This window comes from Nonomuraea sp. NPDC000554 (assembly GCF_040300065.1).
Classification (GTDB): Bacteria; Actinomycetota; Actinomycetes; order Streptosporangiales; family Streptosporangiaceae; genus Nonomuraea.
The window spans coordinates 167551-225221 of record NZ_JBEPDC010000012.1 but is presented as its reverse complement, the minus strand read 5'-3'; the positions used below and the strand labels follow the sequence as shown (position 1 = coordinate 225221).

46 protein-coding genes and 1 pseudogene (2 of these 47 only partly in view) are annotated in these 57671 nt (G+C 71.2%); 13 read left to right on the top strand and 34 right to left on the bottom strand.

All coding sequences use genetic code 11. From position 1 onward, the window contains the following. From ilvC to ABT294_RS23675, 5 genes and pseudogenes are all read right to left on the bottom strand, one after another. Positions 1 to 195: the beginning of a ketol-acid reductoisomerase gene (ilvC, locus tag ABT294_RS23695; protein WP_350808483.1), read on the bottom strand. 789 nt of this gene lie to the left of the window's left edge; only the first 195 of its 984 coding nucleotides appear in the window; the start codon lies at positions 193 to 195; its stop codon lies off the left edge, out of view. Positions 196 to 217: 22 nt separating this feature from the next. Then, the gene (ilvN, locus tag ABT294_RS23690) at positions 218 to 742 is read right to left on the bottom strand and encodes an acetolactate synthase small subunit (protein ID WP_350808410.1); all 525 of its coding nucleotides are present in this window, start codon (positions 740 to 742) and stop codon (positions 218 to 220) included. Next, positions 739 to 2493: pseudogene (locus tag ABT294_RS23685) on the bottom strand (acetolactate synthase large subunit); the annotation flags it as partial. The gene ilvN and the pseudogene ABT294_RS23685, both read right to left, overlap by 4 nt. A 190-nt stretch (positions 2494 to 2683) precedes the next feature. Next, positions 2684 to 5311: a putative bifunctional diguanylate cyclase/phosphodiesterase gene (locus ABT294_RS23680; protein WP_350808409.1), complete on the bottom strand. Its 2628-nt coding sequence runs from the start codon at positions 5309 to 5311 to the stop codon at positions 2684 to 2686. Positions 5312 to 5524: 213 nt separating this feature from the next. Beyond that, positions 5525 to 6433: a 2-hydroxyacid dehydrogenase gene (locus tag ABT294_RS23675; protein ID WP_350808408.1), complete on the bottom strand. Its 909-nt coding sequence runs from the start codon at positions 6431 to 6433 to the stop codon at positions 5525 to 5527. Between the two features lie 38 nt (positions 6434 to 6471). Between ABT294_RS23675 and ABT294_RS23670 the strand changes: the two genes are divergently transcribed. Beyond that, on the top strand, positions 6472 to 7521 hold the full coding sequence (locus ABT294_RS23670; protein ID WP_350808407.1) for a PQQ-dependent sugar dehydrogenase: 1050 nt from the start codon (positions 6472 to 6474) through the stop codon (positions 7519 to 7521). Here ABT294_RS23670 and ABT294_RS23665 read toward each other — a convergent pair. From ABT294_RS23665 to ABT294_RS23655, 3 genes are all read right to left on the bottom strand, one after another. Beyond that, positions 7511 to 9493, bottom strand: coding sequence for a VanW family protein (locus tag ABT294_RS23665; protein WP_350808406.1), 1983 nt, complete (start codon positions 9491 to 9493; stop codon positions 7511 to 7513). The genes ABT294_RS23670 and ABT294_RS23665 overlap by 11 nt on opposite strands. Positions 9494 to 9586: 93 nt before the next feature. Further along, positions 9587 to 10249 (bottom strand): response regulator, encoded by a 663-nt coding sequence (locus tag ABT294_RS23660; protein WP_350808405.1) that lies wholly within the window; start codon positions 10247 to 10249, stop codon positions 9587 to 9589. Further along, positions 10246 to 11829 carry an ATP-binding protein gene (locus ABT294_RS23655; RefSeq protein ID WP_350808404.1) on the bottom strand — a complete coding sequence of 528 codons (1584 nt, stop codon included), beginning with the start codon at positions 11827 to 11829 and terminating at the stop codon, positions 10246 to 10248. The genes ABT294_RS23660 and ABT294_RS23655 overlap by 4 nt, the downstream gene beginning before the upstream one ends. Positions 11830 to 11967: 138 nt before the next feature. Here ABT294_RS23655 and ABT294_RS23650 point away from each other — a divergent pair, with 138 nt between their 5' ends. From ABT294_RS23650 to ABT294_RS23640, 3 genes are read left to right on the top strand one after another with little or no spacing between them, the layout of a single operon-like run. Beyond that, a complete protein-coding gene (locus ABT294_RS23650; protein ID WP_350808403.1) occupies positions 11968 to 12939 on the top strand; it encodes a Bug family tripartite tricarboxylate transporter substrate binding protein in 972 nt (323 codons plus the stop codon). Beyond that, positions 12939 to 13448 carry a tripartite tricarboxylate transporter TctB family protein gene (locus ABT294_RS23645; RefSeq protein ID WP_350808402.1) on the top strand — a complete coding sequence of 170 codons (510 nt, stop codon included), beginning with the start codon at positions 12939 to 12941 and terminating at the stop codon, positions 13446 to 13448. The genes ABT294_RS23650 and ABT294_RS23645 overlap by 1 nt, the downstream gene beginning before the upstream one ends. Beyond that, a complete protein-coding gene (locus ABT294_RS23640; RefSeq protein ID WP_350808401.1) occupies positions 13449 to 14978 on the top strand; it encodes a tripartite tricarboxylate transporter permease in 1530 nt (509 codons plus the stop codon). Between the two features lie 191 nt (positions 14979 to 15169). Here ABT294_RS23640 and ABT294_RS23635 read toward each other — a convergent pair whose 3' ends face one another. Further along, a complete protein-coding gene (locus ABT294_RS23635) occupies positions 15170 to 16075 on the bottom strand; it encodes a TIGR03564 family F420-dependent LLM class oxidoreductase (RefSeq protein WP_350808400.1) in 906 nt (301 codons plus the stop codon). A gap of 96 nt (positions 16076 to 16171) precedes the next feature. Between ABT294_RS23635 and ABT294_RS23630 the strand changes: the two genes are divergently transcribed. Continuing rightward, the gene (locus ABT294_RS23630; protein WP_350808399.1) at positions 16172 to 16711 is read left to right on the top strand and encodes a TetR/AcrR family transcriptional regulator; all 540 of its coding nucleotides are present in this window, start codon (positions 16172 to 16174) and stop codon (positions 16709 to 16711) included. Positions 16712 to 16735: 24 nt separating this feature from the next. On the opposite strand, the gene gatB is transcribed toward ABT294_RS23630, so the two are convergent. The 9 genes from gatB to ABT294_RS23585 all read right to left on the bottom strand — a co-directional run bounded on the left by gatB (position 16736) and on the right by ABT294_RS23585 (position 29628). Further along, positions 16736 to 18223 carry an Asp-tRNA(Asn)/Glu-tRNA(Gln) amidotransferase subunit GatB gene (gene gatB, locus ABT294_RS23625; RefSeq protein ID WP_350808482.1) on the bottom strand — a complete coding sequence of 496 codons (1488 nt, stop codon included), beginning with the start codon at positions 18221 to 18223 and terminating at the stop codon, positions 16736 to 16738. An 8-nt stretch (positions 18224 to 18231) separates the two neighbouring features. Continuing rightward, entirely contained in the window at positions 18232 to 19722 is a 1491-nt protein-coding gene (gatA, locus tag ABT294_RS23620) for an Asp-tRNA(Asn)/Glu-tRNA(Gln) amidotransferase subunit GatA (protein ID WP_350808398.1), read from the bottom strand. Next, the gene (gene gatC / locus ABT294_RS23615) at positions 19719 to 20018 is read right to left on the bottom strand and encodes an Asp-tRNA(Asn)/Glu-tRNA(Gln) amidotransferase subunit GatC (protein WP_350808397.1); all 300 of its coding nucleotides are present in this window, start codon (positions 20016 to 20018) and stop codon (positions 19719 to 19721) included. The genes gatA and gatC overlap by 4 nt, the downstream gene beginning before the upstream one ends. Before the next feature lie 97 nt (positions 20019 to 20115). Then, positions 20116 to 21552, bottom strand: coding sequence for an ATP-binding protein (locus ABT294_RS23610; RefSeq protein WP_350808396.1), 1437 nt, complete (start codon positions 21550 to 21552; stop codon positions 20116 to 20118). A gap of 49 nt (positions 21553 to 21601) precedes the next feature. Further along, positions 21602 to 23674, bottom strand: coding sequence for a putative bifunctional diguanylate cyclase/phosphodiesterase (locus ABT294_RS23605; protein ID WP_350808395.1), 2073 nt, complete (start codon positions 23672 to 23674; stop codon positions 21602 to 21604). A gap of 204 nt (positions 23675 to 23878) precedes the next feature. Next, positions 23879 to 25672, bottom strand: a complete 1794-nt coding sequence (locus ABT294_RS23600) for a CBM35 domain-containing protein (RefSeq protein ID WP_350808394.1) — start codon at positions 25670 to 25672, stop codon at positions 23879 to 23881. A 107-nt stretch (positions 25673 to 25779) separates the two neighbouring features. After that, entirely contained in the window at positions 25780 to 27939 is a 2160-nt protein-coding gene (ligA, locus tag ABT294_RS23595; RefSeq protein ID WP_350808481.1) for an NAD-dependent DNA ligase LigA, read from the bottom strand. A 262-nt stretch (positions 27940 to 28201) separates the two neighbouring features. Next, a complete protein-coding gene (locus tag ABT294_RS23590; RefSeq protein ID WP_350808393.1) occupies positions 28202 to 28621 on the bottom strand; it encodes a hypothetical protein in 420 nt (139 codons plus the stop codon). Between the two features lie 14 nt (positions 28622 to 28635). Further along, positions 28636 to 29628 (bottom strand): methionine synthase, encoded by a 993-nt coding sequence (locus tag ABT294_RS23585; RefSeq protein WP_350808392.1) that lies wholly within the window; start codon positions 29626 to 29628, stop codon positions 28636 to 28638. A 23-nt stretch (positions 29629 to 29651) separates the two neighbouring features. On the opposite strand from ABT294_RS23585, the gene ABT294_RS23580 reads away from it, so the two are divergent. Next, positions 29652 to 30284 (top strand): MBL fold metallo-hydrolase, encoded by a 633-nt coding sequence (locus ABT294_RS23580; RefSeq protein ID WP_350808391.1) that lies wholly within the window; start codon positions 29652 to 29654, stop codon positions 30282 to 30284. A 3-nt stretch (positions 30285 to 30287) separates the two neighbouring features. Here ABT294_RS23580 and mnmA read toward each other — a convergent pair whose 3' ends face one another. Further along, positions 30288 to 31349 carry a tRNA 2-thiouridine(34) synthase MnmA gene (gene mnmA, locus ABT294_RS23575; RefSeq protein ID WP_350808390.1) on the bottom strand — a complete coding sequence of 354 codons (1062 nt, stop codon included), beginning with the start codon at positions 31347 to 31349 and terminating at the stop codon, positions 30288 to 30290. A gap of 89 nt (positions 31350 to 31438) precedes the next feature. Between mnmA and ABT294_RS23570 the strand changes: the two genes are divergently transcribed. Further along, a complete protein-coding gene (locus ABT294_RS23570; RefSeq protein ID WP_350808389.1) occupies positions 31439 to 32491 on the top strand; it encodes a DUF695 domain-containing protein in 1053 nt (350 codons plus the stop codon). Between the two features lie 33 nt (positions 32492 to 32524). Here the strand turns inward: ABT294_RS23570 and ABT294_RS23565 are convergent, their stop codons facing one another. After that, positions 32525 to 33688, bottom strand: coding sequence for a cysteine desulfurase family protein (locus tag ABT294_RS23565; protein WP_350808388.1), 1164 nt, complete (start codon positions 33686 to 33688; stop codon positions 32525 to 32527). 53 nt (positions 33689 to 33741) lie between these two features. Here ABT294_RS23565 and ABT294_RS23560 point away from each other — a divergent pair, with 53 nt between their 5' ends. The 4 genes from ABT294_RS23560 (at position 33742) to ABT294_RS23545 (ending at position 36741) form a co-directional block, all read left to right on the top strand. Continuing rightward, a complete protein-coding gene (locus ABT294_RS23560) occupies positions 33742 to 34260 on the top strand; it encodes a TetR/AcrR family transcriptional regulator (RefSeq protein ID WP_350808387.1) in 519 nt (172 codons plus the stop codon). Between the two features lie 113 nt (positions 34261 to 34373). After that, the gene (locus tag ABT294_RS23555) at positions 34374 to 35561 is read left to right on the top strand and encodes an MFS transporter (RefSeq protein WP_350808386.1); all 1188 of its coding nucleotides are present in this window, start codon (positions 34374 to 34376) and stop codon (positions 35559 to 35561) included. Between the two features lie 71 nt (positions 35562 to 35632). Beyond that, the gene (locus ABT294_RS23550; protein ID WP_350808385.1) at positions 35633 to 36301 is read left to right on the top strand and encodes a rhomboid family intramembrane serine protease; all 669 of its coding nucleotides are present in this window, start codon (positions 35633 to 35635) and stop codon (positions 36299 to 36301) included. Next, positions 36298 to 36741 carry an HIT family protein gene (locus ABT294_RS23545; RefSeq protein ID WP_350808384.1) on the top strand — a complete coding sequence of 148 codons (444 nt, stop codon included), beginning with the start codon at positions 36298 to 36300 and terminating at the stop codon, positions 36739 to 36741. Before ABT294_RS23550 ends, ABT294_RS23545 begins: the two co-directional genes overlap by 4 nt. 3 nt (positions 36742 to 36744) lie before the next feature. Here ABT294_RS23545 and ABT294_RS23540 read toward each other — a convergent pair whose 3' ends face one another. The 12 genes from ABT294_RS23540 to ABT294_RS23485 form a co-directional block, all read right to left on the bottom strand. Then, on the bottom strand, positions 36745 to 37698 hold the full coding sequence (locus tag ABT294_RS23540; protein WP_350808383.1) for an electron transfer flavoprotein subunit alpha/FixB family protein: 954 nt from the start codon (positions 37696 to 37698) through the stop codon (positions 36745 to 36747). Between the two features lie 19 nt (positions 37699 to 37717). Then, positions 37718 to 38497 (bottom strand): electron transfer flavoprotein subunit beta/FixA family protein, encoded by a 780-nt coding sequence (locus ABT294_RS23535; RefSeq protein ID WP_350808382.1) that lies wholly within the window; start codon positions 38495 to 38497, stop codon positions 37718 to 37720. Positions 38498 to 38734: 237 nt separating this feature from the next. Continuing rightward, a complete protein-coding gene (locus ABT294_RS23530) occupies positions 38735 to 39943 on the bottom strand; it encodes a serine/threonine-protein kinase (protein ID WP_350808381.1) in 1209 nt (402 codons plus the stop codon). Between the two features lie 36 nt (positions 39944 to 39979). Beyond that, positions 39980 to 41776 (bottom strand): serine/threonine-protein kinase, encoded by a 1797-nt coding sequence (locus ABT294_RS23525; RefSeq protein ID WP_350808380.1) that lies wholly within the window; start codon positions 41774 to 41776, stop codon positions 39980 to 39982. A 16-nt stretch (positions 41777 to 41792) separates the two neighbouring features. Then, on the bottom strand, positions 41793 to 43811 hold the full coding sequence (locus tag ABT294_RS23520; RefSeq protein WP_350808379.1) for a protein kinase domain-containing protein: 2019 nt from the start codon (positions 43809 to 43811) through the stop codon (positions 41793 to 41795). A gap of 121 nt (positions 43812 to 43932) precedes the next feature. Next, positions 43933 to 44445 carry a YbaK/EbsC family protein gene (locus ABT294_RS23515; protein WP_350808378.1) on the bottom strand — a complete coding sequence of 171 codons (513 nt, stop codon included), beginning with the start codon at positions 44443 to 44445 and terminating at the stop codon, positions 43933 to 43935. A 58-nt stretch (positions 44446 to 44503) separates the two neighbouring features. Beyond that, a complete protein-coding gene (locus ABT294_RS23510) occupies positions 44504 to 46054 on the bottom strand; it encodes a flavin monoamine oxidase family protein (protein ID WP_350808480.1) in 1551 nt (516 codons plus the stop codon). Between the two features lie 85 nt (positions 46055 to 46139). Next, positions 46140 to 46982: a M55 family metallopeptidase gene (locus ABT294_RS23505; protein ID WP_350808377.1), complete on the bottom strand. Its 843-nt coding sequence runs from the start codon at positions 46980 to 46982 to the stop codon at positions 46140 to 46142. 131 nt (positions 46983 to 47113) lie between these two features. Continuing rightward, entirely contained in the window at positions 47114 to 48319 is a 1206-nt protein-coding gene (locus ABT294_RS23500) for a DUF6395 domain-containing protein (RefSeq protein ID WP_350808376.1), read from the bottom strand. Then, on the bottom strand, positions 48310 to 48648 hold the full coding sequence (locus tag ABT294_RS23495; protein ID WP_350808375.1) for a hypothetical protein: 339 nt from the start codon (positions 48646 to 48648) through the stop codon (positions 48310 to 48312). Before ABT294_RS23495 ends, ABT294_RS23500 begins: the two co-directional genes overlap by 10 nt. A gap of 159 nt (positions 48649 to 48807) precedes the next feature. After that, a complete protein-coding gene (locus ABT294_RS23490; protein WP_350808374.1) occupies positions 48808 to 49581 on the bottom strand; it encodes an enoyl-CoA hydratase/isomerase family protein in 774 nt (257 codons plus the stop codon). Between the two features lie 2 nt (positions 49582 to 49583). Continuing rightward, positions 49584 to 50489, bottom strand: coding sequence for an NAD-dependent epimerase/dehydratase family protein (locus tag ABT294_RS23485; RefSeq protein WP_350808373.1), 906 nt, complete (start codon positions 50487 to 50489; stop codon positions 49584 to 49586). A gap of 111 nt (positions 50490 to 50600) precedes the next feature. Here ABT294_RS23485 and ABT294_RS23480 point away from each other — a divergent pair, with 111 nt between their 5' ends. Beyond that, complete coding sequence (locus tag ABT294_RS23480) at positions 50601 to 52514, top strand: N-acetylmuramoyl-L-alanine amidase (RefSeq protein WP_350808372.1); 1914 nt, start codon at positions 50601 to 50603, stop codon at positions 52512 to 52514. On the opposite strand, the gene ABT294_RS23475 is transcribed toward ABT294_RS23480, so the two are convergent. Both ABT294_RS23475 and glgP read right to left on the bottom strand, forming a co-directional pair. Continuing rightward, positions 52477 to 53373: a MurR/RpiR family transcriptional regulator gene (locus ABT294_RS23475; RefSeq protein WP_350808371.1), complete on the bottom strand. Its 897-nt coding sequence runs from the start codon at positions 53371 to 53373 to the stop codon at positions 52477 to 52479. The genes ABT294_RS23480 and ABT294_RS23475 overlap by 38 nt on opposite strands. Before the next feature lie 44 nt (positions 53374 to 53417). Next, positions 53418 to 56000, bottom strand: coding sequence for an alpha-glucan family phosphorylase (gene glgP, locus ABT294_RS23470; protein ID WP_350808370.1), 2583 nt, complete (start codon positions 55998 to 56000; stop codon positions 53418 to 53420). A 239-nt stretch (positions 56001 to 56239) separates the two neighbouring features. Between glgP and ABT294_RS23465 the strand changes: the two genes are divergently transcribed. Beyond that, positions 56240 to 57671 carry the 5' portion of an alpha-1,4-glucan--maltose-1-phosphate maltosyltransferase gene (locus ABT294_RS23465; RefSeq protein WP_350808369.1) on the top strand. It continues 668 nt past the right edge of the window, so the window shows 1432 of its 2100 coding nt (coding positions 1-1432); its start codon is at positions 56240 to 56242; the stop codon falls past the right edge of the window.

The window sequence follows — 57671 nt, the reverse complement described above, 5'->3', positions numbered from 1 at the left end:
GGACGGAGTGAGGACGCGCAGACCGTCGTTCTCCGCCTTCTCGCGGCTCTTGGAGCCCTCGGGAAGGCCGACCCGCACGTCCACGCCCGAGTCACGCAGGGAGAGCGCGTGGGCGTGGCCCTGGCTGCCGTACCCCAGCACGGCCACGTGACGCCCCTGGATGATGGACAGGTCGGCTTGGTCGTCGTAGTAGATCTCGGTCACTTGCATATACCTTTCAGGCGGTACGGTCCAGTGCCCTGAGGGACCGGTCGGTAATGGAACGGGCGCCGCGGCCGATGGCCACCATGCCCGATTGGACTAGTTCCTTAATACCGAACGGCTCGAGTACCTTGACAAACGCCTCGAGCTTGTCGGTGGTGCCGGTGACCTCGATGGTCACGGCGTCGGCCGCCACATCGATGCAGCGGGCGCGGAAGAGCTGGACGAGTTCCAGCACGCTGGACCGGTTCTCGGCGTCGGCCTTGACCTTGATCAGCATCAGCTCGCGCTGGACGGACTGCGTCGGGTCCAGCTCAACGATCTTGAGCACGTTCACCAGCTTGTTGAGCTGCTTGGTGACCTGCTCCAGCGGCAACTCCTCGACGCTGACGACGATCGTCATGCGGGAGATGTCGGAGTGCTCGGTGGGCCCGACCGCGAGCGAGTCGATGTTGAAGCCTCGCCTGCTGAAGAGCGCGGAGACCCGGGCCAGTACGCCGGGCTTGTTCTCCACCAGCACCGAGAGCGTGTGCCTGCTCATGAGTCCTCGCTGTCCCAGACCGGGGCCATGTCCCGGGCGATCTTGATGTCGTCGTTGCTCGTGCCTGCCGCGACCATCGGCCAGACCATCGCGTCCTGGTGGACCACGAAGTCGACCACGACAGGCACGTCGTTGATCTCCATGGCCTTCTTGATGGTCGCGTCGACGTCCTCGGGGCGCTCGCATCGCAGGCCGACACAACCATAGGCGTCCGCGAGCTTGACGAAGTCGGGGATGCGGCGTGTCGTCTGCAGGTCGGTGTTGGAGTAGCGCTTGTCGTAGAAGAGGGTCTGCCACTGGCGGACCATGCCGAGGTTGCCGTTGTTGATGACGGCGATCTTGATCGGCACGCCCTCCAGCGCGCAGGTGGCCAGCTCCTGGTTGGTCATCTGGAAGCAGCCGTCGCCGTCGATGGCCCACACCGTGGACTCGGGACGCCCCATCTTGGCGCCCATCGCGGCCGGGACCGCGAAGCCCATCGTGCCGAGCCCGCCGGAGTTGATGAACGTGCCGGGGTTCTCATAACCGATGAACTGCGACGCCCACATCTGGTGCTGCCCCACGCCCGCCACGTAGTACGCCTCGGGGCCGGCGATCGCGCTCAGCCGCTGCATCACGTACTGCGGGGCCAGCGAGCCGTCCTCGAACTCCTCGTAGCCGAGCGGGTAGGTCTTCTTCAGCCCGTTGAGCAGCGCCCACCAGTCGCCGTAGTCGCCCTGGCCCCCGGCCGCCTCGACCGCGCCGATCAGGTCGCTGATGACCTCCTTGCAGTCGCCGACGATCGGCACGTCCGCGTGGCGGTTCTTGGAGATCTCGGCCGGGTCGATGTCGGCGTGCACGATCTTGGCGTTCGGCGCGAACGACGAGAGCTGCCCGGTCACCCGGTCGTCGAAGCGCACGCCCAGCCCGATGATCAGGTCGGACTTCTGCAGCGCGCCGACGGCGGAGACGCTGCCGTGCATGCCCGGCATGCCCATGTGCTGGGGGTGGCTGTCGGGGAACGTGCCGCGCGCCATCAGGGTGGTGACGACCGGGATGTTCGTCAGCTCGGCCAGCCGCAGCAGCTCCGGCGAGGCGCCGGCCTTGTGCACGCCGCCGCCGACGTACAGGACGGGCCGCCTGGACTCGGCGATCAGCTTGGCCGCCTCGCGGATCTGCTTGGAGTGCGGACGGGTGACCGGGCGGTAGCCCGGGAGCTGCATGGTGGGCGGCCAGGTGAAGGTGGTGTCGGCCTGGAGCGCGTCCTTGGCGATGTCGACCAGCACGGGCCCGGGACGCCCGGTGGAGGCGATGTGGAACGCTTCCATGATCGTGCGAGGGATGTCCTCGGGATCGGTGATCAGGAAGTTGTGCTTGGTGATCGGCATGGTGATGCCGGAGATGTCAGCTTCCTGGAACGCGTCCGTACCGATCATGGACGTGGCCACCTGCCCGGTGATCGCCACGATCGGCACCGAGTCCATGTAGGCGTCGGCGATCGGGGTGACCAGGTTGGTGGCGCCTGGGCCGCTGGTCGCCATGCAGACCCCGACCCTGCCGGTCGCCTGCGCGTAGCCCTCGGCCGCGTGACCGGCGCCCTGCTCGTGCCGTACGAGCACGTGCCGGACCTTGGTCGAGTCGTAGAGGGGATCGTAGGCGGGGAGGATGGCGCCGCCCGGGATCCCGAACACGGTGTCGACTCCCACGTGCTCCAGCGCCCTCACCAGGGCCTGTGCACCTGTCATCCGTTCGGTCATCGGCTCGTTCCTTGCGTGGCTGCTCTCGCGTTCAGGACATAAAAAATGCCCCTTCCCACGGCGGTGGGACTGGGGCGGCGCGCAGGTCGAAGTGCTTCGCTATCGGCCCGCGCGCCGGCGAAGTACTACGAGAATCTCACTGCGAAGCATGGCCACACTGTAGCCGCATATCAGGCCATCATGTCAACTTGGTGGGACACAGGTCTCACACAGTGAGACTCGTCCGCATCAGCGAGTCCACCCCTCGGGCCGCCATCGGCCGGGCCACGAGGAAGCCCTGGCCGCGCGTGCAGCCCATCTCCCGCAGCAGTTCGAGCTGCTCCGGACGCTCGATTCCCTCGGCCACCACGATCAGGCCGAGGTCGTGGCCGAGCCGCACGATCGTCCGGGTGAGCAGCGACAGGGTCTCGTCGCGGCCGAGCCCCGAGACGAACGACGGGTCTATCTTGATCATGTCGACCGGGAGCTGCCGCAGGAAGGCCAGCGAGGCGTAGCCGGTGCCGAAGTCGTCGATGGCCAGCCGCACCCCGAGCGCCCGCAGCTCGGTCAGCCGCTTGATCGTCTCTTCCGCGTCCTCGACCAGCATCTCCTCGATCACCTCGAGCGTCAGCGCGGACGCGGGCAGGCCGCTCTCCGTCAGCGCCTCCTCGACGGTCTCGACGAACCTGGGCGCGGTGATCTGGCGCGCCGACAGGTTGACCGACAGCCCGATGTCCCAGGACGAGGCCCGCCAGGCGGCCACCTCGCGGCACGACTCGCGCAGGATCCACTCGCTCAGCGGCACGATCAGCCCGGTGTCCTCGGCCGGGCCGAGGAACTGCTCGGGAGGCACGAACACCGACCCGCGCCACCACCGCACCAGCGCCTCGACCGCCGTCACCCTGGACGTCGCCAGGTCGACCACCGGCTGGTACTCGATGGCGAACTGCTGCTCGATCAGCGCCCGCTGGAGATCGGCGGCCAACTCCAGCCTGCGCACCACGTCGGCGTGCATCTGCGCGGCGAACACCTCGACCCGGCGTCCGCCCAGCTCCTTGGAACGCGCCATGGCCACGTCAGCGTTGCGGATCAGGTCGCCCGCGGGCATCTCCTCCTCGGTGAAGGCCACGCCGACGCTGGCGGTGAGCGCCACATCGCGGTCGGCCACCCGGAACGGCTCCTGGGAGACCGCCCTGACGAGCCGCTCGGCCAGGTCGACCGCGAGCTGCGCCTCACCGCCCGTCTCCAGCAGCACCGCGAACTCGTCGCCGCCCCACCTGGCCAGCGTGTCGTCGGGACGTACGGCGCCGCGCAGCCTGCGGGCGGCCTGCCCGAGCAGGTAGTCGCCGCTGGCGTGCCCGACCGAGTCGTTGACCGAGGTGAAACCGTCGAGGTCCAGGAAGATCACCGCGACGTGCCCGGCCGTGCGCCCGGACAGCACCTCGCGGGTGCGCTCCTCGAAGTAGGCGCGGTTGGGCAGCCCGGTGATCCCGTCGTGGAAGGTCAGGTGCGCGACCTGGTTGCGCAGCGCCTCCTCGTCGCTCACGTCACGGGTGGTGACGAGCAGCATCTCCTCACCGCCCACGCGCCAGGTCGCCACCGACTCCGTGGGCCGCCAGGTGCCGTCGGACGCGCGCACCCGGCAGGCGAGCATGCAGGCGCCCGGGGTCGCGCCCTCGTCGTCGAGGCCCATCGCGCGCAGCGCCGCCTGGATGCCGGGCACGTCCTCGGGGTGGATGTAGTCGAAGATCGTCCCGCCGACGAGCTCCTCGGGACGGTAGCCGTACATGGCCTCGACGCCCGGCCCGATCTCCCGCACGATCCCGTCGTAGTCGCAGCGCAGCACAACGTCGCCGGTGCTCTCGGCCAGCTCCCGCAGCTGCCGGTCGCCGAGCGAGACGAGCCTGCGCAGCCGCATGGTCGCCCCCTCCAGCACGAACACCCGGACGATCAGGAGCAGCACCGTGGAGGCGGCCAGGACGACGATGCCGGTGACGGGCTCCCGCTCGCGACCGCCCGCCAGGTGGACGAGCATCGTGCAGGTGGCGACGGCGACCAGCGCCAGCGGGACCATCGAGACCAGGTTCCCGACGGCCGGCCCGAGCGGGCTGCGCGACTCCAGGACGCGACGGCCCCAGGGAACGGCGGCCAGCAGCAGGAACGCCACCGGCGCGAGCATGAGGCTCCACACCTGCGGGGTGGAGCCGTCGAGCCGCGCGATCGCCGCGCCCGCCTCCGCGACCGTGGTGGTGGCGAGGACGCCGAGCCCGGCCAGGCTGAGCAGCCACGAGTTCGACCTGCCCGTGACCACGGACGGGACGATCGCGCAGGTCACCAGCAGCGAGATCATCGGCGGCAGCATGGCGAAGGTGAACACGGCCGGGTCGGCGGCGTCGGCGTAGACGTGCCGCAGCGTCACCACCCAGCCGATCAGGAAGAGCGAGGCCGCGGACAGGTAGGAGTCGGTGACCTGCCGGAAGACGACCCGGGCCGGGCAGCCGCGGCCGGCCGCGATGAGCGCGCCGCCCGCCAGCATCACGGTGCCGACCAGCACGAGCAGGTCGGCGAAGCTCACCCCGAAGCTGGAGCTCTCCGCCGCGGGCCTGACGCCCACGCCCGCGGCCCAGACGACCGCGCCGCCGCCCATCCAGCGGGCGCCCGTCGCGGCGCGGTTCCCCGCCTGCCTGACCGAGGCGACCAGCAGCGAGACGGCCGCGAGCAGCGCCGTGAACAGCCCCGCGATCGCACCGGTCAGCAGGGCCGGGCCGCCCGCTAGGAGCGCGGCCGCGAACCCTGCGGCACCGGCCGCCGCCGCGGCGGCCAGTGGTGCCCGTGGATCACGCGAGCGGATCACAGTCGTTGCCCATCCCGTCTTGATACCGGCAATTGACATCGCCAGTGTGTGCGGTTGCGGGTGCGCGAGTGGTGACAACGCCGATGTCGTCACCGATCTGATAACCACACAGACCATTGGTCACGAAGATTTACTTGACAGTGAGTCAGGAATTCTCAGTAGACGCAACCGTACGCACCGCAGGTCACGGACCAGCCACGGTCCGGAATCCTCTCAGTACGCTTCGGTGATCACGTTGTTGAGCTGCTCACCGGCGAGGTATCGCAGGAGCTGCGAGCGGATGAGCCGCAGCTGGCGCCGGGCGGAGGCAGGGGTGCTGCCGGCGACGTGCGGGGTGATCAGGACACCGGGGGCGCTCCAGAGGGGGTGGCCCTCGGGCAGCGGCTCCGGCGCGGTCACATCCAGCGCTGCGCGCAGCCTACCGGTCTTCAGCTCAGAAACCAGGGCATCTGTGTCGACGATCCCGCCCCTGGCGGCGTTGACGAGCACCGCGCCGTCCTTCATCCGGGCCAGGAAGGCGGCGTCGACCATGTCGGCGGTGTCGGGGGTGGCGGGCACGAGCAGCACCACGACGTCGGCCTCCGGCAGCAGCGCGGGCAGCTCGTCCATGCCGTGGACGCCCTCGCGCGCGCTCCTGGCGACCCTGACGACCTCGACCTCGAACCCGTCGAGGCGCCTCTCCAGCGCCGCCCCGATGGACCCGTAGCCGACGATCAGCACGGTGGAGTCGGCGAGCACGCCCGTGTGGTGGTAGGTCCACTGACCGCGCCGCTGCGCGTCGCGGAAGCCGGGGAACTCCCGCAGCACCGCGATCATCGCGCCGACCGCCCATTCGGCGGTTCCCGCGTCGTGCGCGCCGCGCGCGTTGCACAGCACCGCCCCCTCGGGCAGGTACGGCCGGTACGGCTCCACGCCCGCGGTGACGGTCTGCAGGAGCCGCAGCGAGGTCATCCTGGCCAGCGTTCCGGGCACGTCGGGCACGGTGAGGAGCGGTGTGACCCAGACCTCGACCTCGTCGATGCCCTCGGGCAGCGGCCCGGTGCCGTCGTACACGGCGCACTCGACGCCGGGCAGATCGGACAGGACTTCGGCGAACGCGTCGGACGGGACCCAGGTCTTCATGCCGAGAACCTTACGACTCCCGGGGAAGTATGGTGCACATGAGGACACTCTTGATGATCATGCTTCTCGCCGGGGTCACCGCCTGCTCCACCGCGGGCGGGGTTTCGGCGGACAGCACAGTGCCCGCCGCGCCTCCACCGGGCGAGCCGAGATCCGTGGCGACCGCGCTGGCCGTGCCGTGGGGGATCGCCTTCCTGCCCGGCGGCGACGCGCTGGTGACCGAGCGTGACTCCGCCCGGCTGCTCAGAGTGAGTCAGGCCGGCAAGGTGACCGACCTGGGGAAGGTCGCCGAGGTCAGCCCCGAGGGCGAGGGCGGCCTGCTCGGCGTGGCCGCCAAGGGCGACCAGGTCTTCCTCTACCTCACCGCCGCCGACGACAACCGGATCGTCCGCTACCGCCTCACCGGCGACCGCCTGGACGAGGCCAAGGTGATCGTCCACGGCATCCCCAAGGGAGCCATACACAACGGCGGCCGGCTCGCCTTCGGCCCCGACGGCTACCTGTACGCGGGCACCGGCGAGACCGGCCAGGACGGGCTCGCCCAGGAGCGCGGGTCGCTCGCCGGCAAGATCCTGCGCATGACCACCGACGGCGCGCCCGCCCCCGGCAACCCCTTCGGGACGCTCGTCTACAGCTACGGCCACCGCAACGTCCAGGGGCTCGCCTGGGACCCGTCGGGCAGGATGTACGCCTCGGAGTTCGGCCAGAACACCTACGACGAGCTCAACCTGATCAAGCCGGGCGGCAACTACGGCTGGCCGGAGGTCGAGGGGCGCGGCGACAACCCCGCCTACGTGAACCCGGTCCTCACCTGGCCCACGTCCGAGGCGTCCCCGTCCGGGCTGGCCTACGCCGACGGCTCGCTGTGGATGGCCGCGCTGCGCGGCGAGCGCCTGTGGCAGATCCCGTTGGGTCGTGACGGCTCCGCAGGCACCCCGGTCGCGCACTTCACCGGCCGGTACGGCAGGCTCCGCGCGGTGACCCCCGCCCCCGACGGCACGCTCTGGGTGTCGACCAGCAACAAGGACGGCAGGGGCACGCCGAGGCAGGGCGACGACCGGATCCTGTCGGTCACTCCTAGCAGGTGATCTGCGCCTGCGGCCGGTACTTGGTGGTCTGCTTCTTGTCCCGCTTGGCTTCCTTGCCGTCGGCGTACATCACGCGGGTGACGTCGATCGTGAAGCCCTGCTGTCCCGTCACGGGCCGGCAGGCGGGGCCGGTACCGGACTCGCGGCGGAACGGGGTGAAGTTCCGCTTGTCCGACTCGACCGCCTCGACCTTGTCGTAGCGCTTGGTGCTCCACAGCGTGACGGTGACCGAGGTGGCGGTGGACTCCGTCTTGATCAGCACGCCGTAGTCGGAGTCGTTGCGCCACTTCAGGTCCAGGTCCCGGTAGAGCAGCGCGGCGTCGCGTCCCGCCGGGTAGCGGGTGTCGTGGTAGTCCATCGGCGTGTGCTCGACGTCCTCGAAGCCGGCGAAGTAGGCCGCGTTGTACAGGGCAGTGGCGAACTGCGAGCCGCCGCCTCCGACGATCTGCACCTGCCGGCCGCCGACGATCTGCGGGGCCATGACGTAGCCGCCCTCGACCGTCCGCTCGCCCAGCGCCTCGTTGAGTGAGAACGTGTCGCCCGGCTTCACCATCTGCCCGTCGAGCTGGGTCGCCATCTGCCTGATGTTGGTGACGCGCGGCTGGCAGCAGTCGAAGGGGGTGGTGAAGTCGGCCACCTTCTCCTTGATGCCGAGGCCGCTCACCTCCTCGGTGGTGACCTCGGGCGTGACGGCGGCGAGCGCGACGGGGACGACGCGGTTGCCTCTCGTGGTGAGCGCCTTGGCCATGTCGCGGGCGAGCCGCTTGTCGTCCACTCCCCTGCCGCGGCGGGCGGAGACGAGCGTCGGCGTGCCGTTCACGATCTCGTACGTGGCGTCGCGCGGCGCCTGGGCGGCGTCGATCAGGTGGCTCTCCACCGTGGCGATCGCGCCCTTGGCGTCGAACTGGGGCTCCAGGCCGCCCTTGCCGTCCGAGACGAAGGACAGGTGCTTCGCGATGGTGGCGGCGGGGAGCTGGACCTGCTTGGTGCCCGCGGTCAGCGTGACCGGCCCGGCGACGGCCCGCTTGGCGTCCGCCTGGGCCCGCCTGACGGCGGTGAGCGTGGTCTCGGGCTTGGCGGGCCTGAGGGTGAGCGCGGCGGTGTTCCGCGCGTGCAGGAACGCGTCGCTGATCACCCTGACCGCGTCAGCCCGGTCGAGCAGGACGCCGTCGTGGGGGGCTCGCGCGACGGGCCTCACGCCGTTGAAGGCGACCCGGCCCTCGCGGGGCGCCTTGTCGACGGACTCGGCGATCCCCTCCACGGTCCTGGTGAGCTGGGAGGTGTCGATGGTCACCTTCGGGTCCAGGTCGGTGGTGCCCGTCAGCCCCCGCCACACCTCCATGGGAGAGGGGAAGCCGCTGGACGCCTGCCCGATCGTGGCGACCACGTCGAGTTCGAGGCCCGCCTCGTCGGCCTGGATGGTGTCCTTGCGCCCGCCGATGTCGACGACGACGGGCTTGTTGAGCTTGGAGGCCAGTTCGCTGCGGAGTTTGTCCGCGGCCTGCGTGACAGTCAGCCCGCCGATGTCGACGCCCGCGACGCGGGTGCCGCGCAGCACCGAGCCGGACATGAGCACCGCGGGCACCACGTACGCCAGCGCGGCCAGCACCACGACGAGCATGGCGATGGCGGGCAGCAGGCGCCGGCGGCGTGGCGGCTCGGGGTCGATGAAGGCGGGCAGCCGCTCCGGCGGGCCCGACAGGCCGAACACGGGGGCGGGCGCGATCGGCTCCTGGGCCTGTCCCTCGCGCATCGGCCACGGCTGCGGCGGCGGGGCCACGGGTGGCAGCCCGCCGCCCTGGCCGCCCGGGGCCTGCGACGGCGGTTCCGGCTGGCCGTTCGGGCCGAAGATGTCGCGCGACACGCCCGGTGGAAGGCCCTCGACCTTCGGTTTCCTGTTGGCGCCGCGCGTGGGCAGCGGCACGGAGGAGAACGGGTCGGTCGGCGATTCGATCGGTCCGGCGTTACGCACGCCTCAATCTCCTCCCGCTCCGCAGCCACATCTTCAGGCAACAGTAAGGCAGAAGCATCCCTATATGTCACCAGAAATGGCTACGGAAGGGTGTCAACCTAGCCACTGATAGCGATGTTCGGGTCGTCCGGCGGTTCCGTACCTGGGCCGGAGCTCCGCGCGTCCCGCCACGCACAGGTACTCCAGATAGCGGCGCGCACTCACCCGGGACAGCCCGGCGAGCTCCGCCGTCTCGGACGCCGACAGGTCGCGGCCGGCCTCCCGCAGCGTCTCCGCCACCAGGGCGCACGTCGCCGGGGACAGTCCTTTCGGCAGCGACGCGGCGGCCGTGTGCGTGCCGAAGAGCCGGTCCACGTCGTCCTGGCGGGCCTCCGGGCCGATCGCGGTGAGCTGCTTCCTGGTGTCGGCGTACTGCTTGAGCCGGTCGGCGAGGGCGATCGCGGTGAACGGCTTGATCAGGTAGCCGACCGCGCCGCCGCGCATCGCCTCCCTGACCGTCGGGACGTCACGGGCGGCACTGATCATCAGGACGTCCACGTCGTGCAGCGCCTTCAGCACCTCCAACCCGGACATGTCAGGTAGGTAGATGTCGAGCAGCACCAGGTCGGGCCGGAGCTCGGCCGCCGCGGCGAGCGCGTCCTCGCCGTTGTGCGCCGACGCCACCACCCGGAAGCCCGGCACCCGCGCCACGTAGCCGCTGTGGATGCGGGCCACCATGAAGTCGTCGTCCACGACGAGCACCCGCACCTCGCTCACGTGGTCACCGCCCCGACCGGCGTCGGCAGCAGGGCCGTGAAGACCGCGCCGTCGGCGTTGCGCACCCGCACCCAGCCGCCCCTGCGCAGGCACGCCTGCCTGGTGAGGGCCAGGCCGAGGCCGCGCGGGCCCGAATGGGCCGCCTTGGTGGTGAAGCCCTCCCTGAAGACCTCCTCGACCAGCTCGGGCGCGATGCCGGGGCCCGAGTCGCCGACCCGGACGTGCAGGCCCTCCGCGCCGGCCCGCACCGATACCTCGATCGTCCCCTCCACTCCGTCGAGCGCGTCGATCGCGTTGGCCACCAGGTTGCCGACGACCAGGACCGCGTCCTGCGGGTCGCCGAGCGCCCCTCGCGGCACGTCCGAGTCGTCCGAGAGGACCAGCCGGGCGCCGCGCTCCGCCGCCTCGGCCGACTTGGCGAGCAGCAGCGCGGCCAGCGTCGGGTCCTGGACGCGTTCGCGCAGGCCGGTGGCGTACGCGCTGCGGGTGGTGCGGGTGATGAAGCTGATGGCGGCCTCGTGCTCGCCCAGCTCCAGCAGGCCGACCACGGTGTGCATGCGGTTGGCGAACTCGTGCGCCTGGGCGCGCAGGGCCTCGGTGGCGCTGCTGGTGTCGTCCAGCTCGCGGGCCAGCCGGACCAGCTCGGTGCGGTCGCGCAAGGTCACCACCCAGCCGCGATGCTGGCCGCGTACCGACACCGGGGTGCGGTTGAGCACCAGCACCCGGTCGCGGTGCAGGACGACGCGGTCCTCGCCGGGGTCGGCACCGCCCAGCACGTCGCGCATGCGGTCGGAGACCGGCATCTGGGTCAGGTCGGCGCCGACGTCGCCGAGCAGCTCGCGGGCCGCGTCGTTGACCAGCGTCACCCGGCCCGCGAGGTCCAGCGCGAGCACGCCCTCCTTGACGCCGTGCAGCACGCCCTCGCGCTGCTCCAGCAGCCCGGCGATCTCGCGCGGCTCCAGGCCGAACGTCTGCCTGCGCACCCGCGCGGTGATCAACGCGGCTCCCGTCAGCCCGATGAGCAGGACGGCCAGCGCGGTCCAGAACAGCGGCGGCAGCGCCCCCGCGACCTGGCTGTTGACCGTGGTCTGCAGGACGCCGACCGACACCAGGCCGATGACCCGCCCGTACTCGTCGAAGATCGGCGCTTTGCCCCTGACCGTGGTGCCGATCGTGCCCGTCTCGGTGCCGACCCAGCTCCTGCCGCTCCTGAGCACGCTGGTGCCGTCGGTCGACAGCTTCTTGCCGATCAGGGCGGTGTTGGGGTGGGCGTAGCGGGTCTGCGAGGCGTTGGCGATGACCACGTAGTCGGCGTCCGTCTCGGCCTGGACGCTCATGGCGAGCGGCTGCAGCACCGATTCCGGATTTTTCATGTTGAAGGCGTCGCGCACCTGAGGGAGCCCCGCCACCGCCTGCGCGATGGCCAGCGCCCGCTGCTGGTGCAGCGAGTCGAGCTGGCTGCGCGTGTGCTTGGCCCACACGCCGGCCGTGCCGCCGACGGCCAGCAGCACGATCACCATCTGGAGGACGAACAGCTGGGTCCCCAGGGAGGCGTCAATAACCCGTCTCACCTGGCTCATGGAAACATGCCCAGGTCACGGCGGGGTCGCGACCAATACGACCTATATGGCGGCAATCACACAAACCCTCGACTCCGTGGGGGTGCCCACCTCACCATCCAGATTTCACAACGTGAAAATCCCCCCTTTGGAGTGATCATGCGTCTGCGCATACTCGCCGCTCTCGCGGCGCTCTCCGTCGCCGCGCTGACCGGCTGCGGCGACACCGGCTCCTCCGGCGGAGGCACCAGCGCGCTGCGCATCATGGCGCCCGCCGCGCCCGGCGGCGGCTGGGACCAGACGTCGCGCACCGCCGAGCAGGCCCTCAAGTCCGCCGATCCCAAGCGCAAGGTCGAGGTCTTCAACGTGCCCGGCGCCGGTGGCACGATCGGCCTGGCGCAGCTCGCGGGCGAGAACGGCAACGGCAACCTGCTGATGACCATGGGCCTGGTCATGGTGGGAGCCATCGAGCAGAACAAGTCCAAGGTCACGCTGGCGCAGACGACGCCGATCGCCAAGCTGACCGAGGAGTACGAGCTCGTCGTCGTCCCGGCTAACTCGCCGCTGAAGTCGCTGGCCGACCTCGTCGCCGCCTGGAAGGCCGACCCGAAGAAGGTCTCCATCGCGGGCGGCTCCGCCGGCGGCACCGACCACATCCTGGCCGGACTGATGGCCAAGGCCGCGGGCGTGGACCCGAAGCAGGTCAACTACATCGCGCACTCCGGCGGCGGTGAGGCGCTCAACGCGCTGCTCGGCAACAACGTGACAGCGGGCATCTCGGGCGCCGGCGAGTTCGCCGAGCACGTCAAGTCCGGCAAGCTGCGCGCGCTCGGCGTCAGCTCCGCCCAGCGCATCGCCGAACTCGACGCGCCCACCATCAAGGAGGGCGGCCTGGACGTGGAGCTGGCCAACTGGCGCGGCTTCGTCGCCCCCGGCGGGCTCAGCGACGCCGACAAGAAGGCCCTGACCGACCTGGTGACCAAGATGCACGACTCGCAGACGTGGAAGGACGCGGTGGCCAAGAACGGCTGGATCGACTCGTTCCAGACCGGCCAGCAGTTCACCGACTTCCTCACCTCCGAGGAGACCCGGGTCAAGGGCATCATCGCCGAACTGGGCGTCGTCTCCTGATGTCCACGCCTCAGGACGTCGCGAAGCGGCGATGGTGGCGGCCCGAGCTGGGGCTGGCGCTGGTGGTGCTCGGCCTGGGCGTCTTCGTCGTGCTCGGCACGCTGGACGTCTCCGCCGCCGCCTCCCAGCTCGGTCTCGGGCCGCGGTTCTTCCCGATGCTGGTGGGCGGTTCCATGATCGTCATCGGCCTGTTCTACGTGGCCGACGTGCTGCGCGGCGGCCGGGGCGACCCCGAGGAGAGCGAGGACGTGGACGTCGACGCACCCGCCGACTGGCGCAGCGTCGGCCTGGTGAGCGGCATCTTCCTGGCCTTCACGGCGCTGCTGAACCCGCTCGGCTGGGTCATCGCCGCCAGCCTGCTGTTCTTCGGCCTGTCACTGGCCCTGGGCGCCGAGCACAAGGTGCGCGCGGCGGTGGTCGGCGTGATCGTCGGGCTCGTCACGTACCTGCTGTTCGTGAAGGGCCTGGGCGTCACGCTGCCCGGCGGGCTGCTGCAGGGGGTGCTCTAGGTGCAGTCGTTCCAGCTCCTGATGGACGGGTTCGCCGCGGCGCTCACCCCGGTCAACCTGATGTACGCACTGATCGGCGTCACCCTCGGCACGCTGGTCGGCGTGCTGCCCGGCATCGGCCCGGCCATGACCGTCGCGCTGCTGCTGCCGATCACCTTCACCGTCCCTCCGACCAGCGCCTTCATCATGTTCGCCGGGATCTACTACGGCGGCATGTACGGCGGATCCACCACGTCCATCCTGCTCAACACGCCCGGTGAGTCGTCCTCGATGATCACCGCGCTGGAGGGCAACAAGATGGCCAGGCGCGGCAGGGCGGCACAGGCCCTCGCCACGGCCGCCATCGGCTCGTTCGTGGCGGGCACCATCGCGACCGCGCTGCTGGTCGTGGCGGCGCCCGCGGTGGTGAGCTTCGCCATCTCGTTCAGCCCCGCCGACTACTTCGCGCTGGCCGTCCTGGCCTTCACCGCGGTGTCGTCGGTGCTGTCGCGCTCCATCGTGCGCGGCCTCGCGTCGCTGGGGATCGGCCTGGTCATCGGGCTGATCGGGATCGACCAGCAGACCGGGCAGGCACGCCTGACGCTGGGCGTCCCGCAACTGCTCGACGGCGTGGACGTGGTGATCGTCGCCGTCGGCCTGTTCGCCCTCGGCGAGGCCCTGTACGTGGCCTCGCGGCTGCGGCACTCGACACCCGAGGTGGTGCCGGTGGGCCGGGCCTGGATGGGCAAGGCCGACTGGCGCAGGTCGTGGCTGCCGTGGCTGCGGGGCACCGCCCTGGGCTTCCCGTTCGGCGCGCTGCCCGGCGGCGGCGCGGAGATCCCCACGTTCCTGTCGTACGCGACCGAGCAGCGGCTGGCGCGCGGCGTCGCCCGCGAGGAGTACGGCAAGGGCGCCATCGAAGGCGTGGCAGGGCCGGAGGCGGCCAACAACGCCTCCGCCGCGGGCACCCTGGTGCCGCTGCTCACGCTGGGGCTGCCCACGTCCGCGACGGCCGCGATCATGCTCGCCGCCTTCCAGCAGTACGGCCTGCAGCCGGGCCCGCAGCTGTTCGACCACAACCCGGCCCTGGTCTGGGGCATGATCGCGTCGCTGTTCATCGGCAACACGATGCTGCTCGTGCTGAACCTGCCGCTGGCGCCGCTGTGGGCGCGGGTGCTGCGCATCCCCCGTCCGTACCTGTACGCCGGGATCGTGCTGTTCGCCGCGCTCGGCGTCTACGCGCTGAACGGGACGGTCGTCGACCTGATCGTGCTCTTCGTGCTCGGCATGCTGGGATTCGCGATGCGGCGCTTCGGCCTGCCCATCGCGCCCGCCGTGATCGGCCTGATCCTCGGGCCGATGGCGGAGATCCAGCTCAGGCGGGCGCTGGCGATCGGCGCGGGCGACGTGACCGTCCTGGTCAGCAGCCCGATGGCGGTGATCCTGCTGCTCCTGGCGGCGGGGGCCCTGCTGACCCCGCTCTTCAGGAAGCTCCTGGCCCGCCGAACCGCCGAAGCCCCGGCCTCCCGAGAGGAGACCAACCAGCACTGACCCCCCGGCCTCCGCTTGGAGGCCGGGGGCTCAACGGCATGGCCCGCACGACGAGCGCGCCACGCGCGAACCGGCTCGGGCCGCGCCGTGCGGGGGGCACCCCCCGTCACCGCCGCCACCGGCGTCGCCGGGCGGCCCCTGTGTCCGTTCTCGCCCGTCTCGAAGCCTGACCGCCCAGAACAGACGCTGGGTCACAGGAGGGCCGCGAGGGCGCGTGTGGTGCGGTCCTGCTCCTCCGGGGTGCCGAACGGCGAGGCGAGGTAGTCCGTGACGCCGGCGTCCGCCAGCCTGGCGAGCTGGACGGCCACAGCCGTCTCGTCCCCCACGATGACCACGTCCTGAGGCCCGGCGACGCCCTCTCTGTCCAGCATCGCGCGGTACTCGGGCACCTGCCCCGCCAGCGCGAACGCCTCCGCGACACGACCCCGCACGCCCGTCTCGTCGCCCGTGACGCAGACGACGAGCCCGGCCACCACGCGCGGCGCGGGACGTCCCGCGGACTCGGCCGCCTTGGTGGCGGACGGCACGATGTGCTCGGCGAGCGTCCTGGGGCCGGTCATCCAGGTCACGACGCCGTCGGCGTGCTCGCCCGCCAGCCGGAGCATGGCCGGGCCGAGCGCCGCCAGGAGCACCCGCGGCGGTTCGGCGCCGGGCACCGCCGCGGCCCCGGAGGCGGTGAGCAGTTCGCCCCGGTGCTCGACGGTCTCGCCGCGCAGGAGCGGGGCCAGGACGGTCAGGTACTCCCGCATGCGGGCGACGGGACGGTCGGCGGGAAGCCCGTACATCGTCCGGACCATCGCCCCGATACCCGCCCCGATGCCGAGCGTGAGGCGGTTGCCGGTGGCCGCCTGGACGCTCAGGGCCTGACCGGCCAGGACGAGCGGGTGCCGCTGCGGCACGGGGACCACAGCGGTTCCCAGCGAGATGCGCGGCACCTGGCTGCCGACGACGGCGAGCGAGGTGAGGGCGTCCCAGCCGAACGCCTGGCTTGACCAGGCGGTGTCGAAGCCCAGCTCGGCCGCCGTGCGCACCTGGGCGGCCAGTTCGTCCAGGGTCGCGGGGCCGCGCACGTCGCCGATGGAGATTCCGATGCGCATGTGGTCTCCTCCTCCAAAACAGAACCGGAGAACCTCTCCGGTTTCTGTTCGGCTAGGATATGGAGAGCTTCTCCGCTTAGCAACTTCGGGAGTCCCATGCGTGCCGACGCTCGTCGCAACCGGGAGCGGATCATGGAGGTCGCCCGGGAGGTCCTCACCGAGCACGGCCCCGGCGCGTCCCTCAACCAGATCGCCCAGCGGGCCGGGGTCGGAGCCGGGACGCTCTACCGGCACTTCCCCTCGTTGCAGGACCTGCTGGTCGCGGTCATCAGGGACGACGTGGAGGCGCTCTGCGCCCGGGGACGGGAACTGCTGGAACACCCCGCACCGGACCAGGCCCTGCGGACGTGGCTGCGGGCGGTTGCGGTGCACGCGACGGCGATGCGCGGGCTGGTCGCGATCGAGATGGCGGGCGCGGCCCCCGCGCTGGCGGCCTGCCACGACGACATCCTGGCGACCGGCGAGGCGCTCCTGGCCCGCACGGCCCCCTCGCACGTCGCCGTCGCCGATCTCCTCAAGCTGGCCAACGCCATCGGCTGGGCCGCGGAACAGTCACCGGAGGACGAACACCTCATCGACCGCCTCCTGGCACTGGTGACCCCGGAGAAACGCGAAGGGGCCCCGCCACCGAAGTGACAGAGCCCCTGAAAGCGGCGGAACCTACTCGGAGACGCCCAGCTTCTCCAGGATCAGCACGCGGGCGCGGGCCGCGTCGGCCTTGCCACGGCTGGCCTTCATCACGCCCCCGACCAGCGCACCCACCGCGGCGATCTTGCCGGAGCGGACCTTCTCGGCGGCGTCGGCGTTGCCTGCCAGGACCTCGTCGATGATGGCCGCCAGCTCGCCCTCGTCGTTGACGATCTGCAGGCCGCGCTTCTCGACCACCTCGTCGGGCGTGCCCTCCCCGGCCAGCACACCCTCGAGCACCTCGCGGGCGAGCTTGTCGTTGAGCGCCCCGGTGGCCACCAGCTCGGTGACGCGGGCGATCTGTGCGGGCGTGATGGGCAGGTCGGCCAGCGCCACGCCGGTCTCGTTGGCGCGCCGCGCCAGCTCGCCCATCCACCACTTGCGCGCGTCGGCGGCCGGCGCGCCCGCGGTGACCGTGGCCTCGACCAGGTCGATCGCGTCGGCGTTGTGCATGGCCTGCATGTCGAGGTCAGACAGGCCCCACTCGGCCTGCAGCCGCTTGCGCTTGACCGACGGCAGCTCGGGCAGCTTCGCCTTCAGCTCGGCCACCCAGGCGGTGTCGGGCGCGATCGGCACCAGGTCGGGCTCGGGGAAGTACCGGTAGTCCTGCGCCTCCTCCTTGGACCGGCCGGACGTGGTGGTGCCGGAGTCCTCGTGGAAGTGCCTGGTCTCCTGCACGATCCGGCCGCCGTCGGCGAGGACCGCGGCCTGCCGCTCGATCTCACTGCGCACCGCCCGCTCGACGCTGCGCAGCGAGTTGACGTTCTTGGTCTCGGTGCGGGTGCCCCACTCGGACGAGCCGCGCGGCATGAGGGAGACGTTGACGTCGCAGCGCAGCGACCCCTCCTCCATCCGCACGTCGGAGACGCCCAGCGAGCGCATGATCTCGCGCAGCTCGGTGACGTAGGCCTTCGCCACCTCGGGCGCCAGCCGGTCGGTGCCGGGGATGGGCTTGGTGACGATCTCGACCAGCGGAATGCCGGCCCGGTTGTAGTCGACGATCGAGTAGTCGGCCCCGTGGATGCGCCCGGTGGCGCCGCCCATGTGGGTGGACTTGCCGGTGTCCTCCTCCAGGTGGACCCGCTCGATCTCGATCCGCACGGTCTCGCCGTTGACCTCGACGTCGAGGTAGCCGTCGAAGCAGAGCGGCTCGTCGTACTGCGAGATCTGGTAGTTCTTCGGCATGTCCGGATAGAAGTAGTTCTTCCGGGCAAACCTGCACCATTCAGCGATGGAGCAGTTCAGCGCCAGGCCGATGCGGATCGTCGACTCGATCGCCTGGGCGTTGGCGACGGGCAGCGACCCGGGCAGCGCCAGGCAGGTCGGGCAGACCTGCGTGTTGGGCGGCGCGCCGAACGTCGTGCGGCAGCCGCAGAACATCTTGGACGCGGTGCCGAGCTCGACGTGGGTCTCCAGCCCGAGCACCGGCTCGAACCGGTCGAGCGCCTCGTCGTAGGCCATCATCGTGGTCACAGTGCCGGAGCCTCCTTCAGCAGCGGGCCGCCCCAGCGGCTCTCCAGGGCCTTCTCGACGGCGGCGCCGACCCGGTAGCAGCGGTCGTCGCCCAGCACCGGGGCCATGATCTGCAGGCCGACCGGCAGGCCGTCCTCGTCGGCCAGGCCGCACGGCACCGAGATGGCCGCGTTGCCCGCCAGGTTGGACGGGATCGTGCACAGGTCGGCCAGGTACATGGCCATCGGGTCGTCGGCACGCTCGCCGATCGGGAACGCCGTGGTCGGGGTCGTCGGCGAGACCAGGACGTCCACCTGGTGGAAGGCGGCCTCGAACTCGCGGGAGATGACCGTACGGACCTTCTGCGCCTGCCCGTAGTAGGCGTCGTAGTAGCCGCTCGACAGCGCGTACGTGCCGAGCATGATGCGCCGCTTGACCTCGGGACCGAAGCCGGCGGCCCGGGTCAGGGCCATGACCTCCTCGGCGCTGCGGGTGCCGTCGTCGCCGACGCGCAGGCCGTACCGCATGGCGTCGAAGCGGGCCAGGTTGGACGAGCACTCGGACGGCGCGATCAGGTAGTAGGCCGGCAGTGCGGTCACGAACGACGGGCAGGAGATCTCGACGACCTTCGCCCCGAGCGACTCCAGCAGCTGGACGGCCTCGTTGTAGCGGGCCAGCACGCCGGGCTGGTAGCCCTCGCCGCCGAACTCCTTGACGACGCCGATCCGCATGCCGGCGATGTCGGCGTTCCTGGCGGCCTCGACCACCGAGGGCACCGGCGCGTCGATGGAGGTGGAGTCGAGCGGGTCGTGGCCGGAGAACGCCTCCTGCAGCAGCGCCGCGTCGAGGACGTTCCTGGCGAACGGGCCGGGCGTGTCGAGCGAGCTGGCGAACGCGATCAGCCCGAAGCGGGACGAGCCACCATAGGTGGGCTTCATGCCCACGATGCCCGTGACCGCGGCGGGCTGCCGGATGGAGCCGCCCGTGTCGGTGCCGGTGGACAGCGGCGCCTCGTAGGCCGCCACCGCGGCGCTGGAGCCGCCGGAGGAACCGCCGGGGATCCGGCCCAGATCCCACGGGTTGCGGGTCACCTGGTAGGCGGAGTTCTCCGTGGAGGAGCCCATGGCGAACTCGTCCAGGTTCGTCTTGCCCAGGATGACCAGGCCGGCCTCGCGCAGGCGGCGGGTGACCGTCGCGTCGAACGGCGGGCGCCACCCCTCCAGGATCTTGGACGCGGCCGTGGTCGGCATGTCGTTGGTGCTGAAGATGTCCTTGTGCGCGATCGGGACCCCGGCCAGCGGCCCGAGCTTCTCCCCTGCCCGCAGCCGCGCGTCGACGGCCCGCGCCTGGTCGAGCGTGATCTCACGATCGACGTGCAGGAACGCCTGGATCTTGGGCTCGACCTCGGCCATCCGGTCGAGGTGGGCCTCGGCGACCTCGACGGCGGACACCTCGCCCTTGGCGATCAGCTCACCCAGCTGGGCGGCGGTCTTGTTGATCAGACTCATGCCTCCTCCCCCAGGATGCGCGGCACCCGGAAGCGGTCGTCCTCGACGGCGGGAGCGCCGGACAGGGCCTGCTCGGGCGTCAAGGACGGTCGCACCTCGTCGGCACGGAAGACATTGGTCAGCGGGAGCGCGTGCGACGAAGGTGGGACGTCTTCGGCGGCGACCTCGGCTACCTTGGCGACGGACTCGATGATGGCATCGAGCTGCGTGGCGTAGTGGTCGAGTTCGTCGTCGCTGAGCGCCAGCCGGGACAACCGGGCCAGGTGCGCGACCTCGTCGCGGGTTATGGCGGACATGAGTCGTTGAACCCGTTTCGTGGATGGAGTTTGGACACTCACATCCTAGGGGCCTTGACGGGACGCCTCCGAACCATTAACCACCTGGAAACACAGGTCACCCGTACAACTCCCCCAGCCCGACGCACCGGACGTCCCGCTCCGACCGCAGCGCCGCGTCGAACCCCACCCCGCTGTAGCAGGCCAGGACGGTGTCACGCACGTCGTACCCCTTGGCCGCGAGCAGCTCCCTGGCCCTCCTGAGGCGCGAGACGTGGACGGCCCCCATCGTCCTGCCCCACTTCACCTCACCCAGCGAGACGATCCGCCGAGGCTCGCCGGGCAGGGCGGGGGCGAACACGACGACGTCCACCTCGATCTGCTCGCGGCGCGCCGAGTCGGCGACCACGCCCGCGCCCACCTCGCCGGGCAACTCCCCGAAGACGTCCTCGACCCGGGCGAACTGACGGCACAGCTCCTCGAAGTGCGGCCCAAGCACCTGGTCGGCGAATCGCTTGCGAGAGTCCTGCCACACGGCGGCCGCCCTGCCGCTCTCCAGCAACCCCCACCGGGGACGCATGACCACCTGGTAGAAGTTGATCAACGGTTCGCTGACGTGGTAGACCGAGCGCGAGGAGCGGAAGGCGTCCGGCTCTCTGCGCAGCAGGCAGCTGTCCTCCAGCACGTTGAGATGGTGGCCGATGTCGGCGGCCTTGCGTCCGATGTAGGCCGCGATGCCGCCACGGGTACCGTTGCCGTTCGCCACGGCGGCGAGCACGGAGTGGTAGAGGGCGGAGTCGCGCACGTCCGCCTCTTCCTCCAGCAGGTAGCGGGCTTCACGGAACAGCGGCGTACCCGGGTCCAGGACGGCACGCTGCACCCAGTCGTCGAAATCATCAGGGCCTGCGGGCGTGTCGCCGTCGACGAACCGGAGGTAGGCGGGTGTGCCGCCGACCACCGCATGGGTCCGCACGGCCAGCCGCGCGTCATCCAGCCCCCAGTATCTCGCCGCAAGACGGTAGTCGAACGGACGCACCACAAGCTCCAGCGAAGCGCGGCCGCGCAGTGGCGCGTTCCCGGCCAGCAAGCGCCCCATGACGGACATCGCCGAGCCGCACAGCAGCAGGGAGACAGGGGTGTCCGTGGCGATCGCACGGTCGATCTCCCGCTGGATGATCGAGGGGAGCGCAGGCGAGACCTTGCTCAGATAGGGGAACTCGTCGATCACCATCACCTCGCGCCGCTCGGCGCTGATCGCGAAGAGCTGCCGGATCGCCTCGTCCCAGCTCGCGAACCGGTACGGCACCGGGGCGTCGACGTGCTCGGCCAGCGCGGACGAGAACAGGCTCAGCGACTCCGTCTCGGTGGCCTCTGTGGCCCCGAAGTAGAAGCCCCCTGTCTCCCTGGCGAGTGCCTCCACCAGGAACGTCTTTCCCTGGCGGCGCCGCCCGCTGAGGATTCCCAGCTGAGGTCGCCGGCCGATCCTGGCCGCGAATCTCGCCAGGTGCCGCCACTCGAAGTCGCGGGCGAAGATGCGCTCAGGCTTCGCGATCACAGGACCCCAAAAGATAGGAGTGTACTTCGACGAAGTGTACTCCTATACTTCAGGCCGTCTGGGTGACTTCGGTGCGGTAGTTGACTCCCGCCCCCGGTGTGGCGTCGAAGTGCTCGCGCAGCCAGACCGTGGCGTCGGCGGAGGGCATCGCCTCGCAGAACAGCCAACCCTGGCCCAGGTCGCAGCCCATGTCCGCCAGGCGCATGGCCACCTCGTCCGACTCGACGCCCTCGGCCACCGAGCGCAGCCCCAGGGAGCGGACGAGGTCGACGATGGAGCGGACGATGCGGTCGTCGTCCTGGGACTCGGCGATGCGCCGGACGAACGACGAATCGATCTTGACTTCGGAGACGGCCAGCCGTTGCAACCTGATCAGGGAGGAGTAGCCGGTGCCGAAGTCGTCCAGGGCCAGGGAGATGCCGAGCGCCGCCAGGGCCTTGATCGTCTCGTGCGTGTAGGCCTGGTCGCCCATCAGGATGCGCTCGGTGACCTCCAGCTGGATGGCCTCCGGCGGCAGCCCGAACTTCGTCAGCCCCGCCTCCAGCTGCTCGGGCAGGGCCGAGCCGAGCAGGTCGCGGGCGGAGATGTTGACCGAGATCGGCACCCGCAGGCCCGCGTGCCACCACCGGTCCGCCTGCCCCAGAGCCGCCTCGATGACGTACTCGGTGAGCTGCCGCATCAGGTACGACTGCTCGGCCAGCGGGATGAACTCCGACGGCGCGATCGGCCCGAGCACCGGGTGCCGCCAGCGCAGCAGCGCCTCCACGCCGTGCACGGTGCCGTTGGTGAGAGCGACCTTGGGCTGGTAGTGCAGCTTGAGCTCGCCGTTGTCGACGGCGCGGCGCAGGTCGCCGAGCAGGTTGAGCCGCTCGGGCGAGTTGCGGTCCTTGTCGGGCTGGTACAGCTCGACCCCGGTCCGTCCCTCCTTGGCCAGGTACATGGCGACGTCGGCGCGCTGGAGCAGCAGCTCGAAATCGGGGGCGTGGTCGGGGTAGAGCGCGATGCCGACGGAGGCGTCGAGGTCGAACGTCATGCCCTCCAGGCGTACCGGCTCGGTCAGCGCGGCCCGCAGCCTGGCCGCCACCTCGCGGGCGGCGTGCGCGTCCCTGATCGAGGGCAGCAGGACGGCGAACTCGTCGCCCCCGAGGCGGGCCACGACGTCGCCCGGACGCACGGAATGGGTCAGGCGGTGGGCGACCATCTGCAGCAGCCGGTCCCCCACCGGATGCCCCATCGTGTCGTTGACCTCCTTGAACCGGTCGAGGTCGAGCAGGAACAGCCCGACCCGCTCGTCGTGGCGGGACTCCGCCAGCGCCTCCTCGGTGCTCACGATGAGCATCTTGCGGTTGGGCAGCCCGGTCAGTTCGTCGTGCAGCGCCTGGTGGTCGCGGCGCATCGACAGCGTTGCGGTGAAGTAGACCGCGAGCAGCGGCGCCACGAAGAGGGGCACCAGCCCCGGCGAGTGGTTCATGACCACCACGACCACGGGGGCCAGGCCGAGCAGCGCGGTGTAGACGAGGCTCTGCGGCCCGACGGTGGCCTTCAGCACCCGCACGATCGACCTGCGCTCGTGCAGCGCGACGGCCCCGCAGACGAGCGCGGCCCTGGTGGCGAAGTAGGCGACCCCTGCCAGCGCGATCGCGAGCAGGTCGCTGCCCTTGGGCACCCACGGCTCGGCGGGGCTGGGCACGATCCCGAAGAGGCCGAGCACCACGGTGGCGGCGGTCAGCGCCAGCGTCGACTGGCCGATGTTGAACATCACCCGATGCCAGGCCCTGCGGGTCACGACGCCGTTCATGGCGACGCCCACCGCCTGCATGAGCACCGCGACGGGCAGCCCGAAGTGGAGAAGAACGGCGAAAGTGAACATGGTGGACGGGTACGTCCCGCCGACCGCGCTGGCGGAGGAGACCATCACGGGCCTCAGCTCGCCCAGGATGACCAGGACCGCCAGCACCCAGAACAGCGGCCCCCTGGCCAGTTCCAGCAGGTCGGCGAGGTCCAGCCGCAGCATCGCCACGACGAGGGCGGTGCAGCCGATCGCGATGACTCCCGCGAGGAACGCCCACAGGGGCGTGCCCACGCGTGGTCCTGTGTCGCGGGTGTCGCTTGGGTCAGTCATCAGTAACAGAACCCCCATTAGGTCACTATGGGAGGGTACGACCTTCACCCCACTTCGCGAAACCAAGCGCGTACGTTCCGTCACTTCTCGTTTCGGACTTATACCCATAAAACACCCACGGTAGCCTTCACGCAACACTCCGTAGACCGTCCGGGCCGTAAGGCGGGCGCTCCCGGGGTCCGGAAGCGCCCGCGGCCCGGCCGGCTAGCCCGTCGTGATGAACTCGTCGGGGCGCATCACGACCGGCGACTCCACGTAGAGGCTGCGGTACTCGTCCTGGATGCCGCTGTTGTGGATCTGGATGGCCAGCGGGCCGACCCGCCCGGCGGTGACGTCCTTGAAGCCGAGCACCGGCACCGCGACACAGGTCGGCGCGCCCGCCGCGAGCGGGCAGCAGGCCATCTTGGCCTGCCCGGTGGCCTGGTTGCCGACGATCTCGCACTGGGCCCAGTTATGGACGTCCCATTTGGTGTGCGGGAAGCTGGTGAACAGGTCGCCGCCGCCGTTGTTGTGCCCCGGCCGGTAGTCCCAGTGGCCGCCGTTGGGCGGCTGGAACTGGATCGCGCTGAGGGCGTCGCGGATCGGCTCCGTGGTGCCCCAGATCAGCACGGTCGGCGCGTGGTCGCCCGTCACCTGCCGGACGTTGAAGATCCACCGGAAGCTGCCGACCTGGGCCCGGTTGTAGAAGATCCACCCCCTGCCCGCCGTGCCGGTGCCGTGGATGGCGCCGTTCTTGACGGTCCAGCCCCCGGCGGCGTGCGGGGTCCAGCCGTCGAGCGTGGCGCCGTCGAACATGGACACCAGGTTGGGGTCGCCGTACGGGTTCTGCGCGGCGGGAGTGTGGACGGCGAGGGCCGGGCTCGGCGGGGAGACGTTCCCGGCGGCGTCGCGGGCGGTGACGGTGATCGTGTGGTCGGCGTCGGCGGCCAGCCCCGTGCAGGTGCCCGTGGTGTCCTGGCCGGAGACGGTGCCGCAGTCGCGCCCGTCGGCGTGCAGGTCGTAGAAGGCGACGCCGACGTCGTCGGTGGACACGGCCCAGGTCACGGTCACGCTGCCGGACGTGATGGCGGTCTGGCTGGGCGCGCCGGGAGCCGAGGGCGGCTGCGTGTCGGGCGGCCCGCTGATCGACACCGTGAGCTTGTCGAGGTTGGGGCCGCCGGTGGCGCCCGTGGCGGTGGCCCTGACGGTGTTGGCCCCGGCCGCCAGGGTCGCGGTGACCGGGACGTCCGCCCAGGTGTCCCAGTTCGCCGTCGGGGCGAAGGCCTTGCCCGCGGCGACCACGGCGCCGTTGACCGCGACTTCCAGCGGCCGGTTGGCCGTCGTTCCGTTGGCGTAGCGCAGGGTCAGCGTGGCGCTGCCGGCGGCGGGCGCGTTGACCGTCCACTCGACGTAGCCGCCCGCCGTGTTGACGTAGTCGACGAAGCCGGTGCCGGTGTAGCCGGTGTGGTTGGTCGCGACCGCGGCCTGCGACAGCGTGGCGGTCTCGGCCTGGTAGTCGGTGTCCTGGGTGCTGGAGGCGGTGACCTCCAGGTAGTCGAGGTTGGGGTTGCCGTTGGCGGTGGTCGCGGTGACCCTGACCGTGTTGGCCCCCGCCCGCATGGCCGCGGTCAGCGTGGACGTGGCCCAGGTGTCCCAGTTCCCCGTCGCGTTGAAGGGACGCGCCGCCGACACGACGACGCCGTTGACCGCGATGTCGGCCGGACGGTTGGCGGTGGTGCCGTTCGCGTACCGCACGGCCAGGGTCGCGGTGCCCGCCCGCTGGGCCGTGACGGCGAACTCGACGTAACTGCCCGAGACGTTGTCACCGTTCACGTAGCCGGTGCCGGAGTACCCGGTGTGGGTGGTCTCCAGCACGCCACGGGAGATCGTGGCGCTCTCGGCCTCGTACCGGTTGGTCGCGGCGTGCGCGGCGACGCCCGCGAGGGAGGACACCACGAGGACGAGCGTGGTGAGGACGGCCAGCCCGGCACGGACCGACCCCGATCTGGCGAGATGCACGGCTTGCCCTTCCGCCCGGCCCGGCCAGGCTGGTTCGGAATTCGATAGGAAGATTTCCTAACTAATTCCGATAGCACCACCGGCGCTGACGGCAGTCAAGGGCCGCCTTACTCCTCCGGCTTGACCGCGACCTCGGCGGCCGCCTCCGGCCCCTTGTCGAGTAGGATCCCGAAGCCCGCCTCGTCGAGAATCGGGACGCCCAGGCTGACCGCCTTGTCGTACTTGGAGCCCGCGCTCTCTCCCGCGATCAGGAACGACGTCTTCTTCGACACCGAGCCGACCACCTTGCCGCCCCGGCTGGTGAGAGCGTCGGCGGCGGAGTCGCGGGTGAACCCGTCGAGGGTGCCGGTCACCACGAAGGTGAGGCCCGCCAGGGTCTGCGGGCCCTTCTCCGGAGCCGGTTCGTCGGCCATCCGGACCCCGGCCGCCCGCCACCGCTCGATGATCTCGCGGTGCCAGTCGACCTCGAACCACTCCCGGATCGTGGCCGCCACCCGCGGCCCGATGCCCGGGACGGCAGCCAGCTCCTCCTCGGAGGCGTTCATGATGACGTCGATCGAGCGCGTGGCGTTGGCCAGATCCCGGGCCGTGGCCGGGCCGACGTGCCGGATGGACAGCGCCAGCAGGACCTGCGCGAGCGGCCGCTCCTTGGCCTCCTCCAGCTGCTGGATGAGCGTCAGGGCGTTCTGGCTCGGCCCGCCGTCGGCGTTGGAGAAGAACGTGACGACCTTCTCCTCGCCGGTCTTCGGATCGATCTTGGGCAGCCCGGTGTCGAGGTCGCGGACCACAGACCTGATCGGGATGAGCTGCTCCAGCGTGAGGTCGAACAGGTCGGCCTCGGTGCGGACGACCGGATCCTGCGGCGGGAGCGGCTGGCTCAGCGCCGTCGCGCCGACGTACCCGAGGCCGTCGATGTCGAGAGCGCGGCGGGCGGCCGCGAAGTAGAGCCGCTCGCGGATCTGCCCCGGACAGTAGCGGGCGTTCGGGCAGCGCAGATCGGCGTCGCCCTCCTTCTCGTAGGCCAGCTCGGTGCCGCACTCGGGGCAGTGCGTGGGCATCACGAACTCGCGCTCGGTGCCGTTGCGCAGCGCCGTGACGGGCCCGACGATCTCGGGGATCACGTCTCCGGCCTTGCGCAGCACGACGATGTCGCCGATGAGCACGCCCTTCTTGACCACGATCGCGGCGTTGTGCAGGGTGGCACGCTCGACCTCCGAGCCCGCGACGACGATCGGCTCCATCACCCCGTACGGCGTGACGCGGCCGGTGCGGCCGACCCCCACCTGGATGTCGAGCAGCTTGGTGTTGACCTCTTCCGGCGGGTACTTGAACGCGATCGCCCACCGGGGGGCGCGCGAGGTGGAGCCCAGCTCGCGCTGCGTGCGGAAGCTGTCGATCTTCACCACGACCCCGTCGATCTCGTACGGCGGGTCGTGCCGGTGCTGCCGGTAGAACTCGATGAACCCGTTGATCTCGGTGAGGCTGCCGACCACCTTGTACAGGTCGCTGACCGGCAGCCCGAACTCGCGCAGCCGATCGTAGACGTCGGACTGGGCGCGCGGCTCCGCCGCCCCCTCCCACACGCCGATGCCGTGGACGATCATGCGCAGCGGGCGCTGGGCGGTGACCCGCGGGTCCTTCTGCCGCAGCGTGCCCGCCGCGGAGTTGCGCGGGTTGGCGAACGGCGGCTTGCCCTGCTCGACCAGCTGCTCGTTGAGCTTCTCGAAGTCTTTGACCGGGATGTAGACCTCGCCCCTGACCTCGACCAGGCCGGGGACGCCGGCGCCCGCCAGCCGGTGCGGGACGCCCTTGATCGTGCGGACGTTCGCCGTCACGTCGTCGCCCGTGCGGCCGTCGCCCCGGGTGGCGGCCCGCTCCAGCTTGCCGTCGCGGTAGACGAGCGCGATGGCCAGGCCGTCGATCTTCAGCTCGCACAGGTACGGGCCGGGGTCGCCCTCGGCCAGGCGCTCGGCGCGCACCTGCCAGGCCGCCATGTCGGCGTCGGTGAAGGCGTTGTCGAGGCTCTCCATCCGCGCCAGATGCTGCACCTTGGCGAAGTCACCCGAGACCGGCGCGCCGACCTTCTGCGTCGGCGAGTCGGGGGTCTGCAGCGAGGGATGCCGCTCCTCCAGCGCGAGCAGCTCCGCGAACCACGCGTCGAACTCGGCGTCGCTGACGGTGGGCTGGTCGAGCACGTAGTAGCGCCAGCGCGCCTCCTCGACCAGCTCGCTCAGCTCGGCGTGCCGCTTCATCGCGGTCACCGGCATGCCCCCGACGCTGGGCTCGCCCGCGGGGACGCCCTCGACGCCAGGCTCGGTCACCGCACCCTCCATCTCGGTGCTTCGCTCGCTCACGCGGCGCCTCCTTCCGTACGACTCGTACGACACCCCCGTACGACACCCTGGGAGAACGCTATCGCCGCGCACCGACAGGAACACCTCCCGTCGCCCCCACCCTCGCCCTGGACATATCCAACTTTTTGCCGAAATTTCCAGTGATGAGAGGTGCGGGCGCGGGATCCGCACAGACTCAGCCGCCCTGAGCCCAGACACCGTCCCAGGACGAGCACCTACCGGTGATCTTCTTGGAGTCGCCCCGGCACACCTGGCCCTCGATGGAGAGCATGTAGCCGGTGCCGAAGGAGAACTGCTTGGTGCCGGAGCAGGTGTGGAACGTCTTGGCGCCCTTGCCACTGTCCTCCTTGACCCAGCGGAACCTCAGCCACGAGCAGCCCTCGCGCCCGGGGAGGTCGTACAGCTTGCCGTTGACCACGAACCCGGGCCGGTCGAGGACGACCTTGCCCTTGGCCTTGCCCGCCCGGTCGGCGGACTGGATCGGGCCCCAGCTCCAGATCTCCGGATTGGCGGAGGTGGAGGCCGCGGCGGGCAGGGCGACCGCCGCGGACGCGATCAGCAGGGTCGCCCCCACGGCTACGGTGCGAAAAATCATGAACCGGAGACTACTCAGCCAGGTTGCATCCCGCTTGCAGGATCCTCCCTGAGCACCCTGGCCGCCTTCCTGGCCGCGGCCAGCGCCGCCCTCGCGTAACGGGGCGAGGCCCCGGCCAGCCCGCAGGCCGGTGTCAGCACCACCTGCTCGGCGAGCCGCTCGGGCGAGAACCCGAGCCGCCGCCACAGCTCCAGCGCGGGCTTGGCCACCACGCCCGCGTCGAGCAGCCGCGCGTCGGTCGCGGGGACCACACCGAGGAACAGCTGCAGGCCCGCCTCGACGGCCTCCCCGACGCCGTCCTCCTCGCGCCGCCTGAGCAGCGAGGAGTCGACCGACACGCCGCGCACGCCCGCCCTGCGGAGCAGGTCGAAGGGCACGCCGGGCGCGCAGCAGTGCACGACGGACGCGGGGAACGCGCCCAGCGACTCCTCCACCCGCGACCCCTCCACGGCGGCCAGCCGCCCGAACCCCGACGCGGTCGGGACGGTGCCGGCCAGCACCCCCGGCAGCCCCGGCTCGTCGAGCTGGAGCACGACCTCGGTCACGCCCGGCAGCCGCCTGCACACCTCGGCGAGGTGGTCGCCGACCCCCTGGGCCAGCGAGGCGACCAGGTCGCGGACGGCGCCCGCGTCGGAGAGCATCTTGTCGCCGTGCCGCAGTTCGAGCGCGGCCGCGAGGGTCCACGGCCCGCAGACCTGCACCTTGAGCGGGCCCTGGTAGTCGTTCCCGACCTCCTCCAGCCCGTCGAGATCGCGCCTGAGGTGGTCGACCGCCCGCCGGTGGTCGCGTCCGGGCCTGTCGGCCAGCCGCCATCCCGACGGCTGCACCTCCACGGGCAGGTCGACGAGCAGCGCGGCCGTCCGGCCGATCATGTCCGCGCCGACTCCCCTGGCGGGCAGTTCGGGCAGGTACGGCAGCTCGGGCACCTCGCCGAACACGACCCGCAGCGCTTCCAGATGGTCCTCGCCCGGATGCGACCCGACTCCGGTGGCTCCCCACGTCAACATGGGACAAGCGTAGGCTCTGGTGAATGGAGCTCACCAAATACGGCCACGCCTGCGTACGTCTGGAGAAGGACGGCAAGGTGCTGGTCGTCGACCCTGGCACGTTCACCGAGGGCCCGGTGCTCGACGGCGCCGACGCCGTCCTGATCACCCACGAGCACTTCGACCACGTGGACGTGAACCGCCTGCGATCAGCCTCGCCCGACCTGGAGATCTGGACGTGCGAGAGCCTCGCGGAGGCGCTGTCGGACGTCCCGGCCAAGGTCCAGGTGGTCAGGCACGGCGACGACTTCCAGGCGGCGGGCTTCTCGGTGCGGGTCTTCGGCGAGTGGCACGCCAAGAGCCACCCTGACATGCCGATCGCGCAGAACGTCGGCTTCCTGGTCGACGACGAGCTCTTCTACCCCGGCGACGCCCTGACGGTGCCCGGCGTCGACGTCCCGACCCTCCTGGTGCCCACCCACGCCCCGTGGATGAAGATCTCGGAGACTATCGACTACCTGCGCGCGATCCGCCCGGCGCGGGCCTTCTCCACCCACGACGGCATGCTCAACGAGGTCGGCCTCGGCCTGGTCGACAACTACCTGAAGATGGAGTCGGACAAGCAGGACGCCGAGATGCGCAGGCTCGCGGTCGGCGAGTCGGTCACGCTTCCCTAGCGGTCAGGCCGCGCCGGTGATGGTGGCGGAGCCGATCACGGTGCGGCCCGAGTACAGCACGGCGGCCTGGCCCGCGGCGACGCCCGTCGCGGGCCGGTCGAGCTCGACACGCAGCTCGCCGTCGGCCTCGGTGAACCGGCAGCCGTAGACCTCGCCGTGCGCCCGGAGCTGCACCGTCAGCTCGCCGTCGGCCGCCGACGGCCCGTTCCACACCGGCCTCCGGCAGGTGATCGAGGTGACCTCCAGCGCCGAGCGCGGCCCCACGGTGACCGTGTTCGAGACGGGCTCGATCGACAGGACGTAGCGCGGCCTGCCGTCGGCGGCGGGGCGGTCGATGTGCAGGCCCTTGCGCTGGCCGACCGTGAATCCGTGGGCGCCGTGGTGGCTGCCGACCACCTCGCCCGCCTGGTCGACGATCGGCCCCTCGGCGGCGCCGAGCCGCTGGGTCAGGAAGCCGCGGGTGTCGCCGTCGGCGATGAAGCAGATGTCGTGGCTGTCGGGCTTGTCGGCGACGGTCAGGCCGCGCCTGGCGGCCTCCGCGCGCACCTCGGCCTTGGTCGAGTCGCCCAGCGGGAACATGGCGTGGCCGAGCTGCTCACGGGTGAGGACGCCCAGCACGTACGACTGGTCCTTGCCCTGGTCGACGCTCCTGGACAGGACGCCGTCGACGAGCCTGGCGTGGTGGCCGGTGGCGACCGCGTCGAAGCCGAGCGCCAGCGCCCGGTCGAGCACCGCCGCGAACTTGATCTTCTCGTTGCAGCGCAGGCACGGGTTCGGGGTGCGCCCGGCCGCGTACTCGGCCACGAAGTCGTCGACCACGTCGCGCTGGAAGCGTTCGGCCATGTCCCAGATGTAGAAGGGGATGCCGATCACGTCCGCGGCGCGGCGCGCGTCGCGGGAGTCTTCGATCGTGCAGCAGCCCCTGGCACCCGTACGGTGCGACTGGGGGTTGGCCGACAAGGCCAGATGCACGCCAGTGACGTCGTGACCGGCCTCGGCGACCCGGGCGGCGGCCACGGCGGAGTCGACGCCGCCCGACATGGCGGCAAGCACACGCAGTCCCATGACCTATCCAGAGTACTGTCCTGGAGGGGATGCCCATCGCCGGGTTCCGCGGGCGCGACCGGGTCCTGAGTCTGAGAGGATGCACGGCTATGCGACTGTTCGGGCGCAAGGACGACGAGGAAGAGGCCGGCGAGCCGGGCGACGGCATCGCCGGGTTCTGGGTGTGGTGGCAGGAGTCCAGGCCGCGGGTCGACGGGCTGGTGGCGGCGGGCGAGGCCGAGCAGCTGTCGGAGTTGGTCGCTCCGGCCGTGGACGCGGTCCATCCCGGGCTGGTCTGGGAGGTGGCGCCCGGCAGGAACGCGGCCCACGCGCTGGTGGTGACCGCCGCGGGCGACGCCGAGCTGCGCTCCCTGGCGCACCGCTGGGCCAGGGCCGCGCCGCCCGCCGACCTGCTGTGGGAGTTCCACCCGTCGCGCCAGGCCAACCCGCAGGCACTCGACCTCACGCTGGACGTCGGCGGCTTCGAGTTCGCGCTCGACAAACTGATGCTGGGGTTGCGCGTGCCGCGCGGCACCCCGCGGGTGGACATCGCCGCCTACCACCCGATCTTCGGCGAGCTCGACGACGACACCCGGATGGACGCCGCCCTGCTCGCCCTCGACTGGCTGCTCGGCGAGGACGACGTCGCCAGGTGGGTGGGCGAGATCACGCCCGCCACGTTCCAGCCGATCGACGCGGTGGCGGCGGCCCACCTGCCCGCCGTGGTGGCCGACCTGGCGTCGGGCTACGCGGAGGAGCAGTGGGCGCTGCTGGAGGGCCAGACGGCCAGCGGGGCGCCGCTGGTCGCCACCGCGCGCTATCCGCTGCGTCCGGTCGACTACCCGCTGTTCGACCAGCACATCGCGATCACCCTGCCGTACGCGCACCGCGACGAGTTCGGCCTGCCCGTCGGCGACTCGGTGGCGGCGCTGCGCGACTTCGAGGAGCGACTGGGCGCGCGGCTGCTCAAGCTGCGCGACGACGCGGTGCTCGCCACCCACCTGAGCGCCGAGGGCCACCGGGTGATCCACATCTACGCCGACCCGACCGGCGACGCGGCGATCCACGCCAAGGAGCTGATCGTGAGCTGGGAGGAGGGCGAGCCGCGCGTGGACGTCGCGAGCGATCCGTCCTGGAGCGCCGTGGTGGCCTTCGTCAACTGACCCCGGCCCCGCGGGGGCCGTTGGTGGTGGCGGTCAGCTGAGCCCGGCTCTGCGGGCTCGTTCCACGGCGCCGGGCAGCACGTCGATCAGCCGGTCGACGTCGGCGCGGGTGGAGGTGTGGCCGAGCGTGAAGCGGAGCGAGCCGCGGGCCGCCGCGCTGCCGGCGCCCATCGCGAGCAGCACGTGCGACGGCTGGGCCACCCCCGCCGAGCAGGCCGAGCCGGTGGAGCACTCCACGCCCCTCGCGTCGAGCAGCATGAGCAGCGCGTCGCCCTCGCAGCCGGGGAAGGAGAAGTGCGCGTTGCCCGGCAGCCTGTCGACGGGATCGCCGTTGAGCACCACGTCGGGCACCGCCTGCCGGACGCGCTGGATGAGCTCGTCGCGCAGCGCGCCCAGACGGCGGGCGTACTCCGCCTGCTCCTTGACGGCGACGCGGACCGCGGCGGCGAACCCGGCGATGGCGGGCGCGTCGAGCGTGCCGGAGCGCACGTCGCGCTCCTGACCGCCGCCGTGCTGCACGGGCACCGGCGTGAGGCCCCTGGCGAGCAGCAGCGCGCCGACGCCCATCGGGCCGCCGATCTTGTGGCCGCTCAGGGTGAGCGCGTCGGCGCCCGACTCGGCGAACGACACCGGCACCTGACCGATCGCCTGGACGGCGTCGGTGTGGAACGGAATGCCGTGGTCGCGGGCGATCGCCGCCAGGACGTGGACGGGCTGCACGGTGCCGACCTCGTTGTTGGCCCACATCACGCTGATCATGGCGACGTCGTCGGGGTCGCTCTCGACGGCGGCCCGCAACGTCTCGGGGCGCACCCGGCCGACCTCGTCGACGTCGAGCGGTTCCACCTGCGCGCTCTGGCTGTCGGCCAGCCACTGGGCGGGGTCGAGCGCGGCGTGGTGCTCGACGGAGCTGACCAGGAGGCGCCGCCTGGGCCGGCGCGCCCAGTAGAGGCCCTTGATGGCGAGGTTGTCGGCCTCGGTGCCGCCCGAGGTGAACACGACCTCGCTGGGCCTGGCGCCCAGGGCGTCGGCGATGGTCTCGCGCGACTCCTCGACCACCCTGTGCACCTGCCGGCCGGACGCGTGCAGGGAGGAAGCGTTGCCGACCCTGCCGAGTTGCTCCGTCATGGCCTCGATCGCCTCGGGGAGCATCGGCGTGGTCGCCGCGTGATCAAGGTAGGCCGCCGGATCGCTCACGTGGTCAGGGTATCTCGTTTGCTACTGTACCGTCCGGACGGTACAGTAGTGCCGTGAGACGAGAAGAGCTACTGGACGCCGCGGAGGACCTCCTCTGCGACCAGGGCTCCGCCGCGCTCACCCTGGCCGCCGTGGCCGACAGGGCAGGTGTCAGCAAGGGTGGTCTGCTGTACCACTTCAGCACCAAGGAAGCCCTGATCAAGGCCATGGTCGAGCGTCTGATCGACGAGTTCGACGAGCTCATGGCCGCCCAGCCGGACGACACCTACACCGAGCGCTACCTCGGGGCCACGCTGGCCGCCGTGCGCTCCAGCAAACTGCGACGATGGGCCGTCGTCACGGGCGCCTCGGGCAACCTCTTCCTGCTCGCGCCGCTGCGCGAGGCGATGGCCAGATGGCATCGCGAGGGGCTGAGCGAGGAGCCCGACCAGGTGGCGTCCCAGATCGTCCGGCTCGCCTGTGAGGGCCTGTGGGACGTGGCGAGCCACGACCCCGACCTCAACTCCGAGGACGACCTGCGCGCCCTCGAGGCGCGCATGCGAGCGCTGCTCAAGCCCGCCGCCGCGTCCTGACCCCCCTCCCCCCCCGTTTCCTGCCTGATCCCCCTTCCTGTTTCCGCCTGTCTTCGCCGCCGCGGCCGCGTGCCCGTGGGCGGCTTCCTGCACGACTTTGAGAGGTGTCCTTCATGACCCGCGACCTGAGGACCGCCCGCTACGGGGCTGTCCTCACCTTCGTCCTCAGTGGCCTGATGGTCGGCACGATGACCGTGCGCATCCCCGCGCTGACCGACAAGCTCGGCCTGTCCGAGTCCACGATCGGCCTGATCCTGCTCGCGTGGGGGCTGGGCGCACTGGTCACGATGCAGTCGATGCGCCGGATCATGGCGCGTAAGGGCAGCAGGGCGGTTCTGCGGGTCGGCGGCCCCCTCACTGCGGCCGGCCTGGTGGCGCTGGCGTTCGCGCCGAACCTGCCGCTGCTGCTGGCCGCCGCGGCCTTCTTCGGCATGGCGTTCGGCGCCGTGGACATCGCCATGAACGCCCAGGGCTCCACGGTCGAGCGCGCCTACCGGCGCCCGCTGATGAACGGTCTGCACGCCGGCTGGTGCGTCGGCGCGATCTCGGCGGGCGCCGTCGGCAGCCTGTCGATCATGCTGGGCCTGTCGTTCACCGCCAACGTGGCGCTGGTCGGCCTGGTCTCGCTGCCGGTGATGCTGCTCATCGGCCGCACGTACCTGCCCGAGCCCCGGGCCAGGGAGTCGGCGGCGACGACGGCCCGCCGGCTGCCGCCGATCGTCTACCTGCTCGGCGCGATCATGTTCTTCGCCTTCATGGTGGAGGGGACGGTCGCCGACTGGAACGGCCTGTTCATGCGCGACACCCTGGGCGCTCCCGAGGCCGTGGCCGCGCTCGGCTACCCGGTCTTCGAGGTCGGCATGCTGGTGGCGCGGCTCACCGGCGACCGGCTGCGGGCCAGGTTCGGCGTGCGCGGCATCATGACGGTCTCCGGGCTGGCCACGGCCGGGTTCTTCGTGGTCGTGCTGGTCGCGCCCGCCCCGCTGGTCGCGGTGTTCGCGATGTTCTTCGTCGGGCTCGGCGTCGCGACGGTCTCGCCGATGACGCTGTCACTGGCGGGCACGGCCACCGCCACGCCCGGCCCGGCGATCGCCCAGGCGGGCGCGATGGGCTACGCGGGCCTGCTGATGGGCCCGGTGGTGATCGGCTTCCTGTCGGACGTCACGTCGCTGCGCACCGCCCTCGGCATCGCCGTCGTGCTCGGCGTGCTGATCGCGGTGGCCGCCCGGTTCCTGCCCCGCGAGGAGCCTGCGGCGGTGACGCCGTTGCCCACCAGGGAGCGCGAGCCCATCGCCGCCTAGGACATTTGTCACGCCTGAGGCTGTACATCCGGATCTGCCCCGATGGTGGCGGTCGATGGGACGCTTGGCGCGTGTCCAAGCCGATCGCCACCAGCGTGCTCCTCGCTGTCACCGCGGTGCCGAGTCTCCTACAGTTCGCCGTCCCCGGGCTGGAGCCGGCGCTGCGGCGCGACCCCGCCGCCATCGCCGGCGGGGAGTGGTGGCGGCCGGTGACCGCGCTCGTCGTCCAGGACGGCGGCGTCTGGGGCACGCTGCTCAACCTGGCGTTCCTGGCAGTGCTCGGCTTCCTGGCCGAGCGCGCCCTCGGCCGCCCGCGCATGCTCCTGCTGTACGCCACGGGCGCCGCGGCCGGAGAGGCGGCCGGATACCTGCTCGGCCGGCCGGGGGCCGGGAACTCGATCGCGCTGTGCGGCCTGGCGGCGGGCCTGGCCGTCGCCTCCCAGGGCCGCCTCGAACGCTCCGTCGGCGCCTTCTACACGGTGATCATGGGTTCGTTGGTGCTCGCCGCGTCCACCTGGGCCGTCGCCCTCACGGTGCTGCTGGCGATGGCCGGATTCCAGCTCGTGGTGCACCGCGAGCGGCTCCCCGGGTGGGCCTTCCCCTCGGTCGCCGCGGTGGCCGCCCTGGCGCTCGTCGCCTCCGCGGACCTGCACGGCTACGCGCTCCTCAGTGGCATGATCATGGCATGGATCCTGAGAGGAGCGTCCGCTTCGACGTCGCTGCCTACACGGCCCGCGTGAGAAACAGCCCCTGCTTCATCTGCGCGATCGTGGCGGGTGATCCCGCCCACGACCTGGAAGAGATCCTCTACGAGGACGACCGGAACCTGGCGTTCCTCGCCCGCTACCCGACCTTGCCCGGATACGTGCTGGTGTCGCCGAAGGCGCACGTCGAGCACGCGGTCCGCGACCTCGACGAGGACTCCTACCTCGACCTGATGCGGGTGGTCAGGCGGGTGGCGCTGGCCGTCGAGGCGGTGGTGCCGTCGGAGCGCACGTACCTGCTCTCGCTCGGCAGCCAGCAGGGCAACGCGCATCTGCACTGGCACATCGCCCCGCTGCCGCCGGGAACCCCGTACGAGCGCCAGCAGTACCACGCGCTCATGGGGGAGAACGGGCTGATCCCCTGGACCCGCGACCAGGCGGCCGACCTGGCCGCGCGGATCAGGAGCGCCCTGTGAGGGCTACTTGCGCTTCTTGATCTCTTCGGTGAGCTGCGGGACGACCTGGTGCAGGTCGCCCACCACGCCGTAGTCGGCGAGCTCGAAGATCGGAGCCTCCGGGTCCTTGTTGATCGCGATGATGGTCTTCGCGGTCTGCATGCCGGCCCGGTGCTGAATGGCGCCCGAGATGCCCGCCGCGATGTAGAGCTGCGGCGAGACCGTCTTGCCCGTCTGACCCACCTGGAACTGGTGGGGGTACCAGCCGGCGTCGGTGGCGGCACGGGACGCGCCGACGGCCGCGCCCAGCGCGTCGGCCAGGCCCTCGATGATCGCGAAGTTGTCGGCGGAGCCCACGCCGCGCCCTCCGGAGACCACGATCGCGGCCTCGGTCAGCTCGGGGCGGGCGCCCTTCTCCTGCTTCACGCGGTCGACGATGCGGGCCGCCCGCGCGCCCTCGCTGAGCGACAGCGACACCTCCTCCACGGTGCCGGACGCCGCGGCGGCCTCCGGGGCCGTCGAGTTCGGACGCACGGCGACGATCGGGGTGCCCTTGCTCACCTTCGAGTGCACGTTGACGCCGCCACCGAAGATGGACTGGTCGGCCACGAAGCCCTCGGACAGGCCCACGGCGTCGGTGATGACCCCGGAGTCGGTCTTGACCGCGAGGCGGCCCGCGACCTCCTTGCCCTCGGCCGTGGCGGCCACGAGCACGGCGGCGGGCGACGTGTCGGCCACGAGCTTGGCGAGCAGCTCGGCCTTGGGCGCGACCACGTAGTCGACGACGTCGTCGGAACCGGCGACGTAGATCTTCTCCGCGCCGTACTCGGCCAGCCTGGCCTTGGCGTCGTCCGTGATGCCGGGGCCGGCCCAGACGGCGGCGGGGGTGCCGAGCGAGCGGGCCAGGGTCAGCAACTCCAGCGTGACCTTCTTGACCGCGCCGTCGACCTGCTCGACGAGAACGAGAATCTCCGACATATCAGCAAAACCCCCGTTCTCAGATGAACTTCTTGGACGCGAGGTAGTCGGCGGCCTTCACGCCACCGTCGCCCTCGTCCTTGACGACCGTGCCGGCGGCACGCGGCGGGGCCGCGGCGAAGTCGACGACCTCGGACCAGGCGGCGCCGAGGCCCACCTGGTCGGCGGCGATCTCCGCGTCGGCGACGGCCAGCGTCTCGACCGGCTTCTTCTTGGCTGCCATGATCCCCTTGAAGGACGGGTACCGCGGCGTGTTGATCTTCTCGACCACCGACACGACGGCGGGCAGCGTGGCCTCCACCTTGTCGTAGCCGTAGTCGGTCAGCCGTTCGATGGTGATCGACGAGCCCTCGACCTCCACCTTCCTGGCCAGCGTGAGCTGCGGCGTGCCGAGGCGCTCGGCCAGCATCGCGGGCAGCACGCCGGTGCGCGCGTCGGTGGACTCGGAGCCGAGGATGACCAGGTCGAACCCGATCTTCTTGAGCGCCTGCGCCATCGCGTAGGAGGTCGAGAGCGCGTCGGAGCCGTGCAGGGCGTCGTCGCTCAGGTGAACCGCCTTGTCGGCGCCCATGGCCAGGGCCTTGCGGATGGTCTCGGTCGCCTTGGCGGGGCCCATGGTGAGCACGGTGACCTCACCGCCGTGGGCCTCCTTGAGCTTCAGAGCCTCCTCGACCGCGTACTCGTCAAGCTCGTTCACCACGCCGTCGACGGCGTCGCGGTCGAGCGTCTTGTCATCGGACCGCAGCTTGCGCTCGGTCGCCGTATCGGGGACCTGCTTCACGCAGACGACGATGTTCATGGCCGGTGGCCGACCTCCCGTGATCGCATGCTCGGAAATCGTGCTGTCCAGACTGCCAGGTGCCCCGTGGGCTCGTGACAGTGGGTGGCCCGGGAGCTGCCCCTGGTCCCCGCCGACATGTTACCCATCAGTAGCTTTCGCGCAAACCCGCAGTTGACCGGGCTCGCACGAAAATGCGGCAGCACGTCCCAGCCTACCGAACTTTGTTCCGTTTCCTACCGCGGACACGGCCGGACGTCAGGCGGAGACCAGGAAGACGATCCCCACCACCAGCGCCGTGCCCGCGAACAGCGCCAGCGTGAACGTGCTGAACACCGCGCTCAGCCCGAAACAGAGCCCGGCCACCCCGGCGACGCTCGCGAAGTCGATGACCATCCGGCTGGTGCGGTACGGGCCACGCGAGAACAGCGCGACCCCGGCGTCGGTCAGCGCGCCCAGCCCGAACGCGGCGACCAGGAAGAGCGCCACCTCGGGCAGCGGCCACCGGGCCGCCGCCGCCAGCAGCGACACGAACAACCCCGAGCCGACCAGCCAGCGCCTGCGCACCTTCTCCCGGTGCTTGGCCGCGGCCTCCGGCACCCGGTTCCGCTCCCCCGGCCGCCACTCCCGGGTGGCCAGGGCGTGCAGGTCATCGTCGCGCGAACGCCGGGCCACACGGGCTCGCGGACGGGCCCGTCGCGCGGCCTCCACGCCCAGCCTGGCGCAGATCTGCGCGGCCGTGGGCCGTGCGGCCGGGTCGGTGGCCAGGCAGTCGCGCAGCAGCGGAGCCAGCCAGCCCGGCACGCCCTCCAGATCGGGCTCGTGGTGGACGACGCGGTAGGCGACCGCCGAGGCCGGCCCCTGCCCGAAGGGCTGCCGCCCGGTGGCGGCGTACGCCAGGGTCGCGGCGATGGAGAACACGTCCGCCTCCGGGCCCGCCGGTCTGCCCTCCAGCACCTCGGGGGCCAGGTAGCCGGGTGTGCCGACCACGGCGCCCGAGGCCGTGACCGAGAGCGAGTCGAACGCGCTGGCGATGCCGAAGTCGATGACGACGGGCTCGCCCTCGCTCATCATCACGTTCGCCGGTTTGAGGTCGCGATGCACCACCCCGGCTCCGTGCATGGCCTGCAGCGCGTCGGCTAACCCGGTGGCCAGCAGGCGCAGGTCCGCCACGGGCACCGGGACGGCGCTGAGCGGCCTGCCCTGGACGTACCGGGTGACCAGGTAGGGCCTGTCGACGTCCAGGGAGGCGTCGAGGACCTCGGCCACGTGCGGACCGTCGACCAGGCGCATGGTCTCGACCTCACGGGCCAGCCGGGCGATGGCCGCCCCGTCGGCGGCCACGTGCGGATGGAGGATCTTGACCGCCACCGTGCGCCCCTCGGGGTCGAGCGCCAGGTGCACCTCTCCGAAGCCGCCCGACCCGAGCCGGGAGAGGAGCCGATAGGGGCCGAGGTGCTCGCTCATACCCGTTCTTCTCCCCCCACGAGCCCGCGCGGACACTCAGGACCAGGGTGACAACCAGCCGAGGCCGACCGAGTTCAGCAACGAGCCGACCATTCCGGTGATCAGGCCGAGCGTGCTCTCCTCGGCGTCCCTGGTCAGCTGCTTGATCACTTTCTCGGGCGCCTGCCAGGGCGCCCATGACGGCTCCTGGCCCATCGCGAACATCACCGCGAGCAGCGCGGCGGTGCCCACCACCAGCACCGCGACCAGCGCCGCGCCCGGAGAGCGCAGGACGCTGGTGAGCGTGCGGGTGACGGCCTGGCGCGGCGCGCCGCCGCCCGGCAGCACGAACAGCCCGGCCGTGAACGCGCCCGCCGCGTACGAGGCCGCCTCGTTGACGCTCATCCCGCCGCCCCAGCGCAGCAGACCCCAGACGCAGACCCCGAACATGACCGAGAGCGGCACGTGGACCAGGGTAACGAGCGTGGCCTTGACCAGCGCCCACGGCGTCCCGACCAGCGCGAGGAGCGGATCGGCGGCGCTGCTGCCGCGCACCTGACGGCGTTTGACCAGGTCGCCGAAGAGGTACTCACCGACCCGCAGCACCAGCGCCAGCGCGACGGCTATCGCGCTCACCGCGACGGGCAGCATGACGGCCAGCGCCACCAGCATGACCAGCAGCAGCATCCCGACGAGCTGGCTGCCGACCAGGTAACGCTTGCGCTCCGCCGGCGGGCTGTAGGGACGTGGCTGGGTCTCCGGACGTGCCTGCGGCGCGGGAGGCGGCGGCATCGGGCGGGGCGCGACCGCGCCCGTCTGCGGCCCCGGATAGGGCGCCGGGTAGCCCGCGACCCGCTGGTCCGTGCGCGGCGCGGCCCGGGGCGGCATGGGCGCCGGGACGTACGGCGGCGGCTTCTCCTCGCGGACCGGCTCCGGCCTGCCGTACTCGACCGGCGGCAGCAGGTCGGAGTAGGTGTCCATGGTCCGGGTGCGGTTGGTCAGCCTCTTGGTGCCGGTGGGCCCGGCGGGCGGCGTCTCGTGGAAGTTGGTGACCGACGGGTCGAGGGCCCTGGCCATCCGCAGCAGCTCCTGCGCGCTGGGACGCTCGCCCGGCTCGACCCGCAGGGCCCGCGACAGCCAGCCGCGCAGCCACGCCGGAGCCCGGTCGAGCTGCGCGCGGCCCTCCATGATGTTGAAGCAGACCGCCTCGAAGGCGCCGGTGCCGAACGGCGGCGCGCCCACGGCGGCGAAGAAGATGGTGGAGGCCAGCGCGTGCACGTCGGCCGCCTGGGTGATCTCCGAGTCGCGGATGATCTCGGGCGCCAGGTAGCCGGGCGTGCCGACGAACATCCCGGTCTGGGTCAGCCGGGTGGCGTTGACCAGGTGCGCGATGCCGAAGTCGATGACCAGCGGCTCGCCGTTCACCAGCATGACGTTCGACGGCTTGAAGTCGCGGTGGATCACGTCGGCGGCGTGGATGGCCACCAGCGCCTGGCAGAGCCCCTGCGCCAGCCGGATGATCTCGCGCGCCTCCAGCGCGCCGTCGGCCAGCACGGTGTCCTCCAGCGTGCGGCCGGGCGCGAACCGGGTGACGACGTACGGCTGGCCGCCCACCAGTTCGGCGTCGAGCACCTCGGCCACGTGCGGGCTGCGCACCCGGCGCATCGTCTCGACCTCGCGGGTGAGCCGGTCGCGGGCCTTCAGGTCGGCGGCCACGTGCGGGTGGAGCACCTTGATGGCGACCTCGCGCCCCTCGGAGTCGAGCCCCAGGTGGACGACCCCCATGCCACCCTCGCCGATCTTCCTGACCAGCCGGTACGGCCCGAGCCGCTCGGGCGCCTCGGTGTTGCTCATCGCCATTGTCCCCGCATCATCCCCCCGGATTTCCCTTGAGCCCGCTGAGCAGGCTCACCACTGGCTGAACGTCCAGCGGAGCCCACATGGCCTCCTTCGCATCGGCGCCGAACGTGCTGTAAGCGAGGATCAGGGAGAGCGCGGCCCCCGCCGCGAGGACCCCCGCCATCACCATCGCTCCTGTTCTCGAGGGTATTAGCGATGCGAGGGTTCTGCGCATCTGTCTCCCGGGTCCCTCAACTCCGGGGCCCGCGCAGACGGTCCACAGCGCTACTGCCGCCCCCCAGGCCAGCGCGTTCGTCTCAGGCATCTTCACTACCACGGTGAGCAGCAAGGTAACCGGCAGACCGAGAATGACCGCGTAGAGCGCCAGTGCGAGCGTGATGCCCACGGACTTGGCCAGCGCCTGGGGCCGGCCGAACACCCTGAACACGTCCAGCGCCGCCAAGCCCGCGGACCTGCGGGCCGACAGCGCGGGCTGCGCCAGGTCGGCCGCGCGCAGCAGCACCACGGCCGGAAGCGCCAGCACGGCCACCAGCACCGGCGCCAGGATCGCCGCGACGATCATCAGGATCAGCAGCATCGAGCCCGCCACGCCGTACGCCTTGGACCGCTGCAACAGCTGCCCGGGAGGCACGGCGGGGACGAACGGCTCGCGCTTGGTCTTCGGCGGCTCCGGCGAGAACTGGACCTGCGCGGGGATGTACGGCGGCGGCGGGACCGCGCTGCCCCTGCCGTAGTCGGGCGCGTCGGGACGGACCCGCCTGGTGGGCACGTCGGAGTCGTGGTTGACGACCTGCGGCGGCTGCTGGGGCCAGGGCTGACTGCCCTGCGCCGAGCCCTGTGCCGCGGCCTCGCGCTGCATCCGGCGCAGCTCGTCGGGGGTCACCCTGCGGGTGGGCCACGGGTCGCCCTGCTCGGGCAGGAGCGAGACGTAACGCTGGTCGGGCTGGCCCTGCGGCAGACGCGGCGGCTGGCCGTCGAGGAGCTGCCTGGGGGTCACCGGCGGCGTGGAGACGTCGTAGGGCGGCTTGTCGCCGACGTACGGCGGCTCGGCGTTGGGCGGCGCGAACGGCGGCTCGCTGTAGGCCGGTCTGTCACCGAACGGCGGCTCGTTGTGGGCCTGTCTGTCACCGAACGGCGGCTCGTTGTGGGCCTGTCTGTCGCCGAACGGCGGCTCTGACGGCAGCGCGCCCCGGTCGGGACGCGGCACGGTCGAGATCTCGTCGGGCACGTTGCTGGCGCGCATGGGCAGCATCCGGGCGGTCTGCTCGGCCAGTTCCGGCGCCTTGGGACGTTTCGCCGGGTTGCGCTGGAACGCCGCCTTGAGCAGCGGCTGCAACGCGGCCGGAACGGCGCTCACGTCGGCCTTGCCCGCGGTGATGTTGTAGAAGATCATCTCCAGCGTGCCCTTGCCGAAGGGCGGCTGCCCGGTGGCCGCGTACAGCAGCGTGCCCGCCCAGGCGTGCACGTCGACCTCCGGCCCCGCCTCCTGGCCCTCGATGATCTCGGGGGCGAGGTAGCCGGGCGTGCCGATGAACATGCCGGTCTGGGTCAGCCTGGTCGCGTCGACGGCCTGCGCGATGCCGAAGTCGATCAGCACCGGCTCCCCGTCGAGGATCAGCACGTTGCCCGGCTTCAGGTCGCGGTGGATGACCCCGACCGAGTGGACGGCGGCCAGCGCCGTGGCCACCCCGTGCGCGATCCTGACCAGCGCGGGCAGGTCGAGCGGCCCGTCGTCCTTGACGATCTCGTCAAGGGGCCGCCCCGGAACGTAACGGGTGACGATGTACGGACGGTGACCGGTCACGTCGGCGTCGAGCACCTCGGCGATGTACCTGCTGCGCACCCGGCGCATGGTCTCGACCTCGCGCGACAGCCGGCGCCTGGCGACCTCGTCACCGGCGACCTCGGCGCGCAGGACCTTGACCGCCACCTGACGCCCCTGGGGGTCGACAGCAAGGTGCACAACGCCCATTCCGCCTTCACCGAGCCGCCTGAGCAACCGGTAAGGGCCAAGTCGGTCATCGTTCATGGCATGAAGCACCATACCGGCTTAATCCCCGCCCACGAGATGAACCATGAGGCCACATTCCCACTCGTACAACGTCCAGATCGGCCCCATTGGTTTCCCATCCCACGGTCTCGAATTGGCCTCAGTTCGCCAGGGAGAGCACCTCGGCACTCTTCAACCCGGCGAGCGTAGCTCCGGACACGGCGAGCTTGGACCGTCGCACGCCGCTCCCGATGACCACTCTCGGATGCTCGGCGACGTTCACGTCCACCAGGATCGGCCAGTCGTCGGGCAGGCCGAGCGGGGTGATGCCGCCGTACTCCATCGCGGTGAGCTCCACTGCCTCCGCCATGGGGGCGAAGCTCGCCTTGCGCGCGTCGAGGTGCTTGCGCACCACGCCGTTGACGTCCACCCGCATCGTCGCGAGCACCATGCACGCGGCGTAGCGCGTCTCGCCGCCGCGCTTGGCCGCGACGACCACGCAGTTCGCCGACTCGTCGAGGGTCACCCCGTAGCGTTCGCAGAACGCCGCGGTGTCGGCCAGCTCGGGGTCGATCTCGGCGACCACGACGTCGCCGATCCCCTCCACGGCCCGCGCGACCGGCTCGGCCAGCAGGTCGGCCCGCTCGGTCGCGGGCACCCAGTGCAAGGTCATCCCATCTCCTCGTTCGCTTCCCCAGGACCCTACGCGGTCACCGGGGTCGCGTGCGTCGTCACGGGTTCTGCAGCACCCGCTGGTGCAACTGGGTGACGGCGCTGCGGGCGGACTCCAGGGCCCCCGCCTGCCAGGCGATCAGGTGGGTGAGCCAGTCGCCCGCGAAGTAAACCCTTCCGCTGGGGCGTTGCAGAAGAGTGAAGGACGAATCAAAGGCGGGCCAGCGCACCCAGCCGCCCTGGATGTGCTCCTGGCGCTCCCAGGCGATCGAGACGCTGGACAGCAGGCCCTTGCCGTACCTGTCGCCGTGGATCTTCCTGCCCTGGGTGAGCGCCCTCCTGCGGCGGTCCTCCGGGGTGAGGGCGCCGTACAGCTCCGCGTTCTGCTCGGAGTTGTAGTAGCCGACGAGGAGGCCGCGCTCGGAGTGGTAGCCGTGTGAGGGGTACCAGATGTGGGTGATGTCCAGGTCCGTCTCGGTCACGCCGCCGTAGATGCGGTCTTCCAGCTCCCACCAGCGCCTGCCGTACTCCAGGCCGATCTTGCCCGCCGCCACCGGCACGGGGGTCTTCAGCGCCGCGGTGACGCTCTCGCCGAGGTTGTGCGGGATCCTGGCCATCACGTGGGGCGGGAGGGTCGCCACGCAGTAGTCGGCCTTGACCTGGCCGCCGTCCCAGGTGACCTCGACGCCGTCGGGGAGGTTGGTGATCTTGGTGACCTTGGCGCCGGTGGTGATGCGGTCGCGGCCGACGGCTTCCACCAGTTCGGTGACGATCGCGTCCATGCCGCCGACGGGCTGGAACATGGGCGTGGCCTGGTCGTAGCCGAAGTCGTTGGTGATGGCCCTGCCCGTGGCCGCGGCGAGGACCTCGTGGAGCGAGCCTGGGGACGCGATGGGGGTGCCGGTGTCTAACGCCGGATATTTCGTGAAACCGCGGCGGGTGGAGCCTTCGTAGTCGAGCTTGGGGCCCAGGTCGCCGAAACGCCGCAGGAACTCCAGGAGGCGTTCCTGGTCATCCTTGGTGAGCTTCCTGTTCAGTGCGCCGGTGTTCGTGGCCTTGGCGAGGAGTTCCGCGACGTAGCCGTACAGGTCGGCTCGGGCGGTGCGGGCCCGGACCGTCTGCCCGTTCGTGTGCACGTACGCCTGGGCGTTGTTGTTCACGAACGTCTCGATGGGGATGCCCAGCTCGCGGCAGTAGTCCATGGTGACCATCCACGGCGCGATCCGTCCCGGCCCCGCGTTGAAGTAGACGCCCTCGCCGAACCGGACGTCCTGCGCCGGGCCGTTGGCCTCCACCAGCCGGTCGCCGCCGCGCAGGGTCAGGTTCCGCCCGCCGGCGCGCGTCCCGGCCTCCAGCAGCGTGCAGTCGTACCCGGCCTTGCCCAGCTCATACGCGACGGTCAGCCCGGCCACGCCGGCGCCGACGATCACCACCTTGGCGGCCGCCTTCCCGCGCAGCGCGAAGTCACTCGGCTGGGGCGGCGCGAACCGGGTCTCCTGCCGGGACGGCGCCAGGCCGAGCGCGCCCATCGCGGCGTACATCGCGCCCGCGCCGCCCGCCGCCCCGATACCGACCAGCAGCCCACGCCGGGTCAGCGCCGCGCCCTCCATGCCGCCCACTTCCTCCGCCCACCATCACCGACACCACATCCACCCGGCGCCCAGCCACGCCCCGGGGGCCGATCCAGGTGGCCGTTCAGTCGTAGGGGCCGCTGCCGCAGGCGATCTGGCCGCCGATGGTGGCGAAGATCCCGAACAGCGCCATGATCTGGGTGAAGTCGTCCGTGGTGAACTCGATGTGCCGCGAGCCCACCGACTTCACACCGGGAACCAGCCCCACGGCCGCGGCGATGGCGGTGGAGTTCCACTCCACCCCGAGCGTGTACGGCGCCGCCACGGTGTACGGCGTGAAGTCGGTCAACCGGCCCAACGCCCTGGCCGTCGCCTCACGGATGCGCTGCTGGGCGACGCTCGGAGGCAGCAGTTCGGCCGAGAACTTGTCGATCCCCTTCTTGACCGCCACCGTCTCCACGTCACCGAGCAGCTCGCGCGCCTCTTCGCCGACGGCCTCGTCGCCCGTCACCAGCACGACGGGCACGCCGTGGAACCCGGCGCACGCCGCGACCAGCCGGGTCTCGCCGCACACCTCGCCGTTGAGGTAGACGTTGTGGATCTCCTTGCCCATCCACGTGTGGTTGAGGACGCCGTGCTGCACCCCGGCCCGCGCGTGGTACCCGACGAAACACGCGGCCTGGAACGACCCGTCGAGCCCGTGCGCCATCCGCTGCGCCTTGCCGGGCCCGCGGATCAGCGTGGCCCGCGGATCGAGCAGGTCGATGCGCAGGTTCTTGGTGGACCCGTGCGCGTCGTTCACCAGGACGCCCTCGGCCCCCGCGTCGCACGCGCCCGCGATGGCGGCGTTGGCGTCGGCCGTCATCAGTTCGCATCCGCGTTCGTAGCCGCGCTTGCCGGCGTGCATCTCCTCCGGGTCGGTCAGCCCGGTCACGCCCTCCATGTCAACCGACAGGTAGACCTTCATCCGCCGCACCCCTCATCACGCCTCACCCGACATACACCCCATACGCTGCCAATCTTCCACCCACGCACCGGCAGGGCGAGCCAGGTCCTCTGCCGTCCGCGTCCGTGCCCCGGGAGGTGGCGACGCGAGGGTCAGGAGCCCCATGTCTCCACCCGGCGGATCTCGCGCTCCGTCATGAGCCCGACGTTGGAGGTGAGGAAGGCGGCGGCCTCGTCGCGCCACCGCGGCGGGATCTCGTCGATCGCCGGCGGGTAGCAGTGGTCGAGCCAGCTCGTCGACTCCTCGCTGGCGTCGAAGTGGTCGAGCGCCTTGGCGAAGAGCGACTGCTCGATGCCGGGGACGCGGGCCAGCCCGTACTCGATCATCTCCTGGCCGCCGAACGGCGGCGGCTGAAGCCACTTGCGGGCCACCGGCCGGTCGGCGGTGATCGGGGTGTCGATCGGGCGGCGCTCCACGGCGGCCTGGATGAGCTCCTTGTACAGGCACTTGCCGCAGGTACGGCACGGGCCGTCAGTGCCGCGCAGACACCACCGGACGTGCTCCTTGAGGTCGGAGTTCAGGGCCAGCCGCATGGTGACGGCCTCGCTCACGCCGCCCACGGGCAGCACGATGTGCACGCCCACGGCGGCGAACAGCCGCCCCCACTCCCCGTGCGGAGCCCACATCGGGTTGTCGGGCGTGTAGCGCAGCAGGTAGCGGTCGCCGCCGAGCCACCGGGACCCCAGTTCATAGCCGAACGCCAGGCCGCCGAGGTCCATCCGGTCGGCGAGCAGCAGCGCGCCCGCGGCGACGGCGTGGTGCTCCGGGTATCCGGGGCGCGGCTCGGCGAGGGTGAACTCCAGGTCGGACTCGACGACGGTGAGCTCGCGGCCGGTCCGCTTCGCGAGCTTGGCGAGGACGTCCGAGCGGTAGTGCGGCCAGCGGTTGGGCACCCGCGCGTGAGGCACCCGTCGAAAGTGGACGAAGGGGGCGTCGGGGTAGATGGCCGACGCCGCGACCGAGTCCGCTCCACCGCTGTAGGAGATGGCGAGCGTGCCCCCGGCGCCGCGGGGTTCCGCTCCCACCGGGCCCGCCTCGACGCCCCACCCATCCTGCAGGGCCGCGGCCACCTCGGCGGACACCGCCCGGTCGAAGGTGATCTTCCTCCTGGTCCAGGGGGCGACGACGGTCCAGGCGGCGACGGCGTACAGGTCGGGGTGCGCGTCTGCGGGGACGCCCGAGATCGTGCACGTGTTGGTGGCCAGCTTGACGGGGTGCTCGTCGGCGGCCTTTCCGGTGATCTCGTCCTCGGGGTCGAGGCGGAAGGTCAGCTCGCCTCCCGACCAGGTCACGCGCACGGCTGATCCTCACTCGCGCGGCCCGCCTTCAGCGAGTCGATCGCCTGCCAGAGGAGCACCTCGTTCTGCAGGACGCCGTCGAGGGCCTTGGCGGTCTCCTGGGCGAGCCGCTGGGTGTCGTCGAGCTTCGCCCTGTCGACGGCGAGCGGCCGGGCGCTCCTCAGCCGCTCGACCTCCGCCTGCAGGGTGGCCATCTCCCGGCGCAGGGTCTGGACCTCCCAGAGGGCGTCCCTGATGTCCTGACGGTGGTCAGCGATGGAGATGTAACGGGCATCGAACCACGTACGCACGGCCTTACGCAGCCGGACGGGGACCAGGACGCGCATCATGAAACGTCACCATAGTGGCAAACCCCCGCCTAACAGGGCGCCGTTCGAGAATGCCACCAAAGATCGTTAACTGATCGCCATTTCCACCCCCGGACGGGCAGGGGAAGCCCCGCACCCGCCCCACGGGCCACGCTCGCAGGGCAGGCGTGCGCGGGTGGGTCAGCGGCCGGTGAACTTGGGCTTGGACTTTTCGGCGAAGGCGCGCATGCCGGTCTTGGCGTCGTCGGTGGCGAACAGGCCGGAGAACTGCAGGCGCTCGATCTCCAGGCCGGTGTCGAGGTCCACCTCCAGCCCCTGGTCGACCGCCTGCTTGGCGGCGCGCAGCGCCACCGTGGGGCCGGCGACGAAGGTGGCCGCCCACTCCAGGGCCGCCGTGTACACCTCCGGGTCGGGGACCACGCGGTCGACCAGGCCGATCGCGAGCGCCTCCGCGGCCGGCACGTGGCGGCCGGTGAAGATGAGGTCCTTGGCGCGCGACGGCCCGATCAGGCGCGGCAGCCGTTGGGTGCCGCCCGCGCCGGGGATGATGCCGAGCTGGATCTCCGGCTGCCCCAGTTTGGCCGACTCCCCCGCCACCCGGAAGTCCGCGCACAGCGCCAGCTCGCAGCCGCCGCCGAGCGCGTAGCCGGTGATCGCGGCGATGACGGGCTTGCCGATGCGGGCCACGGCGGTGAAGCAGTCCTGGAGGGTCCGGGAGTGTAGAGACATCTCCGCGTAGGACATGTCGGCCATCTCCTTGATGTCGGCGCCCGCCGCGAAGACGCGCGGGCCACCGTAGATGACCGCGGCCTGGATGCCGGGGTCGGCGTCGACCTCGCGGGCCGCCTCGCCGATCTCCCTCTGCACCTGGTTGTTGAGGGCGTTCATCTTGGGACGATCAAGCTGGATCGTGGCGATCTGGTCGGCCACCTCGACGCGTACGAACTCACCCATGGTCAGCACACTACAGAAGCGTCCGGGAGGCCGAGGGGCGGCCCGGTACTCGCGTGGGCGTGCTGGCGGCGGACCAGGCCCAGGAGGTCGGTCTCCGGGGTCCAGCCGATCAGCGACCGGAGCCGGCGGGTGTCGGCCAGCGAGTCGCCGGGTTCGACGGGCGGGGCGGGACGCAGATCGAACGTGACCTCCGCCCCCGTCACCTCGGCCACCGCCGCCGCCAGGGCTCGCAGTGAGTGGCCTCGGCCGGTGCCGAGGTTCACGACGCCGGGGACGCCGGTGAGGTCGATCAGGGCGCGGACGGCCTGCCGCACGTCCGTGACGTCGCGCGTGCGGTCGAGGGAGCCGAGGACGGGCAGGGGACGCCCCGCGACGGCCGCCGCCAGCCAGAGGGAGAGGGCCATGTCGGGCCGCTGCCCCTCCCCCGCGACGGTGAACGGCCGGACGATCGTGACGGGCCGCTCCTGGCAGAGCCGTTCCAGGGCGGCCTTGCTGCGGGCGTACCCGCCGATCGGGCGGAGCGGGTCTGACTCGCGGCTGGGACGCCCACCGGACGTTCCTCCGTACACGGAGCTGGAGGAGGCCACGACGAGCGGGACCCCGGGCCGGACGAGGGCGAGCACCCGCGCACCCGCCAGCACGTTGTCGCGGTGACGGCGCCGGGCCACGCCGGGGCCGCGGTCGCGCACGCCGGGGCATCCGGCCAGATGGTAGACGGCGTCGGCGACGGCGAAAGCCGCCTCAACGGCACCACCCTCGTCGAGCAGGTCGCGGGTGAGCACCGTCAGGCCGGGGCGCTCGGGCTGGGGACGGCGGTCGATGCCGATCACGTGCTCGCCGGCGTCGAGCAGGGCCGAGGTCAGGGCGCGTCCGAGGAACCCGGAGGCCCCGGTCACGATCGACGTCATCCGCACACCATAGGCCGTTAACTACTGAAAAATATCTTCGCAAAGCTCTCGCCAAGGAAGGAAAATGTTGCGACGCTGGCTCCGGCACGCCCCCCAGTCGAGGAGACGTACATGCGCAGAGCGTTGGCGATCGCTGTGGTCGCCTTCCTGCCCTTAGTGAACATCACGGCCGCACAGGCCGAGGAGCCAGGCGACAGGCAGCAGGCGTTCGCCGCCGCGGCCAAGGAGTTCCAGGTCCCCGAGAGCGTCCTGCTGGGCGTCTCCTACCTGGAGTCCCGCTGGGACGCGCACGCGGGCCAGCCGAGCAACGACGCCGGGTTCGGCCCCATGCACCTGACCGACGCCGCCGCCTTCACCGGCTCGAACCACCACGGCGAAGGCGAGGAGGACCCGCGGGGCGACGAGACCCGTCCCCTGGCCGCCCCCGCCGAGACGCCCGCGCCCACCGAGATCCCCGCCTCGCTCCGGACCATGGAGAAGGCGTCCCAGCTCACCGGCGAGAGCCACGAGAAGCTCCGCACCGACGCCGCCGCGAACATCAGGGGCGGCGCCGCGCTGCTGGCCGACTACCAGAAGTCGCTGGGCGCGCCCCTGAGCGACAAGCCGGGCGAATGGTACGGCGCCGTCGCCAAGTACTCGGGCGCCGACGAGTCCGAGGCCGCCAAGATCTTCGCCGACGAGGTCTACGCCACCATCCAGGACGGCGCCGAGCGGGTCACCGACGACGGTCAGAAGGTCGCGCTGCCCCCGGTTCCGGGCCTGGAGAAGATCGAGAAGTGGCTGGAGAAGCTGGGTCTGCGCCCGCCGCGCCGTGACGGCGTGGAGTGCCCGGCGTCGATCTCCTGCGAGTGGATCCCGGCCGCGTACCAGCAGCTGCCGAACGACGACTACGGCCACTATGACCTGTCGAACCGCCCGGTCAACCAGAAGGTCGACTACATCGTCATCCACGACATGGAGGGCTACTTCGGCCCTTCGGTCAAGCTGAACCAGGACCCGAAGTGGCCCGGCAGCTGGCACTACTCGGTGCGCTCCAGCGACGGCCACATCGCCCAGCAGATCAAGACCAAGGACGTCGGCTGGCAGGCGGGCAACTGGTACATCAACTCCAAGTCCATCGGCATCGAGCACGAGGGCTTCCTGGCCGAGGGCAGCACCTGGTACACCGAGGCGATGTACCGCACGTCGGCCAAGCTCGTGCGCTACCTGGCCCTCAGGCACGGCGTGCCGCTCGACCGGGCGCACATCCTCGGCCACGACAACGTGCCCGGCACGCTCCCGACCACCGTCAAGGGCATGCACGAGGACCCGGGCCCGTTCTGGGACTGGGCGCACTACTTCGAGCTGCTCGGCGCGCCGCTGCACCAGTTCGGCGGCCCCAAGTCGGGCAGCGTCATGATCAAGCCGGACTTCGCCACCAACAAGCCGTACTTCTACGGCTGCGACCGCAAGAACCCGGAGGCCGCCTGCCCGCCGCTCAGCGCGCAGTCCATCTGGCTCCGCACCGAGCCGCGCGCGGACGCGCCGCTCGTCAAGGACATCGGCAAGCACCCGACCGGCGACTCGCTCTACAGCGTGTACGACCACAGCGCCAGGGCCAGCACCGGGCAACGCTTCGCGGTGGCCGACAGGCAGGGCGACTGGACCGCGATCTGGTACCTCGGCCAGAAGGCGTGGTTCCACAACCCGGCCTCCGCGCCGACCGCCGTGCCCTCGATGGGGCTGGTGGTGACGCCCAAGCCGGGGCTGGCGACCGTGCCGGTGTACGGCAGGGCGTACCCGGAGAAGGAGGCCTACCCGGCCGACATCCCGTACCAGGCGGTCACCCCGCTGCAGTACACGTTCTCGGCGGGCGAGAAGTACACCCTCGCCGGCCCGGCGAGCACCGAGTACTACCGGGCCGTCACCTTCGACCTGGAAAGCCACAAGGTGGTCAGGGGCCAGACGAAGTACCTGGAGATCCAGTTCGGGCACCGGGTGATGTTCGTCAAGGCTGACGACGTGAATGTGACGTTCTCCGGGTGAACTGCTGAACGGCGCGCCTGGTGCTGTCCCACGCCTCCTGCGAGGAGTCGTAGGTGCGCTGGGCGACGCCGACGAACACGCAGTCGATGACGAGGAGCTGGCTGATGCGGCTGGCCAGGGCGCCGGGGCGGAACTCCGTCTCGCGCCCGGCCGAGATGAGCACGTGCTCGGCCAGCTCCGCGATGGACGAGCGGGGATTGTTGGTGATCGCCACGGTGGTGGCGCCCGCCTCCTTCGCCCGGCCCAGCGGCTCCAGCACGTCGGGTGTCTCGCCCGACGTGCTGATGCCGATCGCCACATCCCCGGGCTTGAGCAGGACGGCGCTGGTCAGCGCCAGGTGGGCGTCCTGGAAGGCGTGACTCGACAGGCCGATGCGCAGCAGTTTCTGGGCGACGTCCGCCGCGACCAGGCCGGAGGCGCCCACCCCGTAGGCGTCGACGCGCCTGGCTCCGACGATGGCCTCGACGACCAGGCCGAGGCGCTCGGAGGTGAGCTGGGCCACCGTGTCGTTGATCGCCTCGGACTCGGCCCTGGCCACCTTCTGGATGACCTCCGACAGCGGATCGTCGGGGGCCAGGTCGCCGGGCACCAGCCGGTCGGGCTGCGCCGCGGCGGCGGCCAGCGCGAGGCGGAGCTGCGGATACCCGGCGAAGCCGAGCAGCCTCGCCGTGCGCACGATCGTCGCCTCGCTGGTGCCGGACGCCGCGGAGAGCTCCGTGATGGTGCTCCGCGCCACCATCGCCGGGTCCTCGAGGATCAGGCGGGCGACGGTCTGCGCCGCCGGGGTCAGCGACGGGAGCACACCGCGGACCGTTGCCACCAGAGTGTCTGCCCGCAGGCCGTTCCCGCTGTCGTCCACAGAGTGATTATGCCGCTGGATGCGCACTGTTCATATGGTCATGATCAGCGCAACGTCCCGTTCGTCATCCCGACGGGTTCCTCGGGGACGGCGATCAGGCCGAGCTCCGCCCGCGACGCGGCCAGCGGGTGGTGCGGCACCACCCTGACCGTGTACCCGAACGGGCCCGTGCGGTCGAGCGGGACCGTGCCCGTGTAGTGGGCCCGCCCGTCGTCGCCGACCTCCACGGCCGTCAGCCCCAGATAGGACGGGTGCACCAGCTCGTCGTGCGGGCCGACCCGGCCGTAGGCCGCCTCGACCAGCACGTCGCCGGGCTCCAGGTCGCCGAGCGCGACCGTGGCCCGCAGCTCGAGGGACGCGCCCACCTCCGGGGTGTCGCCGACTCCGGACGCCTCCACGTGCTCGACCCGCAGGCCCGGCCACGCCTTGGTGACCCGCAGCCTCCAGGCGGCGAACGCCCTGGCCGGCGCGTACTGGTCGGCGGAGAGCGCGCGGGCGGAGACGGCGGCGGGCGTGTACAGCCCCACCACGTAGTCGCGGAGCATCCGCCCGGCGAGCACCTTCGGCCCGAGCGAGGTCAGCGTGTGCTTGACCATCTCCATCCACCGGCGGGGCAGCCCGTCGGGGCCCCGGTCGTAGAAGCGGTCGGCCACCTCGTGCTCGATCAGGTCGTACAGCCCGGCGGCCTCCAGCTCGTCGCGCCTGTCGGGGTCGACCACCCCGTCGGCGGTGGGGATGGCCCAGCCGTTGGTGCCGTCGTACCACTCGTCCCACCAGCCGTCGCGGATCGACAGGTTCAGCCCGCCGTTCAGCGCCGACTTCATGCCCGAGGTGCCGGACGCCTCCAGCGGGCGCAGCGGGTTGTTCAGCCACACGTCGCAGCCCTGCGTGAGGAGCTGGCCGAGCGCCATGTCGTAGTCGGGCAGGAAGACGATGCGGTGCCGGACCCCGGCCCCGTCGGCGAACTTGACGATCTGCTGGATCAGCTTCTTGCCGCCCTCGTCGGCCGGGTGCGCCTTGCCCGCGATGACGATCTGCACCGGTTTGACGGGGTCGAGCAGCAGGCTCCTCAGCCGCTGCGGGTCGCTGAGCATGAGCGTCAGCCGCTTGTAGGACGGCACCCGCCTGGCGAACCCGATCGTCAGCACCTCGGGGTCGAGCGCGTCGTCGATCCACCCCAGCTCGGCGTCGGACGCGCCGCGGTCGCGCCAGGACTGGCGCAGCCTGGCCCTGGCCCCGTCGACCAGGCGGCGCCGGAGCGTCCCCCTGATCTCCCAGAGGTCGCTGTCGGAGATCTTCTGCACGCCCTCCCAGCCGCGGGCCCGCTCGAGGAGCGACGGCAGCTCGCGCCCGGCCAGCTCCATCAGCTCGCGCCCCACCCAGGTGGGGGCGTGGACGCCGTTGGTGATCGAGCCGATCGGGACCTCGTCGAGGTCGAAGCCCGGCCACAGGTCCTTGAACATCTCGCGGCTGACCTTGCCGTGCAGCTCCGACACGCCGTTGACGCGCTGGGCCAGCCGCATGCCCATGACGGCCATGTTGAACCGGCCGGGATCGGCTTCGGCGCCGAGCGCCAGGATCCGCTCGACCGGGACGGTCGGCCAGGCGTTGTCGCCGCCGAACTGGCGCGCGATCATGTCGACGGGGAACCTGTCGATGCCCGCGGGCACCGGGGTGTGCGTGGTGAAGACGGTGCCCGCCCGGACCGCTTCCAGCGCCTCGTCGAAGGACAGGCGGGTCTCGGTCAGCTCGCGGATGCGTTCCAGGCCGAGGAAGCCGGCGTGGCCCTCGTTGGTGTGGAACACCTCGGGCTCGGCGTGCCCGGTGATGCGGCAGTAGGCGCGGATCGCCCGCACGCCGCCCACGCCGAGCAGCAGCTCCTGCAGGAGCCGGTGGTCGGTGCCGCCGCCGTAGAGGCGGTCGGTGACGTCGCGGGCGGCGGTGTCGTTGTCGGCGACGTCGGAGTCGAGCAGCAGCAGCGGGACCCGGCCCACCTGCGCCACCCAGAGCTGGGCGTGCAGGACGCGCTCTTCCGGCAGCGCGATGCGGATCTTGACCGGGGTGCCGTCGTCCTCTTTCAGCAGGCTGAGCGGCAGGCCGCCCGCGTCAAGCGACGGGTAGTGCTCCAGCTGCCAGCCCTCCGGCGAGAGCGACTGGGTGAAGTAGCCGTGACGGTAGAGCAGGCCGACCGCGAGGATCGGCACGCCCAGGTCGCTGGCCGCCTTCAGGTGGTCTCCGGCCAGGATGCCGAGCCCGCCGGAGTACTGGGGCAGCGCGGCGGCGATGCCGTACTCGGGGGAGAAGTAGGCGACGGTCTGGGGCGCCTCCGGCAGGGTCTGGTACCAGCGGGGCGCGGTCATGTATTCGCGCAGGTCGTCGGCGGCGTCGGCGAGGCGGCGCAGGAAGCGGCGGTCGCCTGCCAGCTCGGCGAGCCTGGCGGGGTCGACGGCACCGAGCAGGGCGACGGGATCGTGCCCCACCTGCTCCCAGAGGTCGGGATCGACCTCGGCGAACAGGTCGGTGGTCTCTGGATGCCACGACCAGCGTAGGTTGCTCACGAGCTCGCCGAGGGCGGCCAGCTCCGCGGGTAGGACGGTGCGGACGGTGAACCGGCGGATAGCTCTCACGATTTCGAACCCTATGGGCTAGGAGGGACGAGTGAGACCTTCACCCCCGGCAACGTCCTTCAAACCCCTTCCGGAAAGAAGCATGAAGCGCGACTATTGGGGCAACTTCCACCAATGTCAGGTCTCCCGGGGACACTCGGGGGTCTATCCGTTGCTGCCCGCAATTAACGTGCAAGGATCGTTCCTGCCACGGAAAGCCTCCGGCGGTACCGAGCGTACCGTCGCAACCTTGAGATGCGATGATCGGAAGAATTCCCATCACGGACATCCACCCCGTCGTCGACTGCGGGCAGTGGCCCGCCAAAGCGGTCGCCGGTGAGACCTTCGAGGTCTCCGCGACCGTCTTCAGGGAGGGCCACGACGCCGTGGCCGCGGGCGTGGTCCTCACCGCGCCCGATGGGCAGCGCGGCCGTCTGAGACCGATGCGCGAGCTGGCTCCGGGCACCGACAGGTGGGGTGTCCAGGTCAGCCTGGCCACCGAGGGCGAGTGGCTGTTCCGCGTCGAGGCGTGGAGCGACCCGATCGCGACGTGGCTGCACGACGCCGAGATCAAGATCCCGCGCGGGCTCGACACCGATCTGATGTGCGAGGAGGGCGCCCGCCTGTTCGAGCGGGCGGCCAGGGCCGTGCGGCAGGCCGACTGCCCGGGTCCGGGGAACGGCCACCCCGCCGCGCACCGCAACGCCGTCCCTGGCAGGGACGGTTCCACCATGACCAACGGCGACAGCCCCTGCGGTCACCGGGCGGCGCTGCTCGCCATCTCCGCGACGCTGCGCGACGAGGAGCTGGACCCCAGGGCGCGGCTGTCGATCGCCCAGCTGCCCGAGACGGCGACACTGCTGGACGCGCATCCGCTGCGTGACCTGGTGACCAGGGCGAAGCAGCAGCGCATCAGGGTCGACAGGCGCAGGGCGCTGTACGGCTCGTGGTACGAGTTCTTCCCCAGGTCGGAGGGGGCGGTCGTCAGCGAGGCCGGCGTCTCCAAGTCCGGCACCTTCCAGACCGCGGGCAAGCGGCTGCCCGCGATCGCCACGATGGGCTTCGACGTCGTCTACCTGCCGCCGATCCACCCGATCGGGCTGTCCTTCCGCAAGGGACGCAACAACACGCTCAGCCCGGAGCCCGACGACCCGGGCTCGCCCTGGGCGATCGGCTCCGAGGACGGCGGGCACGACGCGATCCACCCCGACCTGGGCACGATCGAGGACTTCGACGCGTTCGTGAGCCGCGCCCGCGAGCTGGGCATGGAGGTCGCGCTCGACTTCGCCCTGCAGTGCTCCCCTGACCACCCGTGGGTCAAGGAGCACCCGGAGTGGTTCACGATCAGGGCCGACGGGTCGATCGCGTACGCCGAGAACCCGCCGAAGAAGTACCAGGACATCTACCCGGTCAACTTCGACAAGGACCCCGAGGGCGTCTACCAAGAGGTCAAGCGGGTGCTGCGGCACTGGATGGACCACGGGGTGCGGATCTTCCGGGTCGACAATCCGCACACCAAGCCGGTCGGGTTCTGGGAGCGGCTGCTGGACGACCTGCACGCGACCGACCCCGACGTGATCTTCCTGGCCGAGGCGTTCACCCGTCCGGCCATGCTGCAGACGCTGGCCAAGGCGGGCTTCCACCAGTCGTACACGTACTACACGTGGAAGAACTCCAAGGAGGACGTGGAGT

Excerpts from the sequence above, each read along its gene's own strand:
- ABT294_RS23605 (WP_350808395.1), bottom strand. The coding sequence starts at position 23,674 with ATGACTGACCCAAGCGACACCCGCGACACAGGACCACGCGTGGGCACG.
- ABT294_RS23495 (WP_350808375.1), bottom strand. The coding sequence starts at position 48,648 with ATGATGCGCGTCCTGGTCCCCGTCCGGCTGCGTAAGGCCGTGCGTACG.
- ABT294_RS23670 (WP_350808407.1), top strand. The coding sequence starts at position 6,472 with ATGAGGACACTCTTGATGATCATGCTTCTCGCCGGGGTCACCGCCTGC.
- ABT294_RS23635 (WP_350808400.1), bottom strand. The coding sequence starts at position 16,075 with ATGCGCATCGGAATCTCCATCGGCGACGTGCGCGGCCCCGCGACCCTG.
- ABT294_RS23525 (WP_350808380.1), bottom strand. The coding sequence starts at position 41,776 with ATGAGCAACACCGAGGCGCCCGAGCGGCTCGGGCCGTACCGGCTGGTC.
- gatC (WP_350808397.1), bottom strand. The coding sequence starts at position 20,018 with ATGTCCGCCATAACCCGCGACGAGGTCGCGCACCTGGCCCGGTTGTCC.
- ABT294_RS23585 (WP_350808392.1), bottom strand. The coding sequence starts at position 29,628 with ATGTTGACGTGGGGAGCCACCGGAGTCGGGTCGCATCCGGGCGAGGAC.
- ABT294_RS23655 (WP_350808404.1), bottom strand. The coding sequence starts at position 11,829 with ATGAGCCAGGTGAGACGGGTTATTGACGCCTCCCTGGGGACCCAGCTG.
- ABT294_RS23650 (WP_350808403.1), top strand. The coding sequence starts at position 11,968 with ATGCGTCTGCGCATACTCGCCGCTCTCGCGGCGCTCTCCGTCGCCGCG.
- ABT294_RS23590 (WP_350808393.1), bottom strand. The coding sequence starts at position 28,621 with ATGATTTTTCGCACCGTAGCCGTGGGGGCGACCCTGCTGATCGCGTCC.
- ABT294_RS23570 (WP_350808389.1), top strand. The coding sequence starts at position 31,439 with ATGCGACTGTTCGGGCGCAAGGACGACGAGGAAGAGGCCGGCGAGCCG.
- ABT294_RS23555 (WP_350808386.1), top strand. The coding sequence starts at position 34,374 with ATGACCCGCGACCTGAGGACCGCCCGCTACGGGGCTGTCCTCACCTTC.
- ABT294_RS23645 (WP_350808402.1), top strand. The coding sequence starts at position 12,939 with ATGTCCACGCCTCAGGACGTCGCGAAGCGGCGATGGTGGCGGCCCGAG.
- ABT294_RS23675 (WP_350808408.1), bottom strand. The coding sequence starts at position 6,433 with ATGAAGACCTGGGTCCCGTCCGACGCGTTCGCCGAAGTCCTGTCCGAT.
- ilvN (WP_350808410.1), bottom strand. The coding sequence starts at position 742 with ATGAGCAGGCACACGCTCTCGGTGCTGGTGGAGAACAAGCCCGGCGTA.
- ABT294_RS23515 (WP_350808378.1), bottom strand. The coding sequence starts at position 44,445 with ATGACCTTGCACTGGGTGCCCGCGACCGAGCGGGCCGACCTGCTGGCC.
- ABT294_RS23505 (WP_350808377.1), bottom strand. The coding sequence starts at position 46,982 with ATGAAGGTCTACCTGTCGGTTGACATGGAGGGCGTGACCGGGCTGACC.
- ABT294_RS23510 (WP_350808480.1), bottom strand. The coding sequence starts at position 46,054 with ATGGAGGGCGCGGCGCTGACCCGGCGTGGGCTGCTGGTCGGTATCGGG.
- ABT294_RS23530 (WP_350808381.1), bottom strand. The coding sequence starts at position 39,943 with ATGAGCGAGCACCTCGGCCCCTATCGGCTCCTCTCCCGGCTCGGGTCG.
- mnmA (WP_350808390.1), bottom strand. The coding sequence starts at position 31,349 with ATGGGACTGCGTGTGCTTGCCGCCATGTCGGGCGGCGTCGACTCCGCC.
- ABT294_RS23485 (WP_350808373.1), bottom strand. The coding sequence starts at position 50,489 with ATGACGTCGATCGTGACCGGGGCCTCCGGGTTCCTCGGACGCGCCCTG.
- ABT294_RS23490 (WP_350808374.1), bottom strand. The coding sequence starts at position 49,581 with ATGGGTGAGTTCGTACGCGTCGAGGTGGCCGACCAGATCGCCACGATC.
- gatB (WP_350808482.1), bottom strand. The coding sequence starts at position 18,223 with ATGGCCTACGACGAGGCGCTCGACCGGTTCGAGCCGGTGCTCGGGCTG.
- ABT294_RS23480 (WP_350808372.1), top strand. The coding sequence starts at position 50,601 with ATGCGCAGAGCGTTGGCGATCGCTGTGGTCGCCTTCCTGCCCTTAGTG.
- ABT294_RS23535 (WP_350808382.1), bottom strand. The coding sequence starts at position 38,497 with ATGAACATCGTCGTCTGCGTGAAGCAGGTCCCCGATACGGCGACCGAG.
- ABT294_RS23630 (WP_350808399.1), top strand. The coding sequence starts at position 16,172 with ATGCGTGCCGACGCTCGTCGCAACCGGGAGCGGATCATGGAGGTCGCC.
- ABT294_RS23580 (WP_350808391.1), top strand. The coding sequence starts at position 29,652 with ATGGAGCTCACCAAATACGGCCACGCCTGCGTACGTCTGGAGAAGGAC.
- ABT294_RS23520 (WP_350808379.1), bottom strand. The coding sequence starts at position 43,811 with ATGAACGATGACCGACTTGGCCCTTACCGGTTGCTCAGGCGGCTCGGT.
- ligA (WP_350808481.1), bottom strand. The coding sequence starts at position 27,939 with ATGCCGGTGACCGCGATGAAGCGGCACGCCGAGCTGAGCGAGCTGGTC.
- gatA (WP_350808398.1), bottom strand. The coding sequence starts at position 19,722 with ATGAGTCTGATCAACAAGACCGCCGCCCAGCTGGGTGAGCTGATCGCC.
- ABT294_RS23540 (WP_350808383.1), bottom strand. The coding sequence starts at position 37,698 with ATGTCGGAGATTCTCGTTCTCGTCGAGCAGGTCGACGGCGCGGTCAAG.